The sequence below is a fragment of the Halanaerobium salsuginis genome (genome assembly GCF_900114545.1).
In the GTDB taxonomy this organism is placed as follows: Bacteria; Bacillota; Halanaerobiia; order Halanaerobiales; family Halanaerobiaceae; genus Halanaerobium; species Halanaerobium salsuginis.
In genome coordinates this window covers 57,672-115,342 of the sequence record NZ_FOTI01000004.1, presented here as the reverse complement: position 1 = coordinate 115,342, position 57,671 = coordinate 57,672, and the positions used below count along the sequence as shown (strand labels likewise).

General features: G+C 34.0%; 59 protein-coding genes and 1 riboswitch (2 of these 60 cut by a window edge). Of the genes, 6 read left to right on the top strand and 53 right to left on the bottom strand.

Features of this window, described 5'->3' with window-relative positions; translation table 11 throughout:
- The 3 genes from BMZ74_RS02935 to BMZ74_RS02925 all read right to left on the bottom strand — a co-directional run.
- Positions 1-360, bottom strand: the start of a protein-coding gene (locus tag BMZ74_RS02935) for a MetQ/NlpA family ABC transporter substrate-binding protein (protein WP_089859448.1). Its footprint begins 426 nt before the window's first position; 360 of the gene's 786 nt are visible here — the first part of the coding sequence; its start codon is at positions 358-360; its stop codon lies beyond the left edge, outside the window.
- Between the two features lie 141 nt (positions 361-501).
- Positions 502-1,176 carry a methionine ABC transporter permease gene (locus BMZ74_RS02930; protein ID WP_089859444.1) on the bottom strand — a complete coding sequence of 225 codons (675 nt, stop codon included), beginning with the start codon at positions 1,174-1,176 and terminating at the stop codon, positions 502-504.
- Positions 1,169-2,191: a methionine ABC transporter ATP-binding protein gene (locus tag BMZ74_RS02925; protein ID WP_089859441.1), complete on the bottom strand. Its 1,023-nt coding sequence runs from the start codon at positions 2,189-2,191 to the stop codon at positions 1,169-1,171. Before BMZ74_RS02925 ends, BMZ74_RS02930 begins: the two co-directional genes overlap by 8 nt.
- Before the next feature lie 87 nt (positions 2,192-2,278).
- Positions 2,279-2,390, bottom strand: a riboswitch (SAM riboswitch).
- 358 nt (positions 2,391-2,748) lie between these two features.
- Between BMZ74_RS02925 and BMZ74_RS02920 the strand changes: the two genes are divergently transcribed.
- The 3 genes from BMZ74_RS02920 (at position 2,749) to BMZ74_RS02910 (ending at position 4,373) form a co-directional block, all read left to right on the top strand.
- On the top strand, positions 2,749-3,117 hold the full coding sequence (locus tag BMZ74_RS02920) for an ArsR/SmtB family transcription factor (protein ID WP_089859437.1): 369 nt from the start codon (positions 2,749-2,751) through the stop codon (positions 3,115-3,117).
- Positions 3,114-4,070, top strand: coding sequence for a permease (locus BMZ74_RS02915; RefSeq protein ID WP_089859434.1), 957 nt, complete (start codon positions 3,114-3,116; stop codon positions 4,068-4,070). The genes BMZ74_RS02920 and BMZ74_RS02915 overlap by 4 nt, the downstream gene beginning before the upstream one ends.
- 66 nt (positions 4,071-4,136) lie before the next feature.
- Positions 4,137-4,373 (top strand): thioredoxin family protein, encoded by a 237-nt coding sequence (locus tag BMZ74_RS02910; RefSeq protein ID WP_089859431.1) that lies wholly within the window; start codon positions 4,137-4,139, stop codon positions 4,371-4,373.
- Between the two features lie 126 nt (positions 4,374-4,499).
- Here BMZ74_RS02910 and BMZ74_RS02905 read toward each other — a convergent pair whose 3' ends face one another.
- The 4 genes from BMZ74_RS02905 to BMZ74_RS02890 form a co-directional block, all read right to left on the bottom strand.
- Positions 4,500-5,681 (bottom strand): amidohydrolase, encoded by a 1,182-nt coding sequence (locus BMZ74_RS02905; RefSeq protein WP_089859428.1) that lies wholly within the window; start codon positions 5,679-5,681, stop codon positions 4,500-4,502.
- A gap of 44 nt (positions 5,682-5,725) precedes the next feature.
- Positions 5,726-6,895 (bottom strand): M20 family metallopeptidase, encoded by a 1,170-nt coding sequence (locus BMZ74_RS02900; protein WP_089859425.1) that lies wholly within the window; start codon positions 6,893-6,895, stop codon positions 5,726-5,728.
- Positions 6,888-8,129, bottom strand: a complete 1,242-nt coding sequence (locus BMZ74_RS02895) for a Zn-dependent hydrolase (protein ID WP_089859479.1) — start codon at positions 8,127-8,129, stop codon at positions 6,888-6,890. The genes BMZ74_RS02900 and BMZ74_RS02895 overlap by 8 nt, the downstream gene beginning before the upstream one ends.
- A 70-nt stretch (positions 8,130-8,199) precedes the next feature.
- The gene (locus BMZ74_RS02890) at positions 8,200-9,381 is read right to left on the bottom strand and encodes a hypothetical protein (RefSeq protein ID WP_089859421.1); all 1,182 of its coding nucleotides are present in this window, start codon (positions 9,379-9,381) and stop codon (positions 8,200-8,202) included.
- A gap of 174 nt (positions 9,382-9,555) precedes the next feature.
- Here BMZ74_RS02890 and BMZ74_RS02885 point away from each other — a divergent pair, with 174 nt between their 5' ends.
- Positions 9,556-11,415, top strand: a complete 1,860-nt coding sequence (locus tag BMZ74_RS02885) for a helix-turn-helix domain-containing protein (RefSeq protein ID WP_089859418.1) — start codon at positions 9,556-9,558, stop codon at positions 11,413-11,415.
- Between the two features lie 34 nt (positions 11,416-11,449).
- Here the strand turns inward: BMZ74_RS02885 and BMZ74_RS02880 are convergent, their stop codons facing one another.
- The 10 genes from BMZ74_RS02880 to BMZ74_RS02835 all read right to left on the bottom strand — a co-directional run bounded on the left by BMZ74_RS02880 (position 11,450) and on the right by BMZ74_RS02835 (position 23,710).
- Positions 11,450-13,486 (bottom strand): ATP-dependent helicase, encoded by a 2,037-nt coding sequence (locus BMZ74_RS02880; RefSeq protein ID WP_089859415.1) that lies wholly within the window; start codon positions 13,484-13,486, stop codon positions 11,450-11,452.
- 189 nt (positions 13,487-13,675) lie between these two features.
- Positions 13,676-14,629: an ABC transporter substrate-binding protein gene (locus tag BMZ74_RS02875; RefSeq protein WP_089859412.1), complete on the bottom strand. Its 954-nt coding sequence runs from the start codon at positions 14,627-14,629 to the stop codon at positions 13,676-13,678.
- Positions 14,630-14,665: 36 nt separating this feature from the next.
- Positions 14,666-15,382 carry an ABC transporter ATP-binding protein gene (locus BMZ74_RS02870; RefSeq protein ID WP_089859409.1) on the bottom strand — a complete coding sequence of 239 codons (717 nt, stop codon included), beginning with the start codon at positions 15,380-15,382 and terminating at the stop codon, positions 14,666-14,668.
- Complete coding sequence (locus tag BMZ74_RS02865; protein ID WP_089859405.1) at positions 15,348-16,145, bottom strand: ABC transporter permease; 798 nt, start codon at positions 16,143-16,145, stop codon at positions 15,348-15,350. Before BMZ74_RS02865 ends, BMZ74_RS02870 begins: the two co-directional genes overlap by 35 nt.
- A 347-nt stretch (positions 16,146-16,492) precedes the next feature.
- A complete protein-coding gene (locus BMZ74_RS02860) occupies positions 16,493-19,066 on the bottom strand; it encodes an aconitase family protein (RefSeq protein ID WP_089859402.1) in 2,574 nt (857 codons plus the stop codon).
- 111 nt (positions 19,067-19,177) lie between these two features.
- Complete coding sequence (locus tag BMZ74_RS02855; protein ID WP_089859399.1) at positions 19,178-20,191, bottom strand: isocitrate/isopropylmalate dehydrogenase family protein; 1,014 nt, start codon at positions 20,189-20,191, stop codon at positions 19,178-19,180.
- A 36-nt stretch (positions 20,192-20,227) separates the two neighbouring features.
- A complete protein-coding gene (locus tag BMZ74_RS02850) occupies positions 20,228-21,085 on the bottom strand; it encodes a PHP domain-containing protein (protein ID WP_245750795.1) in 858 nt (285 codons plus the stop codon).
- Between the two features lie 150 nt (positions 21,086-21,235).
- Positions 21,236-21,994 (bottom strand): YdcF family protein, encoded by a 759-nt coding sequence (locus tag BMZ74_RS02845; protein ID WP_089859394.1) that lies wholly within the window; start codon positions 21,992-21,994, stop codon positions 21,236-21,238.
- Between the two features lie 61 nt (positions 21,995-22,055).
- Complete coding sequence (locus tag BMZ74_RS02840; protein WP_089859390.1) at positions 22,056-22,733, bottom strand: DUF2064 domain-containing protein; 678 nt, start codon at positions 22,731-22,733, stop codon at positions 22,056-22,058.
- 65 nt (positions 22,734-22,798) lie between these two features.
- Positions 22,799-23,710: a nucleoside hydrolase gene (locus BMZ74_RS02835; RefSeq protein WP_089859387.1), complete on the bottom strand. Its 912-nt coding sequence runs from the start codon at positions 23,708-23,710 to the stop codon at positions 22,799-22,801.
- 199 nt (positions 23,711-23,909) lie between these two features.
- Here BMZ74_RS02835 and BMZ74_RS02830 point away from each other — a divergent pair, with 199 nt between their 5' ends.
- On the top strand, positions 23,910-24,854 hold the full coding sequence (locus tag BMZ74_RS02830) for a sulfurtransferase (RefSeq protein WP_089859383.1): 945 nt from the start codon (positions 23,910-23,912) through the stop codon (positions 24,852-24,854).
- Between the two features lie 53 nt (positions 24,855-24,907).
- Here BMZ74_RS02830 and BMZ74_RS02825 read toward each other — a convergent pair whose 3' ends face one another.
- The 24 genes from BMZ74_RS02825 to BMZ74_RS02710 form a co-directional block, all read right to left on the bottom strand.
- Positions 24,908-25,810, bottom strand: coding sequence for a zinc dependent phospholipase C family protein (locus tag BMZ74_RS02825; protein WP_089859380.1), 903 nt, complete (start codon positions 25,808-25,810; stop codon positions 24,908-24,910).
- Between the two features lies 1 nt (position 25,811).
- The gene (locus BMZ74_RS02820) at positions 25,812-27,074 is read right to left on the bottom strand and encodes an MFS transporter (protein WP_089859376.1); all 1,263 of its coding nucleotides are present in this window, start codon (positions 27,072-27,074) and stop codon (positions 25,812-25,814) included.
- Between the two features lie 26 nt (positions 27,075-27,100).
- On the bottom strand, positions 27,101-27,538 hold the full coding sequence (locus BMZ74_RS02815) for a DUF188 domain-containing protein (protein WP_089859371.1): 438 nt from the start codon (positions 27,536-27,538) through the stop codon (positions 27,101-27,103).
- Between the two features lie 4 nt (positions 27,539-27,542).
- Positions 27,543-28,082, bottom strand: coding sequence for a cob(I)yrinic acid a,c-diamide adenosyltransferase (locus tag BMZ74_RS02810; protein WP_089859368.1), 540 nt, complete (start codon positions 28,080-28,082; stop codon positions 27,543-27,545).
- Positions 28,083-28,218: 136 nt separating this feature from the next.
- Positions 28,219-28,656 carry a hypothetical protein gene (locus tag BMZ74_RS02805; RefSeq protein ID WP_089859365.1) on the bottom strand — a complete coding sequence of 146 codons (438 nt, stop codon included), beginning with the start codon at positions 28,654-28,656 and terminating at the stop codon, positions 28,219-28,221.
- Between the two features lie 160 nt (positions 28,657-28,816).
- Complete coding sequence (locus tag BMZ74_RS02800; protein ID WP_089859362.1) at positions 28,817-29,461, bottom strand: amino acid ABC transporter permease; 645 nt, start codon at positions 29,459-29,461, stop codon at positions 28,817-28,819.
- Positions 29,461-30,219 carry an amino acid ABC transporter ATP-binding protein gene (locus BMZ74_RS02795; protein ID WP_089859359.1) on the bottom strand — a complete coding sequence of 253 codons (759 nt, stop codon included), beginning with the start codon at positions 30,217-30,219 and terminating at the stop codon, positions 29,461-29,463. The genes BMZ74_RS02800 and BMZ74_RS02795 overlap by 1 nt, the downstream gene beginning before the upstream one ends.
- Positions 30,209-30,895 (bottom strand): amino acid ABC transporter permease, encoded by a 687-nt coding sequence (locus BMZ74_RS02790; protein WP_089859356.1) that lies wholly within the window; start codon positions 30,893-30,895, stop codon positions 30,209-30,211. Before BMZ74_RS02790 ends, BMZ74_RS02795 begins: the two co-directional genes overlap by 11 nt.
- Before the next feature lie 172 nt (positions 30,896-31,067).
- A complete protein-coding gene (locus BMZ74_RS02785; protein WP_089859353.1) occupies positions 31,068-31,808 on the bottom strand; it encodes a basic amino acid ABC transporter substrate-binding protein in 741 nt (246 codons plus the stop codon).
- 415 nt (positions 31,809-32,223) lie between these two features.
- Positions 32,224-32,553: a hypothetical protein gene (locus tag BMZ74_RS02780; protein WP_089859350.1), complete on the bottom strand. Its 330-nt coding sequence runs from the start codon at positions 32,551-32,553 to the stop codon at positions 32,224-32,226.
- 38 nt (positions 32,554-32,591) lie between these two features.
- Positions 32,592-33,164 (bottom strand): DUF8042 domain-containing protein, encoded by a 573-nt coding sequence (locus BMZ74_RS02775; protein WP_089859346.1) that lies wholly within the window; start codon positions 33,162-33,164, stop codon positions 32,592-32,594.
- Between the two features lie 73 nt (positions 33,165-33,237).
- Positions 33,238-34,635, bottom strand: coding sequence for a flagellar filament capping protein FliD (gene fliD / locus BMZ74_RS02770; RefSeq protein ID WP_089859341.1), 1,398 nt, complete (start codon positions 34,633-34,635; stop codon positions 33,238-33,240).
- A gap of 14 nt (positions 34,636-34,649) precedes the next feature.
- Complete coding sequence (locus tag BMZ74_RS02765) at positions 34,650-35,021, bottom strand: flagellar protein FlaG (protein WP_089859337.1); 372 nt, start codon at positions 35,019-35,021, stop codon at positions 34,650-34,652.
- 92 nt (positions 35,022-35,113) lie between these two features.
- Positions 35,114-36,796: a flagellin N-terminal helical domain-containing protein gene (locus BMZ74_RS14750; RefSeq protein WP_089859334.1), complete on the bottom strand. Its 1,683-nt coding sequence runs from the start codon at positions 36,794-36,796 to the stop codon at positions 35,114-35,116.
- 469 nt (positions 36,797-37,265) lie between these two features.
- The gene (locus tag BMZ74_RS02755) at positions 37,266-38,276 is read right to left on the bottom strand and encodes an Rpn family recombination-promoting nuclease/putative transposase (protein WP_089859331.1); all 1,011 of its coding nucleotides are present in this window, start codon (positions 38,274-38,276) and stop codon (positions 37,266-37,268) included.
- 128 nt (positions 38,277-38,404) lie between these two features.
- Positions 38,405-39,208 (bottom strand): hypothetical protein, encoded by an 804-nt coding sequence (locus BMZ74_RS02750; protein WP_089859328.1) that lies wholly within the window; start codon positions 39,206-39,208, stop codon positions 38,405-38,407.
- 59 nt (positions 39,209-39,267) lie between these two features.
- Positions 39,268-40,128, bottom strand: coding sequence for a tyrosine-type recombinase/integrase (locus BMZ74_RS02745; RefSeq protein WP_089859325.1), 861 nt, complete (start codon positions 40,126-40,128; stop codon positions 39,268-39,270).
- A gap of 266 nt (positions 40,129-40,394) precedes the next feature.
- A complete protein-coding gene (locus BMZ74_RS02740) occupies positions 40,395-40,700 on the bottom strand; it encodes a hypothetical protein (protein WP_089859322.1) in 306 nt (101 codons plus the stop codon).
- 95 nt (positions 40,701-40,795) lie between these two features.
- Positions 40,796-41,179: a hypothetical protein gene (locus BMZ74_RS02735; protein ID WP_089859319.1), complete on the bottom strand. Its 384-nt coding sequence runs from the start codon at positions 41,177-41,179 to the stop codon at positions 40,796-40,798.
- A gap of 21 nt (positions 41,180-41,200) precedes the next feature.
- Positions 41,201-42,964, bottom strand: coding sequence for a DNA polymerase (locus tag BMZ74_RS02730; RefSeq protein ID WP_089859316.1), 1,764 nt, complete (start codon positions 42,962-42,964; stop codon positions 41,201-41,203).
- Between the two features lie 106 nt (positions 42,965-43,070).
- A complete protein-coding gene (locus BMZ74_RS02725; protein ID WP_089859313.1) occupies positions 43,071-45,746 on the bottom strand; it encodes a toprim domain-containing protein in 2,676 nt (891 codons plus the stop codon).
- Between the two features lie 147 nt (positions 45,747-45,893).
- Complete coding sequence (locus tag BMZ74_RS02720) at positions 45,894-46,400, bottom strand: hypothetical protein (RefSeq protein WP_089859310.1); 507 nt, start codon at positions 46,398-46,400, stop codon at positions 45,894-45,896.
- 248 nt (positions 46,401-46,648) lie between these two features.
- The gene (locus tag BMZ74_RS02715) at positions 46,649-47,548 is read right to left on the bottom strand and encodes a hypothetical protein (protein ID WP_089859307.1); all 900 of its coding nucleotides are present in this window, start codon (positions 47,546-47,548) and stop codon (positions 46,649-46,651) included.
- A gap of 107 nt (positions 47,549-47,655) precedes the next feature.
- Entirely contained in the window at positions 47,656-48,117 is a 462-nt protein-coding gene (locus BMZ74_RS02710; protein ID WP_089859304.1) for a hypothetical protein, read from the bottom strand.
- A gap of 474 nt (positions 48,118-48,591) precedes the next feature.
- Here BMZ74_RS02710 and BMZ74_RS02705 point away from each other — a divergent pair, with 474 nt between their 5' ends.
- On the top strand, positions 48,592-49,026 hold the full coding sequence (locus BMZ74_RS02705) for a hypothetical protein (protein WP_089859301.1): 435 nt from the start codon (positions 48,592-48,594) through the stop codon (positions 49,024-49,026).
- A gap of 108 nt (positions 49,027-49,134) precedes the next feature.
- On the opposite strand, the gene BMZ74_RS14455 is transcribed toward BMZ74_RS02705, so the two are convergent.
- From BMZ74_RS14455 to BMZ74_RS02650, 12 genes are all read right to left on the bottom strand, one after another.
- The gene (locus BMZ74_RS14455; protein ID WP_177181347.1) at positions 49,135-49,293 is read right to left on the bottom strand and encodes a hypothetical protein; all 159 of its coding nucleotides are present in this window, start codon (positions 49,291-49,293) and stop codon (positions 49,135-49,137) included.
- 2 nt (positions 49,294-49,295) lie between these two features.
- A complete protein-coding gene (locus BMZ74_RS02700; protein WP_089859300.1) occupies positions 49,296-49,607 on the bottom strand; it encodes a hypothetical protein in 312 nt (103 codons plus the stop codon).
- Positions 49,608-49,659: 52 nt separating this feature from the next.
- On the bottom strand, positions 49,660-49,968 hold the full coding sequence (locus BMZ74_RS02695; protein ID WP_089859298.1) for a DUF2958 domain-containing protein: 309 nt from the start codon (positions 49,966-49,968) through the stop codon (positions 49,660-49,662).
- A 13-nt stretch (positions 49,969-49,981) separates the two neighbouring features.
- Complete coding sequence (locus tag BMZ74_RS02690; RefSeq protein WP_089859295.1) at positions 49,982-50,431, bottom strand: JAB domain-containing protein; 450 nt, start codon at positions 50,429-50,431, stop codon at positions 49,982-49,984.
- Positions 50,428-50,694 carry a hypothetical protein gene (locus BMZ74_RS02685; RefSeq protein WP_089859292.1) on the bottom strand — a complete coding sequence of 89 codons (267 nt, stop codon included), beginning with the start codon at positions 50,692-50,694 and terminating at the stop codon, positions 50,428-50,430. The genes BMZ74_RS02690 and BMZ74_RS02685 overlap by 4 nt, the downstream gene beginning before the upstream one ends.
- Before the next feature lies 1 nt (position 50,695).
- Positions 50,696-50,974 (bottom strand): hypothetical protein, encoded by a 279-nt coding sequence (locus tag BMZ74_RS02680; RefSeq protein WP_089859289.1) that lies wholly within the window; start codon positions 50,972-50,974, stop codon positions 50,696-50,698.
- 22 nt (positions 50,975-50,996) lie between these two features.
- A complete protein-coding gene (locus BMZ74_RS02675) occupies positions 50,997-51,539 on the bottom strand; it encodes a hypothetical protein (protein WP_089859286.1) in 543 nt (180 codons plus the stop codon).
- Positions 51,540-51,554: 15 nt separating this feature from the next.
- Positions 51,555-51,977, bottom strand: a complete 423-nt coding sequence (locus BMZ74_RS02670; protein WP_177181346.1) for a JAB domain-containing protein — start codon at positions 51,975-51,977, stop codon at positions 51,555-51,557.
- A 125-nt stretch (positions 51,978-52,102) separates the two neighbouring features.
- Positions 52,103-52,555: a hypothetical protein gene (locus BMZ74_RS02665; protein WP_089859280.1), complete on the bottom strand. Its 453-nt coding sequence runs from the start codon at positions 52,553-52,555 to the stop codon at positions 52,103-52,105.
- Between the two features lie 76 nt (positions 52,556-52,631).
- Positions 52,632-53,507 (bottom strand): tyrosine-type recombinase/integrase, encoded by an 876-nt coding sequence (locus tag BMZ74_RS02660; RefSeq protein WP_177181345.1) that lies wholly within the window; start codon positions 53,505-53,507, stop codon positions 52,632-52,634.
- Positions 53,508-53,903: 396 nt separating this feature from the next.
- A complete protein-coding gene (locus BMZ74_RS02655; RefSeq protein ID WP_089859273.1) occupies positions 53,904-56,585 on the bottom strand; it encodes a phospholipase D-like domain-containing anti-phage protein in 2,682 nt (893 codons plus the stop codon).
- 10 nt (positions 56,586-56,595) lie between these two features.
- Positions 56,596-57,671, bottom strand: partial view of an anti-phage-associated DUF1156 domain-containing protein gene (locus tag BMZ74_RS02650; protein WP_089859270.1) — the end only. It continues 1,846 nt past the right edge of the window; the window shows 1,076 of its 2,922 coding nt (coding positions 1,847-2,922); the start codon falls outside the window, past its right edge; the stop codon is at positions 56,596-56,598.

Below are 57,671 nucleotides of genomic sequence, written 5' to 3'. Positions count from 1 at the left end.
TGGAATATCAGCTAAAGTCTGATATTTATTTGAATAAAGTCCAATTGGTTCAATATGAACTTTAATTGCAGAAACAAGATCAAGACCACGATCAGCGTTAAACTGTTCTAAATAAGGAACATGCTGAAAGAAGTTTGCATCAATACTGCCATCACTTAAAGATAAGTTAGGTGTTACATAGTCAGTAAATTCTACTATCTGTAAGTCAATCCCTTCTGCCGCCAGATCATCTTTAATAAAATTAAGTATCTCTGAATGAGGAACTGGAGTTGCTCCAATTTTTAAAACCTGATCATCAGCCTGCACTGCACCTGCTACTAAAAATAATGCTACTAAAATAAATAATGTTCTTTTAAGCATAATTATCTCTCCTCTTCTACTTTTTATTTTATAATTATTTAAATTAAATAAACTTAAACTAATTCAGTTATATACAAAAAATGCATATATATTTATCATAAATAGTATTTTATTAGAAAAATAGTAAATAGCTAACTAAAATCAACTGCGGTGATCAAATAAACCAGCAATTTTGTTACCAAAATATTGAATTAACTGTACTACAACTACTAAAATAACTATTGTTTCGAGCATAATAGCTAACTGAAAGCGCTGATATCCATAACGAATAGCTATATCGCCCAGGCCACCGCCTCCAACAGCTCCTGCCATCGCAGAATAACTAACCAAACTAATTGCTGTTAAAGTAAGTCCCAATATTATAGCTGGTAAAGATTCCGGCAGTAGTACCTTAAAAACTAATTGAAAAGGACTGGCACCCATTGACTGAGCTGACTCAATAACACCCTGATCAATTTCAAGAATTGCATTATCTGTTATCCGGCCCATAAATGGAATTGCTGCCAGAGAAAGAGGAACTATTGCTGCTGTAGTTCCAATTGAAGTACCAACAATTAATCTTGTCAAAGGAATTACAGCTACCATTAAAATAATAAAGGGAATAGAACGACCAATATTTATAATTCCATCTAAAATAAAATTAATAAATTTATTTGGTAAAATATGATTTGGACGAGTTATTGTTGTCATAACTCCCAATGGTATACCACCGATAATTGCAAAAAGCAGTGCCATGCCTACCATATACATGGTTTCCAGAAAACCACTCCACATTAAATTATTATAGCGGCTTAATCCCATAATTGTCTCAAACATTATCTAACACCTCCACTGCCAGACCCTGACTCTTTAAATAGGCAGTACTTTCTTCTATTTTATCTAATTCGCCTTCCAGACCAAGAATCAAAGTGCCGAAAGGAACTCCCTGAATTTCATCTATATTCCCATATAAAATGTTTGCATCAACTGAATAATGTTTAACTAAATGAGAAATATAAGGGTCATGTGATTTTTCTCCTACAAAAGAAACTCTGATTAGCTCTCCCCTTTTTTCTGCTTTCATATATTTAGCAACCCGGGAAGGAATATTAAAGTCAATCACAGAACTAATAAATTTTTTAGTCAAAGATTGTTTAGGTCTGGAAAATAATTCAATAACTGAACCAGTCTCAATTATTTTACCTGCTTCCAGAACAGCTACTCGATCACAGATATCTTTAATTACTCCCATCTCATGAGTAATTAAAATTATAGTTAAATTCATTTTCTCTCTAATTCGAGCAAGCAGCTCCAAAATGGCCCGGGTACTTTCTGGATCAAGCGAAGATGTAGCTTCATCAGACAAAAGCAAATCAGGTTCATTAGCTAAGGCACGAGCAATCCCAACTCGCTGTTTTTGGCCCCCCGAAAGCTGAGAAGGATAATGATCAATCCGATCAGCCAGGCCAACTAATTCAATTAAATCAGCCGCTTTTTTAAGTCTCTTTTTCTTTCTTACACCAGCTATTTCAAGTGGAAAAGCAACATTTTCTAAAACGGTCCGGGAAGAAAGTAAGTTAAAATGTTGAAAAATCATTCCTATCTTCTGGCGGGCTGCTCGCAAATTTTGCGAGCTTAAAGCTGTTAGATCAGTTCCATTAATTGTAATTGAGCCAGAAGTTGGCTTTTCAAGCAGATTAAGCATACGAATTAAAGTGCTTTTTCCAGCTCCACTGGGACCAATCATACCAAATATTTCACCATCATTAACTTCCAGGTTCAACCCATTAATTGCTTCTACCTTACCCTGAGCTGCCTGATAATGTTTAGTTAAATTATTAATTTTAATCAATTATCGATCACCCTCTAAAAAATAATAAAACTGCCCTAAAAAAGGCAGTTAGCAATGAAAAAATCCTCCTGAGAGGATTTATATAACCTCTCATCTATCATTCCCAACTGGAAATGCTGGAATTAGCACCTTACTAGAGATTATTTAAGTAGGTTGCCGGGCATCACAGGGCCAGTCCCTCCGCCACTCTTGATGATTCTTATCTTTATTTTAATTTATATAAAAGTTTATCACTCAATATTGAAGCTGTCAAGTTTAAATTCAAAAAACTTCTATAGCTTTTTTAGTTTAAACTAAGAAAACTAGTTACAAGTTAATTATTTTCCGCTCTAATTTTCTACTTTAAAAGGAATTTTAAGAAAAAAGAAACCCAATCCTAAAGATAAAATAGCAGCAATATATTTCTGATTAACTCCATCTTTTTCAGCAAGAATGATTAAATAAATATTATTATTAATATAAATTAATATAAAATAATAATTACTTGCAATATAAAAGATTAAATTATATAATCATATTAGTTTTTATTAATATGAAATAGGTGGTGTGATTTTAAAATGGAAAGTTTATTAGTATTTTTAAAATGTATTTCAGACCAAAACAGACTAATTATACTGCGTCTGTTAGCTGAAGGAGAATTTTGTGTATGTCAATTGCAAAAATTATTAAATAGATCACAATCTAGTGTATCTCAACATCTTAGTTATTTTAAAGAACTTGATTTACTGAAAGAAAGACAATCCGGCAAGTGGATTTATTATACACTCAACAGGCAAAAATATGATAACTACTTAGCCCAACTGCTTAAATTTACTTCTATTGATTTTAAAAAAGCTGGTCTAACTAAATTGGATGCTTGTTTAAAAGATCTACCTTCTGCTGCAGAAATCAAGGGAGAATCATTATCAGGACAGTGTTGCAAATGATTAAGTTATTTGCTGATCAGCTAGTTTTTGGCTGGCTGGGATTAGATACCACAAGTCAAATTGGTGAGGCTTTAAACTTTTTTATTTATGACTCAATTAAAATTATTTTTTTACTGGCAGTGATGATTTTTTTTATAGCTTTATTGCGATCATTTTTTCCCCCGGAAAAAACTAAAGCTGTCTTAAGTAAATATAAACAATCTACTGCCCATTTAATGGCAGCTCTGCTTGGAGTAGTAACTCCATTCTGTTCTTGCTCTTCTGTCCCTATCTTTATTGGCTTTGTTGAATCAGGCATTCCACTTGGAGTAACATTTTCATTTCTAATTACTTCTCCCATTGTAAATGAAGTTGCTTTAGTAATGCTTTATACAATTTTTGGATGGAAAATTGGCAGTCTCTATTTAATTAGCGGTATAGCAGTTGGCATAATCGGTGGTCTAATTATTGATAAACTAAATCTAGAAAAATATGTAGAAGAATACGTTTATCAAATTAAAAAAACTAAAACTCAGCTTAAAAAATCAACTTGGCAGGAAAGAATTAATTTCGCTAAAAATGAAGTTAAAACTATTGTAAACCGTGTCTGGAAATATGTCCTCCTAGGAGTTGGACTGGGAGCAATTATTCATGGTTACGCTCCTGCAGCGGTTCTGGCTAAATATGCTGGTGATAATAATCCCCTGGCTGTAATTGCAGCAGTTATAATTGGAATTCCTCTTTATTCAAATGCAGTAGGAACTATTCCAATTGTAGAAGCATTACTCGCTAAAGGTGTGGCCTTAGGAACTGCTTTAAGTTTTATGATGGCAACAACAGCTTTATCACTACCAGCAATGATAATTCTGCGTAAAGTTATTAAACCAAAATTAATTGCTATCTTTATAACTGTAGTTGGTCTTTCAATTATTGGGGTTGGCTATTTATTTAATTTTATTATCAACTTTATTTAATTAAATTTTATAATTAACCCGGATAGTTTTATTAATTACTAAACTAAAAATAAAGGAATGATTAGAATGGAAATCAAAATTTATGGATCAGGCTGTAAAAAATGTGTTAAATTAGCCAAAAATGCTCAGCAGGCAGCCAGCGAACTTGGCGTTAAGGCTGAAATTATCAAAGTTGAAGCAATCGAAGAAATTGCTGCAGCCGGGATAATGAGCACCCCGGCTTTAGCAGTTAATGATCAGCTTAAAGTTAAAGGCCGAGTAGCAAGTCCAGCTGAGATTAAAGAATTTTTGAGTGAAGCTTAGTTCAAAAAAATCTCTAATTACTTAAAGGCCCGGTCTAATTATTGATATCAATAATTAGACCGGGCCTTTTTCTTTTAAAAAATTATTTAACTGCCAAGCAAAAATCTTTTAATTAATAATTAAAGCTTATTTGTCTAAATAATCAAGGGCAAAGCGCAAATACAATTCTGTTCCGATCAGCAAACTAGCTTCATTAATTTGAAAAAGCGGATGATGGTGGGGATAATTTTGTTTAGGATCTGCAAAGCCTGCTCCTACAAAAGCTAAACAGCCTGGTACTTCTTTCAAATAATAAGCCAAATCCTCGCTCCCAGTCCGGGCAGCCAGCTTAGTTAAATTGACTTGCCCAACAACATCTGCTGCACTGCTTGCTGCCAGATCAGCAATTTCAGGATCATTGCTGGTTGGAGGAGTACCTTGTTTTACTTCTGCTTTAACATCTAATCTAAAAGATTTAGCTAGCTGATTAGCATAACGCTCAATGGCCCGGGAAGCTGCTGTTCTTGTTATTTCATTAAAACAGCGTAAAGTGCCCTCCAGATGAGCCCGACTGGGAATTATATTAAATCTACTTCCACTTTTAATCTCTCCCAGAGTAAATACAACTGGATCTAGAGGATCGATTTCGCGACTAATAACTGCCTGTGATTCCAGAGCAAAAGCCGCAGCTGCAGGTATGGGATCAATTGTTTGATGCGGTTGAGATCCATGGCCACCTTTACCAATAAAATCGACCAGCACATAATCACCGGAAGCCATTCGAGGCCCTGGCTCAACATTAATCTGGCCTGTCTCTAAATCACTCCAGAGATGAATTCCAAGCAAGGCATCAACATCTTCTACAGCTCCTTCTGCGACCAGCTGAGCTGCTCCTTCTACCATTTCTTCAGCTGGTTGAAAAATCAGCTTAATAGTACCATAAAACTCTGCTCGCAAGCTGTTTAGAATTCTAGCCGCTGTTAATAACATTGCTGTATGGCCGTCATGGCCACAGGCATGCATTAAACCTTCATTTTCTGATTTAAAATCACTTTCTCTTAATTCAGTTACTGCAAGAGCATCCATATCAGCTCGCAAAGCAACTGTAGATAATTTTTTGCCATCTGGAACATTTTTACTGCCTGTAATTGTAGCCACTACACCTGTTCCGGCATATTCTTTAAAATCAAGACCAGCTGCATTTAATTCTGTTTTAATTCGCTTTGAAGTTCTCGTTTCCTGCCAGCTTGCTTCAGGATGACGATGAAAATCACGCCGCAGCTTAATTAAATAATCTTTTTGACGGGTAACACTATCTTTTAAATTCATAGTTAACTCCTTTCTGCTCAAGACAAGGTTAGCAATAGTAAATTTTAATTATTATTTAAATAATCAACTGCAAATTTTGCGTAAAGAGCAGCAGAATTTTTAAGAGCTGTTTCATCAATATTAAACTTAGGATGATGATGAGGGTAATACTCTACTGCCGCTTGGTTTTTAGCGCCTACAAAAGCAAAAGTGGAAGGTACCTCTTCAGTATAGAAAGAGAAATCTTCTCCACCAGTTGTTTTTTCCAAATCATAGATAGTATCTTCACCAAAAAGACTGCTTGCTGACTGACGACCTAATTTCGATAATGCAGCATTATTATTCACAACTAAAGTTAATTTATCATACTCAACTTTAACTTCAGCTCGATAAGCCCTGGCTGTTTCTTCAGCAACCCGCTTTATCATCTGAGGTAATTTGTCATTAATTTCAGCATTAAAGCATCTTGTAGTTCCTTCTAAATGAGCTTTACCTGGTAGAACATTAAAACGACTGCCTGAATTAAACACACCAACAGTTACTACAGCTGCTTCTAGAGGATCAATCTCTCTACTAACTAGAGTCTGTAAATTCATTACAATAGCGGCAGCTGTAGTTGCTGCATCTATACCCTGATGTGGCATTGATCCATGTCCTCCCTGGCCAGTAACATCAATTGCAAATTTGCTAACTGCAGCCATCCGCGGGCCATCTCCTAAAGCAACTTTACCCGCTGGAACTTCATTCCAGACGTGAATTCCAAAGATAGCATCCACATCTGTTAGAACATGATCAGCAACCATATTTTTAGCCCCAAGTGCTACTTCTTCTCCCGGTTGAAAAATAAGTTTAACCTTACCATTAAATTCATCTTTTAAATCAGTTAAAATTTTAGCTGCTGTTAACAGACCAGCTGTATGAGCATCATGACCACAGGCATGCATTAAACCTTCTTTTTTCGATTTATAATCAATCTCATTTTCTTCTACTAGTTCCAGTGCATCCATATCAGCCCGCAGAGCAATTGTTTTACCCGCTGCCTTACCTTCAATAACAGCTACTACTCCTGTACCAGCAGCTGAATATGGTTTTAAACCAAGCTTTTCTAACTCTTCCTTAACTCTCCGGGAAGTTCTTTCTTCCTGCAGACTTGGCTCAGGATATTGATGAAATTCCCTCCGCAATGCAACAGCTTCTGCAAAATATTTTTCTGCTAATTCTTTTACTTTATTCATCTACTTTTGCCATCCTCTCTACTGTGTGATAAATTAATTCAATTCCTTTTTGTAAATCTGCATAATCGGTCCATTCTTCCGGACAATGGCTGCGGCCATTATGGCTGGGCACAAAAATAAGACCAACTTCAGTTAAGGCAGCCATAATCATTGCATCATGACCAGCTCCACTAGTCATCCGACGATAAGATATATCATGTTCTGCAGCTAATTGGGCAAAGTTTTTTCTAATCTCAGCTGACAGTTCTACTGGTTCTACCTGCAGCATTTCTTCCAGTTCCCAGCTTACATCATTAGCTGCTGCTGTATTTTTCAAAAGCTGAATAAATTTTGTCTTAATTTCAGCTAAAGCTTCTGCACTTTTTGAGCGTAAATCAATTGTAAATTCCACTGCTGCTGGCACAATATTAGCGGCTCCTGGCTTGACAGTTAGCTGACCACAAGTAGCAACAGTCTCAGAACCAACTGTAAGCGCCAGATCTTTTAAGTGAGCAATAGTCTGACTGGCAGTCAGCAGAGCATCCTGTCGCATCGTCATCGGAGTTGTTCCAGCATGATCTGGTCTGCCGCTCAGCTTAACCTTAAATTCATTGATACCAACCACAAATTCAACTAATCCTACATCCTGACCTTCGCTTTCTAAAATTGGTCCCTGTTCAATATGCAGTTCAATGAATGCTTTTAAATCTTCAGAACGACGAACAGCCTGCTCAATTTTAGCTGGATCAAAACCAGCTTTAGTCATTGCAGCTGCCATCGAAATATTAGCCTGGTCTTTGTTATTTAAAAGTTCTTGCTGACTAACTTGACCAGTCATAGCGCGACTGCCAAAAACACCTGAGCCAAAACGTCCACCTTCTTCTTCAATCATTGCTATAAATTCAACTGGATAATCATTTTGAAAATCATTCTCAACTAAAACAGTCATAATTTCCAGGGCCATTACCACACCAGCCGGGCCATCAAAATTACCGCCATTTTTTACAGAATCATAGTGAGACCCAATCATAATAACAGGTGCTTCAGGATTATTACCTGGCAAACGCCCTAAAATACTAGCTGCCGGATCTTCGGATACTTCCAGGCCCAATTTATTTAATTCAGCTTTTAAATAACTGCGGGCTTGTTGTTCAGCTTTAGTAAAAGAAAAACGAGTTAAACCAGCTCCCTGATTAGAATTAAATTGACTTAAATTTTCTATATGATTTTTAATTCTCTTTAAATTTGTCTTCATCCTACTAGCTACTCCTTTCTTACTATTAAAATTAGCAGGCACCAAATCTGATGCCTGCTCAGTAAATTAACTAAATTAATTTAACAAAAATACCGGCTATAATTACAGAAGCAATAGTTACTGTAGTAAAACCACCAACTAACATTTTAGGCAGCATTTCATCCAGTACATACTCTCTTTCTGCTTCAGTTTTAGTCATTGACTTAGCTGACTCTATAGTCAAAATATAATCAGCTGGAAAACCATAAAGGGAAGTCATTGCAACTGAAAAAGCCATCTCTTTAGTATAACCAAATAACTTTCCTAATAACATTGAAACTACTGCCATTCCAAATATCCCTAAAACTATAATTCCAAAAAGTGGCACTACAATTTGGGCCAGCATAGCTGGAGTTGCTTTTGATAAACCAGCAAAAATATAACCCATTAAAATTGTCATCAAAAAACCAAAAGCATTAGCTTTTACAAGTGCTTTTTCCTCCAAAAAACCAATTTCTCGTCCAATAACCCCAAATAACAGACAAACTACAAATTGATTAAGATGTAAAAAAGGTGCAACTGCTACAGCTAACATAGCAACTAAACCAAGTTTCAGTAAAATTGCATAAGTTGTCTGATATTTAGCAGGCAGAGGTGAAAAAATCCTAAATCTACTATCTTCTGCTTCTACTGAAGATGCTGGATTATTAACTGCTGCTACTTCTCCATTCCTATACTTATCTACTAAACGTTTTGCTTCCTTTTTTAACATAAAGGCAGTGATTGGATAACCAAAAAAGCCCTGCATAACATACATTGCTGTAGCTAAAACTGCAACTGCAGTTAAACCACGATCCGCTGCTGCAGTAGACATTAAAATTGAGGCTACAACACCTCCAGTTAAAGGTGGGGTGGCGGCTACTACAGTATGCCAGCCAAAGAAAAGCTTCCCAATTGTTAATGTCATTAAACAGATACCAGCGATTCCCGAAAGAGCAATTAAAACAGTTCTCCACTGGCCTAAAAGTTCTTTTAAATTCATTAAAGTACCCATGTGAGTCAACAAAAGATACATTGAGAGATAAACAATTGGTTTAGCAAATGAACTTTGCGTTACAATATCAGCTGGTAAAATAGTCCAATAGCCAACTAAAAACAAAACTGCTGATACAAAAACAGATGGCACAAAAGCCTTTGTTTTTGTCGAAACAAATTCCCCTAAAGCTAAGATCAATAAAACAATACTAAAAGCCTGAATTACATTTAATGTCATTTTTCTCCTCCTATACTACTCTCTATTCTTTCCAACCATTATAACAATAATCATCCTGAGTGACTATGTTGTTAACACCATGTTTTTTAATAAAAAATTGTGGTAACAGTTGTAAAAAGTAACTTTATTAATTATAATTAAATATAGTAGGATAAATAAATCAGGAGGCAAAGCATGAAAGCTAAAATAAACAATAAAAAACTTCTAAAAGCAAATTCACTACTTGAGACAAGTAAACTGCTTAATTCTGAAACTGAAATTAAAACTATTTTAGATACTCTTTTAAATAAATCTCTAGAATTAACTCCCGGGGGAGACATGGGAGCCATTTTTCTACAAAATGAAAAAACAGGTGAATTAGAAATTTTTGCAGCCAGGGGAATGGGAGATGAGGTTAAAGGAGTAAGTCTGCAGGTCGGGGAATCAATGACTGGCATTGCTTTTGAAAAGCAGGAAACTATTTTTTTTAAAGACAGCCAGATGGTGCAGCAGATAATGGGCGAGATGCGACCTGGTAATCAAAAATTAGCAGTTGCCGGTAATGTAATTGCAGCTGAAATTAGAAGTTCAATTTGCTGTCCTTTAATCTATAAAAATAAAGTAATCGGAGTACTGGTAGTTGACAATACAAATAAAGCTAATTCGTTACAAGAAGAAGATGTAGATTTTTTAACAGATATTTCTGTCCAGGCTACCATAGCTATTATTAACGCTCGCAATTATGAAAAACAGCGTCAGGCTAACCAGAAATTAAAAAAATATAATCAAATTATTCAGCATCAAAAAGATAAATATGAACACTCTTATGCAATCCATAATAAACTAACTAATATGATTTTAACAGGCAGTTCAATCGATGATATTTTAAGTGAACTTAAAAAAATCATTGAACATAATCTTTTTATTGTTGATCTCTTCTATAATCTAAATCACCATTCACATCTATCAAGTAAAAAATTAACGGAAATTAGTCAAGTATTTAGTAAATTAATTAAACATCTGCGCAATACTAAATCAATCTTTATTGATTCTCAAAATAATAATAAATATTCTATTTTTCCAATTATTGTTAATCAAGAGATTATGGGCTGGTTATGCATCTTAAGTAAACAGAATCATCAGCTGGGAGAAATGGATATTATAGCTGCAGAAAGAGCCACTACAATTATTGCTTTAGAGTTAATTAAGAAAGTAGAAATCAATGATATGGAACAATCATTGAAAGGAGACTTCCTGGATAGTCTAATTTATAATAATGATGCAGAATATATCAATAAATGTGCTCATCGTTATGGTTTTAATTTCGAAAAAACGCATCGAATCTTAGTTATTAAACTCGATATTAATAATAAATCGGAACATCAGACTAAAAAATTATTAAAAAAATATTATCAATCTATTAACAAAAAAACTAAAGAATTTTTCCCGCAAGCAATTTCTTTAATTAAAAGAAATATGATTGTTATTATAGTTGAAGCAGATCAGCAGAAAAGAAAAAGCATAGTCAAAAAATATGTTGCTGAGCTTGAACAAATTTATAGTTCTATTTTACCTTTTAAAAAAGAAAACTTTAATTTCAAAATAGGAGTCAGTAATAGTTTTGCTAAAATAGCTGATTTTAAAAAATCATACTTTAATGCACTACAGGTTCTGGAAATGATTAAGCAGCAGGCAAAATTAAATTTTGCTTACTATGAAGAATTAGAAGTAAAACGTTTATTGCGTGCCAATAAAGAAGAAGAACTCAAAAAATTTTCTAATAAAATTTTAGCTCCACTCAAAAATTATGGTAATTCTTCTCAGAATGATTTTAATCAGACACTTAAGATATATCTGCAGAGCAATTGCAATTGGACTTTAACTAAAAACAAACTTCATATTCATGGTAATACTTTAACTTATCGCTTAAATAGAATTAAAGAAATCCTGGCCATCAATCTTGATGATTACCAGGATCGTCTAAAGCTGCAAATAGCTTATGAAATAGAAGAACTATACAATCAAAAAGAACAGTTCGATCTAACTGCTGAATAATAAGCAGCTGCTTAATAAAGATGCCTCTATTCTATTAAATTATTTGTACATTTTTTCTGAGTTGAATTCCTGAACCACCTTTTTTACTTTCTACACTTGTAAAGTCAAGCCTTTCTGCCGGCAGCTCACTTAAAAAGCGAGAAGGCAGAAGCTGTTTATATTGGCCATCATTATTCTGGACACGCCGATGAGCAAAAGAAATAAATAATATTTTTTCAGCTCTAGTCATAGCTACATAAAACAGACGCCTTTCCTCTTCAACTGCATAAGGATTACGGCCCGCAGCTTCTTCTTCCAGGCTTTTTAAATGAGGAAATACCTCTTCTTCAGCTGCAATAATAAACACTACCGGAAACTCTAATCCTTTAGCAGCATGAGCTGTCATTATCTTAACTTGATCTTCCTGATCACTATCAGCTAAATCTTTATCAGCAATCAATTTATTTAATAATAAATAATCATAAAGACCACGACCGGGATGATAGCGCTGGAAATTAGCTATATCTTCCAGAAACATATTTATGTACTTTTCTCTTTCAGCAGGATTATCAAGTTCTGCCAATACATTATCTGCAAAAGCTACTTCTTCATAAAGCTGAAGCGCTTTTTGATACATGCCCATTTTTTGTTCCCGCAGATCATAAATAGTATCAATAACTCGCCGCTGAAACTCAATAATATTAGCTGCCTTATTATTACCAATCCCTTTTACTACAGTTGGACTTTCAAAAACATCTGTAATCTCCATCTTATTTTCCCGGGCATATTTATTGATCTCACTTAATAAAATTTCTCCCACTCCATGAACTTCAATTCTGAATAGTCGTTTTAAAGCTAATTTATCATTAGGATTAACTAATAATTTAAGATAGTTAACAAAGTAGCGAATTTCCTGTCGATCAAAAAAACTAACGCCTCCCACTAGTTGATGTGGAATTCTAAATTTAGGCAGCTGATTTTGTAGCTGCATTGATTGGAAATGACTGCGACAGAGGACTGCGATATCACTGAATTTATAATTATAAAAGTCAACTAAATGATTAATTCGTTTACAAACATATTTAGCTTCAACTAGAGGACTATCAGCCCGGGCCAGAAAAATAGGAGCTCCATCGTCTGCTCTTGTCCAGGCAGCCTTAACTTTGTTCTGGGTATTATTATTAATCAGCTGATTAGAAGACTCAATAATATTATTTGAACTGCGATAATTACGTTCTAATTTGATAACTCTGGCAGCTGGATAATCATGTTCAAACTCCAGAATATTACCAATGTCTGCTCCTCTAAAACCATAAATACCCTGCCAGTCATCACCTACTACAAAAATATTGTTCTGTGGTTTGGCCAGCAGAGAAATTAATTTATATTGCGAGTGATTAACATCCTGATATTCATCGACCTGAATATAACAAAACTTTTGCTGGTATTTCTGCAGCAGCTGTTGATCAGTCTCAAATAATTCAATTGTCTTTTTAATCAGATCATTAAAATCAAAAGAATTATTATTAGCTAGAACTCGCTCATATTCGCGATAAATTCGAGCAGCAGTCTGATAAAAATGCTCTGAACCTTGCTTACCAGCTTTAGCATAATTCTTGGTTAAATTAGTTGGTTTAACCAATTCCATTTTAGCTTTAGAGATTATATTAAAAATTAAAGCAGGATCATATTCCGTTTCTTCTAGACCAAATTCAAAAATTATATCTTCAATAATTGCAACAGAATCAGTTGTGTCATAAATTAAACAACCTTCCATCCGATTAATTTTAGTTAAATTTTCCCTTAAAATCTTTAAACAAATACTATGAAAAGTTCCTAAATTCATTTCTGCTAAAATTTCATTCCCAACTAACTGAGCAATTTTAGCCTGCATGTCATCAGCAGCCCGATTAGTAAAAGTAACTGTTAAAATATTAGCCGGTTTAACACCCTGCTGAATTAAATTAGCTGTCCGATAGGTTAATGTTCTTGTTTTACCGCTACCAGCACCTGCAATAACCAATACTGGTCCTTTAAGAGTTTGAGCAGCCTCCTGCTGTTTAGGATTTAAATCATCTAATAAATACTTCATTTAAAACTCCTTTTCTAGCTTAATTAGCAAAAGTTAAAATAAAGATAGCTATCTGCGCGGCAGCATAAACTCACCTGACAGACAGCTAAATTAATCAATAACGATTTATAATTATATCTAAAATAAGACAAAAAAACAAGCTGCTTTTTATCACAGCAGCTCGTCTTTTTCGCTTATAAATTTTAAAATTTAAAATTCTGCCACTAAATCTCGGATAGAAATTGTCTGACTTAACATTCCATTTTTAAGCAAAAATTGTTGGGTTTGCTCTAAGTCCTGCAGATCAGAATCAGTAATCTGGGGATTAAAATCGTACCAGCTGTACATCTGCTTAACATCAGCCACAGAAATACCAGTTTCTGCAGCAGCCAATTGATAGGTTTGAGCAGGATTAGCTGCCATAAAGTCAAGACTTGCCTGGTGAACTTCTAAGTAACGTTTAACTAGATCAGGATGCTCCTGTAAAAATTTACCCCGAGCAGCAATAACAATAGTTGCAGCAAGTAGGTCTTGACCAGTTTCAATAATATGGGCTCCATGAGCCAGAGCCTGAGGGACTGCTGGGCCAGCAACCAGGGCAGCATCCGCACTATCAGCCAATAAAGCAGATACTCCCTGCCCAATTCCTAAATTAACAAATTCTACCTGTTCTAAATCTAAATCATTTTTTAACAGCGAAGCTAATAAAAGCTGATGTAAAATTGTACCCTTGGGGCCGACAACTTTTTTACCAGCTAAATCAGCAGTACTTTTAATCTCTGGATTTTTAGCCATAATAGTAAAAGCCTGGGGAGCGCGACTATAAATCCCTATTAATTTAATGTCAACACCATTAGCAGCTGCTAAGATGAGAGAAGTTCCTCCCAGAGCATTACAAAAATCTAGCGATCCAGCTGCAACTGCTTGAGTCATTTTTGATCCCTGAGTTATTTCAGGAAAGTTAACCTCTATACCATCTGGATTGAATTCTTTTTCAAATAACTGCTGCTTTTTTTCGATTATTGAAGGTACATTAAGCGGTAACTTAACATAAGAAATATTAATTTCTTCAATCTCTTTAGCTATTACCCCATTAACAGTTGTTAAGAGCAGCAGAATAATTAAGCTGCCTATAATTAAGTAATTAAATAATTTATTTTGCATATTTTTCTCTCCTTTTAACTTTAATTTTGTATATCCTTAGCTATTTATAGAAGTAATAATATTTTCTTTAAGAGTAAAAAGCTGACTGTTTTCTGCTGTAATTGGCACTTTAAATTCAGCTAAAATTTGCCCTTCATCAAGAACTATCACCTTTTCACCTAAAAAAATTGCTTCTTCTACATCATGAGTTACAAAAATAACTGTCTTCTGATTAGCAGCAAAAATAGTTTGCAATTCTTCCTGCAGTTTACGCCGATTAAAGGCATCTAATGCCCCCAATGGTTCATCCATTAAAATTAAATCAGTCTCATAGATCAGTGCCCTTCCTAGAGCAGCTCGCTGAGCCATCCCACCAGAAATTTGAGCTGGATAAGCAGCAGCAAATTCTGTCAATCCAAGCAGCTGCAGCTGCCTTTTAACCCTTTGGCTAAGCTCAACCTGCTCTAATTTACCCTGGAGAGGAAAAGCAATATTCTGCTCCACTGTCAACCAGGGTAACAATCTTGCTTCCTGAAAAACAAAGGCTGGACGCTGAACTGAACTGCCACTTAAATAATTAATTTCTCCTGTAGTTGCCTTTTCCAGACCAGCAATAATACGCAGCAAAGTAGTTTTTCCGCTACCACTCTTACCAACAACAGTAGTAAAACTGCCAGCCGGAATAGTTAATTTAATTTCATTTAAAGCTCTAAAAGCTGTTCCATCCAGCTGATATTCTTTAGTTAAATTGCTTATTTTTAAAACTGGCTGCATTTTGGTTATTACCCCTTTCCAGATAATGAGCTGTTAATTTGAAAAAAAGATAATCAATTAAACAACCAAACAACCCGATTGTAAAAACTCCCACTAAAATTATATCTGGACGCGAAAGCTGTTCAGCTTCAATAATCATATAACCTATTCCAGAAGAAGCAGCAATTAACTCAGCTCCGATTAGAGAACGCCAGCTATAACCAAGTCCTATCTGCATCCCGACAATTATTGCCGGGAGAGCTTGTGGTAAGACAATTTTAAAAAATCTTTCTCGCCTACTTAAGCCAAAAACATGGCCTACCTCAACTAATTTAGGATCACAATTATTAATCCCACTTAAAGTATTTAAAAAGACGGGAAAAAAAGTTGCTAATACAATGACCATTAATTTTGATTCTTCGCCAATACCCAACCAGAGAATTAAAAGTGGAATTAAAGCAATTGGAGGAATATGGCGAATAAATTCAAGCAGAGGTAAGATATAAGCAGATAATTTTGTATTTAGAGCAATAATCACAGCTAATAAAAAAGCTGTTAAGAAAGTAATCGCAAAACCCACAAAAACGCGATAAAAACTAACCACTAAATGACGCAATAAAATTCCCTTTTTTAACAAATAAAGCGCAGTTGTAAATACTTTAGCTGGTGGTGGCACTAAATAACTATTAAAAAGCTGTAACTTACTGCCTAAACACCAGATTATGAAAATTACAGCAGGCAGCAGTAATGCTTTTAATTTCCGCCCAACAGCTTGTTTAAACATAGCTTTACCTCCCCGGATTAAATTATCATAATAATAAAATACAATTAATTATCAGCTCTAAAATATTATTTCTAAATATCAAAAAGCCCTATCCTGGCCAGAATAGGGCTAATAATAGCTGTTAAAAAATTTTAATAGGCCCTTAAATCAGATCTTAAATAATCTCATTTTTCAGGATAGTTGTTCCAATCAACAAATTCAAATTATTATTTAGAATTTAACTTTGTTAATTATTTAACTAGAAGCTATTATATCATTATTTTTTTTATTTTACAACTGAGCTATTTGATATTATTCAGCTTTAAAAGATTTTTTAATCTAAATAAAACTGTTTAATTAATAATTTATCACTCTTTATATAAGGCAAAATATTCTTTTGAACTTGGAATATGACCCAATACAGCTGCACAGCCTGCTACCTGAGCACTGCCTAAAAAAGTGCGGGAATCTGAAGGTCCAATCCGGGACTGATAATTACGAGTAGTAGTTGTAAAAGCAGTTGCTCCATGGCCAATCCGCCGCTTATTACCCATACAAAGACCACATCCCGGCATAATAACAGTTGCACCAGCTTTAGTCAGCTTTTCCAGACTACCATCAACAATTAATTCCTGGTAAATATCTCGTGAAGCTGGTCCAACTACTACATTTACTGAAGCTGGAATCTGGTGACCGGCAATAATACGAGCTGCTGACTGAATACTCTGCAGATCTCCTCCTACACAACTGCCAATATAAACATCTGTTAATTTTTCACCAGCAATTTCAGTTAAGGTAGCTACATTATCAGGATGATGTGGTTTAGCTACTAGAGGTTCAGTTAATTCTGGCAGTGGAATAACAATTTCAGCTGCATATTCAGCTTCTGGATCAGCCTGGAAAAGTACTGGGTTAGCCAGGTAAGATTTGATAGCAGCAATTGTATTTTTCACTGCAGGAGAAATAGCTGCATCTGGTCTGCTTTGCAGATAATTAAGATTATCTTTAATCGCTGCTATTGTCTTTTTATCAGAAGGAATTACTCCAGCAGAAGCACTTCTTTCTGCTACAGCATTAGTTAGGATATAACGTTCATCTGGACTTAGAAATTCAAGACCTTCCATTTCGATAATTCTTCCATTATAAATATCCTTACCAACAGTTTTTTCAGCATAAACTACCAATGCTGAGACAAGATCACGCGCAGTAATACCAGCTGGCGGCTGACCAGTAAAAGTAACTTTAACTGACTCATCCATAGTTAAATCTTGTTTACCATATTTCATAACTCCAGCTACAATATCAGAAGCAGCCGGGAAAGAAATTCCCCGGGGAGTTCTGGTATGTGAATCTCCTCCTACAATAACATCAGTTGGTAAAACAAAACGATTACCAATAGTGTGAATAATGCCTTCCCCAGTTTGCAGGCAAACTCCTCCTCTGGCACTAACAAACTCAGCTAAAAATTGATGATTATCACGTTCTACACTGGAAGGACATTCTCCTGTATGACAGAGTGACTGAACTACAAATTCAGCTCCAAAATCTTCTCCTGCCATTGCCTGATATTCATCCATAGTCATTGGACCAGTTGTATCCTGTGAAAAAGCTCCCCTCATCTTAACCTGAGCTGTCTCACCCGGTAAAATTGTATCCTTACCATCAAGTCGATTATAAGCAACTATTTTTTGGGCTAAAGTTTGAGCTGGTTTTTCAGCCTCAAAACTAACATTTTCAGCTGCTGGTGTTTTAATAGCAGCACAGTCAAGTTCTGCCTGCTGACAATAATTAAGTGCCATTGTTTGGAGTTCATTCCCAGCATCAAAATAAGTCATACCACCAGCTGCAATTTTCTTTAACTTATAATCAATCGGTAATTTGAGTTTTATTTGCAGCTCATTATTAACCAGCAGCTCCTTTTTAGCTAAATTAACTATCAGACTATCTCCTTCCTGAATGGCTGTAGTATCAGCTTCTAGAGGAAGCATTCCGGAAGCAATCAGTGATTCTTTAAAAATAGGAGCAAAACTTCTGGCAATAACTACTCCTCCTGATTTTTTTTCTGGTTCACCAGCAACTGGCTTACCTAAAAGCTGCTGCATAGTATAAGTAGCTGACTTACGAGATGAACCTTCTCCGAGAGCTTTACCCGCAGTAAAAATGACTGTCTGTTTGGCTGTAGTTTTTGCTTTTAGTTCGGCTAATCTTTCTCTTAAATCTGCTTCATCATCCCGACCGTCCATAACAAATTGAGCATGTAAAGGCTGATCTGTTCTGCTATTAGCATTTTTGGAAGGACTCAAATGACCTGTAGTGATATTATCTCCTACCCGCAGTGATAAGCCCTGATAATCGTTGGATAGCTGCCAGCCAGCTGCAAACTCACGGTGAGCCCAACTTAACATAAGCTGATCAATTTTTTCTTTAAAATGTGGGTTTTCAGCTGCAAGATCTACCAGCTGCTGGAAATCTTGTTTAGTAATTAAAACAGTAGTCTTTAAAGTTTCAGCTATCTTTTGACTAAATATTTCTTTGGCAAACAAATCAATTAAACTACTGACTGCAGCTCCTCCCTGCATAGCAAACAAAAGCTCCAGAGCCTCTGTTGAGCTAAGATAAGGGTTTTCTTTCTGGCGCAGCTGAGCTGTTTTGATAATTTCAGCCAGACCTTCTGCTTTAGCATAAGAGGCCGGGAAAGTTCCTCGTTTAACTTCCTCTCTGAGCAGCCTAATCACCAATTCAGCCAGTGATGCTTCATTCTCTCCTGGCAGCAGACTCATTTTTTCTGTGTTAAGACAAGGTAATTTTAAAGCTGCAGTAAGTACTTTAACCTCAGCTGCATTAAGCGGACGAGGAGCAAGATTATAACTCGCTTTTCTATGCTCTGCTTTCCTCCTATAATCAGTTAGACAGCTTTTTAAATCAATTAATTTAATTTCCATTAGAATAAATTCTCCTCCTTAACTAACTAGAATTAACTAGTTTTAAATAAACTCTCCTACTCAATTCTAAATTATTAACAATTCTATTTACTTAACTATTTATAATCATGATTATAATTCTGCAATAATTGCTTTTGTAATTTGATCAGTACTAGCAGTACCACCAAGATCAGCAGTTAAAACTTCTCCTTTATTTAAAACCTTACTGGCTGCCTTTTCAATGCTGTCTGCTGCCGTTTTTTCGCCTAAATGCCTTAACATTAAAACAGCTGAAAACAGCAGTGCTACCGGGTTGGCTTTATTCTGGCCAGCAATGTCAGGGGCACTTCCATGGACAGCCTCAAAAACAGCTATTTCATCACCAAGATTCATCCCGGGAGCCAGACCTAGTCCTCCGATTAAACCTGCTCCTAAATCAGAAATAATATCTCCATATAAGTTAGGCATAACCAGCACATCATACTGGCCCGGATACTGAACCAGCTGCATACACATATTATCAACTATTCTCTCATCAAATTTAATTTCTGGATTACTTTGTTGATATTTAGCAGCAACCTGACGAGCTTCTTCCAAAAATAAGCCATCACTATATTTTAAAATATTAGCTTTATGTACAGCAGTCACTCTTGTACGTCCCTCACTAACTGCATAAGCAAAGGCTTTTTCAACAATTTGCCGGGAAGCCTTCCGGGTAATAATCTTAATACTTTCTGCTGCCTGGTCACCAACATAATGTTCAATACCAGCGTATAAACCTTCGGTATTTTCTCTAAAAACCACTAAGTCAATATCTTCTGCCCGGGCAAACTGATGAGCATGCACCTGCAGTGGTCTTACATTTGCATAAAGATTTAGTTCTTTACGAATTGCAACATTAACACTTCTAAAGCCACTCCCGACTGGAGTCGTTATTGGGCCTTTAAGTGCTACTTTATTTTTCCTAATTGATGCAAAAACTGATTCCGGAAGCGGAGTATCATACTTAGCCATCACTCCTGCTCCAGCTTCCACTTCTTCCCAGGCAATTTCAACACCTGCTGCTGCAATTATCCTGGCAACTGCAGCCGAAATTTCTGGTCCAATTCCATCCCCAGCAATCATTGTAACTTGATGTTTAGTCATCCTCTTTGCTCACTACTCCTTTAATGTTTTTTCATATTATAGCACAGAATTAGCGCTTTGTGCCAGCTCTCTATATTCTGCAGCAGTCATTCCTCTATCACCTGGTAAAATATCAGGGGAATTTTCACCGTGATAATCTGATCCACCTGTAATTAAAAGGTCTAATTCAGCTGCAATTTTCTTATATTTCGCAGTTACTTTACTACTGTGCTTAGTCTGATAAACTTCAATGCCAGCCAGACCAAGCTCCTGCAAACGGGCAATTTCTGCCCTATCTAGGGGCTGGCCATGGTTAATCAGCTGTGGATGCGCAATAACTGGTATTCCACCTGCTTTTAAAATAACTTTAATTGCTTCAGCCGGCAGTACATTCTTTTTTTCTACATAAGCCTCACTATTTGGTCCAATAAATTGATCGGTAAAAGCTGATTTAAGATCCGGTACATAACCTTTTTCAACCAGAGCTCTCGCCAGATGTGGCCGCCCCAGACTAACTCCAGTTGCAAATTTTTTAACATCAGCAAAACTAAGTGGATAACCCATTTCAGTTAATTTTGCTATCATTTTATGAGTTCTTTCTACTCGAGAATTAAGAATTGCTTCTGTCAACCCCAGCAGTGAATCGTTCTCCAGATCAATAAAATAACCTAAGATATGATATTCTGCTTCTCCACGATAAGTAGAAATTTCAATCCCGGGAACTACTTGTAAACCAGCTTTTCGGCCAGCAGCCTGGGTCTCCTTAACCGCTGTTACATTATCATGATCCGTTACTGCAATTATCTCTAAACCTAATTCCACACACTTATCTACTAATTCTTCTGGAGTTGAAGCACCATCAGAAGCAGTAGTATGCATATGTAGATCTATTTTTTTACGCGCTTTTGCTGCCATTATTATCATTCTCCTTTAAATAAATCCTAATTATAAGTTTAAATTAACTTACAATTATTAGTTTATCAAAAAGAACTTAAAATATCATTAAATTAACCACATTTTTCTGCTTACTAGTAAAACAAATCAAAAGATGGGGTTAGTTAAAAGTCAAATTCTCCCCTGGAGATAATACCAAATTATACCCAGCCATTCATGTAGTGCTATCAGATTAACATTAAGTGCTTTCTGATTAGGTAAATAATCAAGCCAGCCAAATTTATGATTATAAATAAAACCAGTTTGAACTGGAATAAAATTTAAATCAAGTGACCTAAAAACTGCAGCTGAACGCATCATATGATAGGCAGAAGTTAATAGATAAAATTGTCCTACTTGCTTTTTAGTTAACCATTGTTTTAAATAAAAAGCATTCTCAAAAGTAGTTCGCGCTTTTGTTTCAGCTATGTAATCCTTATTATCTAACCCTAAACTGGCCAAAAAATCTGCTGCTACTTCTGCTTCACTAATTTGAGATTGATCAAGAGCTATACCACCAGAATAAATTATTTTACTTTTTAACTGCTGCTGTAAAATAAAAGCCTTACTGAGACGCTGTCTGCTGTGCAGAGAAAGTTCTGCTCCTGAATTATTGTAATTAATTCCACTTCCTAAAACTACAAGCGGATAAGCTGAACTAACTGGTTTAGAAATAGCAGCTCCATAATTTTCTAATGGCAGTAAAAGAATCTTAACCCCCCAGGCAGTTGAAAGAAAAAAGAGAGTAAAAAATAACAAGAGGGCCAGCAGTTTAATTAATTTTGAGCCTGCTTGAGTCCAGAAAAGATAAATTAAAATAACCAGACTAATCAAAATAAATAAACCAGGTGGCAGCACAAAAGCAGCTATTAATTTTTCTAGTGCTAACATCAAGTCCATCCTTTCTCAAAGTATAAAATTAAAGCCCCGCCACATGACGGGGCAAAACTAATTAACATAAAATGTTTTGCATGAATTTTAATGTATTTGGTAATTTCTGAGCTAATTCGGCTGATTTTAATAAACGCCCTCGCAAATATAAAAATTCTTTAAAAGTATTAATCTCTGGCTGTTCAGGCAAGAAATGGCTCTTTAAGTTAAATTCAGCTGCAGTTTGTAAAACTTTTTTTAAAAAAGAAATAGAATTTCTTGCAGTCAGGGAAAGTAAAAAATCTTCTGGTTTATTTAAAGCCAGCAAATAACAATTAGCACAGCTGGTTGGTCCAATTACTAGATCACGTTCCTTTAAAGCAGCTGCTGTTTCTAACAAGACCTCGCTATCTAGAAAAGGATAATCTGCAGCAGCTAAAATTAAAGGATGCTGTATTTTCCTAAAAACCTGCTCAGCTAGCTGATAGTATAATTCTCCTCTCGTTTTATCAACAGCTGAAAGCAAAGTAAATCCATCCGCTTTAAAATCAGTAAATTTAGAATTGCTTTGCTGTGGTTCCAGATTCAAAAAAAGCTCTAACTGTTGATACTTCTGCTTAAGCAATTGCAAATTTAAAATACTATCTCTCTGTAAAGCCTGATAAAAAGCAAAACATTCCGAGTCTGTTAGATGACTTTTTAGCCCGGGCTTAATCACAGCTGACTCAGCTTTACTAATCAATATTAAAGCAGCCTGCAAATTAATCTCCTCCTGAATATTACCTATTAAATTATGATATTTTAATTCCAAAAACCAAATAAAACTTAATCATTTTTATATCCAGCTGGAATAATCTTAATATCATCCCAGGCAGTAAAAACAAGATCTTTAAATCTTTTTGTATCCAAAATTGTAGTTGGCAAATTAATTATACCAGCATCCTGCAGCATTCCAGCTGCTTTTTCTGTTTTTATCAAACCTTTTTTTAAATCAGCAGTTGTGGAGGTAATTTTACGCTTATTATAAGAAAATATTTCTGGAGAGAGCATATAAGCAGCTGGTACTACATCCCACATATAAAAACCGGATAAGCCAATTACCTCAGAATAATATTTATACCAATCGGAAATTTTATCTTTAATATAAGCTCTAATTGGTCTGGTATTAGAGCGATTAATTCTGCGCCATGATTTCTCACCAAACCGAGCTGCCAGACAAAGATTTCTGGTCATAAGAGCTACTGGAACTTCTGCCTGAAGTACTCGCTCTACTGCTGTTGGATCAGCTGATAAGTTAACTTCATCAACCTCATACTCCCCAAAACTAATTTCTTCTACCATACCACCTAAAACTATAATTTCTTTTAAATTATGAAAAAATTCCTGGTCAATCTGCCAGGCTGCATATAAATTTGAAAGGGGACCTGTTGCAATTAAAGTTAGTTCATTTTTATGAGCAGCAGCTTGTTCAGCTAGAAAATGAGCAGCTTCTGTATCATAATCGCCAGCTTGAGCAGCACCACGATAATGAGGGATTTTTTCTGTTAAAGAAAAATCAGCCAGCATCTTATTCATTATTTCTGAAGTTTGTTCAATTGTACTATTTCCAAAAACACTGGTTATCCCTTTCAAATCAACATCCTGCTTTCCTAATAAAAAAAGAAAAGCAAGCCCATCAGCAACATCTTTCTTCTCCAGTCCAATTGTATTGTCACAATCTAAAATTATCTTTCTCATTTTATCACCCTAGCAGTTAAATATATTTTTAATCTCTTAAAATTATTTTCAACAAAAAAAGAAAAATTCCTGCTTTTGAGGCTATTTAAGACGGAATTTTAAATAAAAATTAAAAAAATAAAACATAAATAGTGATTTAATCTTAATATACCTGTATAATAATTATAACTAGCCTAGTTTTGAAAGGAGAATCTTACTTATGCCCAAAATAAGACAAGCTTTATCATTAAATAATTATTTAATTTTAATTTTTTTGAGCTTCAGTCTAATTTTATTCAATAGCTTTTATCTATCAGATTCCGTACTGGCACAAGCTGAATCTCAAAATTATTTTATTACAGCTAAAAAAACAGCTGCACTACAAGAAAAAAATAAAAATTTAAAAATTATTGATCTGCGCAGCAGTTTGAGTTATTTATTTGGTCATCTGCCAAATGCTGTGCATATTCAGCCCGAAAACTTGCGCAATCCAGATGGCTGGGTAGCAGGACTAATGCCTGAAGCAGAGTTTTTTAGCAATCTGATGCAGGCAAAAGGCATAAATAATGATTCGCGAATCATTATTTATGCTGATCAAGAAAGCAGTGCCTTAGCAGCACGACTCTGGTGGTTATTTAATTTTTACGGGAAAAAACAGGTTCAGATTCTGAGTGGCGGTTATCAGAGTTGGCAGCAGGCAGGCTATGATAACAATAAACTTCCTCCCCAGATAGAAAAGGGGAATTTTACAGTCCAGTCAGTTAATAATAAATGGCTTATCAGTCTGGATACTATAGCAGAAAATCTAGACAATCAAGACTATTTGATCATTGATGCAAGGCCAGCAGCTGAATTTTCTGGTGAGATTGAGTCGGAAGCTGCCGTTAGAAAAGGACATCTTCCTGGATCTATTAATTTACAAATACCCTTCTCAATTAGTGAACTAATTGAGCGACGCTCAGAACTTAAATCATTTTTTCAACAGGCTAATCTTAGGTCTAGTGGCCAAAAAATTGTTATTTTAGCTGATCAAAGCTATAATTCTGCCTTAACTTTTCTGGCTCTAAGTTATGCTGGCTATAACAATCTTAAATTAGCTGATGCTGGCTGGACAGGCTGGAGTTTTCGTAGTGATTTACCTATTAGTACAGAAGAAAATAATTAAATTAAAGCTAAAAAGCTATTTTAAAAACAGTTTAAAATAGCTAGAATAAGCAGTTATTCTACAAACTGGCCCAGAAAATTCTGTTTACCATATTGACGTAAAAGATTGCTTAAAGATTCTGATCCTTGCAGATAAACAAGAGTAACGTTAACTAAGTGGACTGCCTTTAAAATAGCATTTTTATAAAGCTGGTTAAGTTCAGCAAACTGGCTGTCAGACCAGAGACTTTGCTGCTGTTTTTCGGCCAGCTGATAATTATATTGAGCTAAATTAAGTGGTAGCATATAATTAAATGTCTTTAATAAATAAATTTGAGCAGTAGAAGTTGTAGTAAAAAATTTATGATACTTTTTTAAGGCAAGATAACTTGCAGCAAGTAATTTCTCTAACCTGGATTGATCAGAAAATTTTACCAGCGCATCTGCTATTATAATTTTATAAAAATAAATTGCGGCCTGCTGATCTTTTCCCGTTAATTTATAATAGGGCAGCGGATTAAGTTCAGCTGCTTGCTGCTGCCAGTATTCTTTCATTAAATAAACATCAAGCATCGACTCAATTAATTTATGCTGCTTACCTTGTCCACCATTAGCCAGAATATAAGGATGACATTCTCGGTCAATTGTATAATGAACAATAAAACCTAACAGATAAATTAATTTTTTAGACTGGCTGCTGTCTAATTTATGAGCTCCTACAATATCAGCTTTTTTATAAGCAGTTAACAGTGCTGCAAAAAGTTTTTGACCAGCTAATTGATGAATATCCTCTGCTAGCTGCCAGCCTATTTTGTTGTGCTGCCAGGGCCAAAATTTATAATAAAAGAAAGGATCTGCTCCCTGACAAGCAAAATTAAAAAGCTGATAATTATTATTAATTAATTCCTGAATGAAATCTTCTTTTAATCTATTTTTTACTTCTTCACCCGCTATAATATGAGCCCAAAAATCTGGCATTTTAGTACTCCTCCCTCGCTTTTTCTACATTAACTCTGCTCAGCAAAATAATCCCCAGTACAAAGAAAATAGTTATAGAGAGAATTCCATAGCGACTATCTCCGGTTAACTGAGCTGTATAAGCAAAAACTGTTGGACCTAATAACGAAGCAAATTTACTTGAAACACCAAAAAATCCAAAAAATTCTGCTGACTTATCAGCTGGAATCATACTGCCATACAGGGAACGACTCAAAGCCTGAGCACCTCCCTGGACTAGGCCAACTACTGCTGCCAGCAGCCAGAAATCAAAAGCTGAATCAAGAAAATAGCCATACAGGGTAACGATTATATAAATTATTAAAGCTAAATATATACCTCTTTTGGCCGTTATCTTAGCTGCAATCTTTGCGAACAACAAGGCACAGGGAAAAGCTATAAACTGCGTCAGCAGCAGAGCACCAATTAAATCTGATTGTGCTATCCCAATTTCTCTTCCATAAATTGTTGCCATTCTGATAATAGTCCCAATTCCATCATTATAAAGCCAGAAAGCCAGGAGGAATTTCCATAATTCTTGATACTGATGCAGATTGGTCCAGGTAAATTGCAGTCTCTTTAAAGCAATTTGCCAGTACTTAACTACCGAAAGGTCACTTAAATCCTGTTCTGGTTCTGGTAAATATTTAAAAGCTGGTAATGAAAAAAGTAGCCACCAGATGGCAACAGTTAAAAAAGAAATTTGAGAAGCTCTAATTGAAGAAGAGATTTTGAATAAAGCTGGTTTTGAAATCAAAATTAAATTAACAGCTAATAAAAGACCTCCTCCCAAATAACCGGCTGCATAGCCAAGACTAGAAACATGATCAATCGAAACAGACTTACTAATTTCCGGTAAAAAACTATCGTAAAAAATATTACCACCAGCAAAACCGAGATTAGCCAAAATAAAAAAACAGGAAGCTATTAAATAATTTCCTGAACCAACAAAAAATAATAATGCAGTACCAGTAACTCCTAAAATAACAAAAGTCTTTAAAAACTTTTTTTTAGCACCTGAATAATCTGCTGCTGCTCCAAGGAGAGGCGAAAGAAGAGCAATAATTAGCATTGCGATCGTTTGAGTATATCCCCAATAAGAAGTAGCTAGATTACCGGGTAAATTAACTCCAGCTACATCACGATAAAAGATTGGTAATACTGTAGCTAAAATCACAGTAGCAAAAGCTGAGTTAGCCCAATCGTAAGCAGCCCAGGCATAAATAGTCTTTTTTTCTGCTTGCATCAGTATCCTCCTTAGCAAAACTTAGTTTAATCAATCTCCCGGATAATCTCCAGCAAAGACTGTTTAAACCTTAAATCATCTGCTGAAGTACGTTTATGATGACTGGTATGACGGCCAGTTTTTTTACGCTGCTGGCGCTGCAAATGACGTCTGGCCAATAGATTATCAATATTTCGATTATTAAATTCTCGTCCAGAAAAGCTAAGCACCCTTGCTTTTGCCCCCAGAGCAAGTGCTGCCAGTCCATAATCACCAGTAATTACTAAATCACCTGCTTTTAAATTATTATATAAAATCATGTCAACTGACTGAAAACCCTGATCAACTATAATTAACTTACCATAGCTTAGCTGATGCCGGTGATTAAGATCAGTATAAACAAGTAGTTCAAGACTAAATTCTGCGGCAACTTGGCTGGTAATTTCAAGTACAGGGCAACCATCTCCATCAACTAAAATTCGCATCTAATTACCCCTTTTTAAATTCTACATAATCCAGCTCAGCTTCCAGAAAACGCGCTAGAGTATAAATCAAATCTGAAAGACGGTTAATATATTTTAAAACTAACTCACTAATTTCCTCTTCTCGGGCCAGAGCGGTAATCCTTCTTTCTGCCCGCCGGCAAATTGTACGCGCCATGTGCAAAGCTCCACTTGCTTTAGAACTACCCGGAATTACAAACATTGACTTTTCTTTTTTATTCATCTGCTCCAGATAATGATCAATTTTTAACTCTAGTTCTTCAATTTCAGCAGCAGTAATTTGTTCAGGAAAATCCTGCCAGTCAGGTGTTGCCAGCAGACCAGCTACATTAAATAATTGACGCTGAACCTGCCTGATACTATTAACAATTTCTGGTTCAGTAATAAAGTTTTTAGCAAAGCCAAGTGCTGAGTTAAGTTCATCAACTGTACCATAGCTCTCAACTCTTAATGAGTCTTTAGCAACTCTTGTTTGATCATAAAGACTAGTCTGACCCTTATCTCCACTTTTAGTATAGATTTTCATTTTTATACTCCTTTCTCTTCTTACCGCTAAATTATAATTATTCTCGGCTCAAAATTAGTTAAAATATGATTATCTAAACTCCTCAAAAATGTAATAAAAGGCAGTTTCCAGACGGAAACTGCCCTGGCAAATCTATTTAACTTACAACTCTTTCTATTGCTTCACTAGTATCAATTACTATCCGATGACTGTGATGAATATATTTATCTTCCAGGTTTTTAATCTTTTTATTATTGCCCCGCAATTCAGCAAGGTCATGTTCCATCCGATCCATTTTAGCATTTTGAATATCTTTATTCGCTTCTAGAGCTCTCAAAATTCTGGTATTTTCTTCCACTTGAGCGCTGATTTTAGCAGTTTCTTCCTTAACTATCTTACGTGTCTCTTGTTGAACTATTTTACGCGTTTCTTGTTGAACTATTTTACGTGTCTCTTGTTGAACTATTTTACGTGTCTCTTGTTGAACTATCTTACGCGTTTCTTCCTTAACTATTTTACGCGTTTCTTGTTGAACTATTTTTTTAGTCTCGGTAACAATCATTTCTCGAATCGCAGCAAGAAATTCCTGATCCAAACTATTCACCACCTTGCTCTTAATCGTTTCCATAAATTAGCTTTAATAGTAGAAATAACTTACAATTATTTCCTATAGTTTAATTATAGCACTCAAGATTTTAAAATACAAGACTAAAAATAAGCCCTGAAAAAGAGACACCGGCTTTAAATTAAAAAATTTAAGGAATAGTTACTTTCTTTTCCAGCTGTCTAAATAAATAAACAAAAATAACAATTACCAGTAAATAAATAACTGCAATAACTAAATAAACATTAAAGAACTGATAGTTGCGGCTGGCTAATAATTTTCCTTCTGTCATTAACTCCCGGGCTCCAATTACATAAGCCAGCGAAGAATATTTTATCATATATATAAATTCATTAGTCCAGGCAGGAATAACCCTGCGTAAGGCCTGGGGTAAAATAATATGGATAATCCCCTGCCATCTAGTCATCCCAATGGAAAGTGCCGCTTTTAATTGATTGGCACTGATTGATTGAATAGATCCCCGTAAATATTCAGCCTGGTAAGCACCACTATTAATAATAAAACTTATAATAGCAGCCAAAATAGGATCTAATCTGATCCCATAACCTGGTAGACCATAATAGATTATAAAAAGCTGCACTAAAAGCGGAGTACCTCTAATAATAGCAATAAAAATAGTTACCAGACGCGAAGTGAATTTATTGCCATAAATTTTGCCTAAAGCAAGCAGGGTTCCCAGGACTGTGCCGGAAAAGCAGGAAATTATTGTTACAAAAATTGTTACTCCCAGGCCATGTAAAAATAATGGATAATATTGCGAAAAAATCTGTCCCATTAGGCGCCCCCCTCACCATAAAGATCAGTTAGCTGAAATAAAAATTCCCTGGTCCGCTGGTGAACCGGCTCAGTAAATAATTGCTCTGGATCACCCTGTTCAATAATATGGCCGCCTTCCATAAAAATTAATTCATCAGCCACACTGCGAGCAAATCCCATCTCATGAGTAACTACCAGCATAGTCATACCATCCTCGGCTAAATTACGCATAACTTTCAGAACTTCTCCAGTCAGCTCTGGGTCTAAAGAAGATGTTGGCTCATCAAATAAAATTAATTTAGGCTGCATAGCAAGTGCCCGGGCGATGCCAACCCGCTGTTTTTGTCCTCCAGAAAGCTGAGAAGGATATGAGTCTGAAAATTCTTTTAAACCAACTCTATCTAATTCATTTAAAGCAAGTTCAGCTGCCGCTTGTTTTGTCATTTTTTTTACTTTGGTCAGGCCAACCATAATATTTCCTAAAGCAGTTAAATGGTTAAACAGGCCAAAATCCTGAAAAACAAAACCTATCTGCTGGCGAACTTCATTGATTTTTTTAGTTGCAGTAATTTCAGTATCTTCTAAATAAATTTTGCCTTGATCTGGTGGAACTAAGCGAATAATATTATTTAAAATAGTACTTTTGCCTGTTCCGCTGGGGCCAACTATAACCTTAGTCTCTCCTTTATTAAGTGAAAAAGAAACTCCTTTCAGGACTTGATTGCTGCCAAAACTATGATGTAGATCTTCAATTTTTAATAAGTGTTTAGTAGGCATCTGAATGTCCTCCTTCAATTCCAATTCCAGGTATCTGATACTTCCGCTCAAAAAGTGAAAGTCCTCCATTAACCAATGTAGTCAGCACAAAGTAAATAAAAGCGACTGTCAGGTAAATAACCATTGGTTTATTTGAAGTTGCAATATAGTATTCACCCTGGCGCAATAATTCGACTACTCCAATTGTAAAAGCAAGTGAAGTATCTTTTAAAACAATTGCTGATTCGTTTGCCACTGGTGGAATAGCAATTCTGATTGCCTGAGGAGCAATTATGTAAAAAAATGCTTTAAAACGACTCATTCCCAGTGAAAGAGCTGCTTTAAGCTGAGACCCACCTACTGACTGAATAGCACCCCGATAAATTTGCGATTGATAAGCTGCACTACGCAGCCCAATCCCAATTACAGCGGCTCGAAAAACAGGGATTCTAAGTCCTAATCGCGGCAAACCATAATTTAACAGTAATAGCATCACCAAAAGTGGTATACTGCGGGCCAGCCTCTCATAAATTGCAATCACAAATTTAAGTGCTTTATTCCCATAAACCTGTCCAAAAGCAAGTGGTAAACCAATAACAATTCCAATCAATAAGCTCCAGAAAGTTAATTCTATAGTCACCACAGTACCTTCTAATAGATAAGGCAGAGCCTGTTGAATTAAATCTAAATTATCCATAGTCTGTCCTTTCTAATATCTGTTTAGATATATTTTATATAATTAAGTTAACTAAAAAGAATAAATTTTTTTATTCAAATGAACAAAAACTCCCCCTGATGCAGCCAGTACAAAATACTCTTTAGTCTAAGAGCAATTGATCTAGCTGGCCCGGGGAAGTTATTACTAATCTTTAGTCAAAATATTTTTCAATTAATTTATCAATTGTACCGTTTGCTTTTAACTCAGCCAGACCTTCATTAATTTGAGTGAGCAGTTCCTGATTTCCTTTTTGAACTGCAATCCCATATTCCTCACCAGTAATTATTTCTGCTACAACTTTAACTGGATTATTTTTGCTATAGGTTTCAGCAACTGGTTTATCAAGTACAGCTGCAGCTATGTTCTGGTTAGCCAGATCTCTAATTACAAAAACATAAGAATCATAATTTCTTAATTCACCTGTCATAACTTCTGGTTCAACTAAGTTATCTCTCACCCAGGTATCACCAGTAGTACCAGTCTGTACACCAATATCATGATTACCATATAAAACAGTTAAATTATTATCAGAATCCTGATGAACTAATACAGACTGATTAGCTGAATAATAGGGATCAGAAAAGTCAACTACTTTTTCTCGATCAGCAGTAATTGTCATTCCTGCAGCAACAATATCAAGACTGCCAGAAGCTAAACCAGGAATTAAAGAATCAAAACTAATATCTCTAACTTCAACTTCAAATCCTTTTAAAGCTGCAATCTCCTTCATTAAATCAATATCAAAACCAGTAATTTCACCGTTTTCTACATACTCAAAGGGAGGAAAACTGGCATTGGTTCCCACTACATAGCTCTGGGCCAGAACACCTGCTGTCACTCCAAAAACTGTCATTACCAAAAGAATTAAAATTAAACCTTGTTTAAATTTCATTAAATACTTCCTCCTTTAAATTTTTGTTTAATCTGCTGCTCACTCCTACCTAATCTCGATTAGAAACAATTAATCAGGCAGAAAATATCTTAACACATATTATACCATAATCCTTTAGCAAGCAAAAGTTTTATTTGAAATTTACTCAGCAAAAAAGAAAAAACCGTCCCGGGAAAGGACGGTTAAAACAAGGAGAAAAGTATCTAGTACTTTAATTTATGTTAAAAGCTGTTAATTAACAGCTTTTAAAGGGGATAAAAAGTTTATCTCTTAGCTTGATTCTATAATATCAGCAGATTATTAAATTACTTTTAAAAATTGATTAAAAGTAGATTAAAAAACAAAAACCATTACCAATTAAAACGGCAACGGCTTCATTAACTATTTAACTGCTTAAATCAACTAATTAAATATACTATGCTTTTAGATCAAGTCTGTCCTGACCAATAGTCTGATCTTTTTCTTTGGTCTCTGCATAAATAAGGCGGTCAGAACCAGCTGCATTGAGCTGTAAACTCAATTTCCCAATCCCAAAGCTCTCATTAACTTTTTGTTTTAAAGCTGCCTGTAATTCAGTTAAATTATATTCACCTGGATCTATTTTAACTGTTTTTTTATGCTCCTGGTAGTTAATTAAAAAGCTATTATTTTTACTGGTAATTTTAATTGGTTTATTAGATTTATTTTTTGCCAATTCTAGCTGTAAATAATTAGGTATTGGATTAATTTTCTCTAGATCAGACATCTTATCACCCCTATATAAATTAACTTATTAAAAATTTATTAAGCCAAATCTTGATTAAACTCAGCTAATTCTTCAAGTTTAGCAACAATTTCTGCCTCTAGCAAGTCAGCTAAATAATCATAATTGTCATTTTGAAGAGCAATCATAGCTCTATTTAAAGCCTGTTTAAAATTTTCTAACTTTTCTTTCCCAACTATAGATAGTTGATCATCCTCAAGTAAAGTTATTATTGCCTGAGTAATCTCTAAATACCACTCTAGCCCTGCCAGTGTCTGATTAAGCAGTTGAGCTGCTGCCTGATTTTGCTGCTGGCGAAAGAGATTAGCCGAATTAATTATTGCTTTTTTTAACTTAGGTAAATAGCTGGCAGCTTCACTGAGTGTTTCTCTGATTAAAACTGTAACTGCTTTAGTTATAAATTTAATTTCATCTAATCGTTCAAAATCAAGTTTATTTTCCTGAAAATAGTCATAGGAAACTTCTACACCATCTAGATAAACTTGATCAACTATTTCTCTCTCTAATTTTTCAGCTAATAAAGCAATTAAATCTGCTTTACTTTCTATTTTAGTTTTTCCTGCTATTAAATCTTCATTTAAATAAATTTTCATTTATCTATCCCTTCTGAATAAAAAGGAGAATGATAGTTTTTAGCTATCTTTCTCCTTTATTGGAGTTAATAAATTAACTAGCTGAACTCATGCCACTTGTATTATTAAGGCTGGCAAGCTGGCTCATCATCCAACTTTGTTGACTCTGCATATTTGAGATAGCCTCTTCCATATCTGCAAATTGAGCTGTATAACGCTCTCTAACCATTTCAACACGATCCTGAACCTCTGTGATATCATCATTGAGATCTTCAATCTGTTCATCATACATATCAATTCGACTTGGAATAACACCTGTATTTGTCTGCAATAATTTATCAATATAGCTATCCATCCGGGTAGCCATCCCATCATAACCTTCTTCATCAGCATCAGCAGTAAAGAGACTAGTAACTTCTTCTGGACTTTCAGCCAGCGCCTCTTTAAATTTATCACTATCCAGTGTCATTTCTCCCTGACGGTCAATCTCAATTCCAATTGACATCAAGTTATTATATTTACCGCCTTCTTTAATTGAGTTTGTAGCAAACTCACGCAGACGAGTTTGCAGCATGTTGGCTGTACTGTCACCTTGTAAAATACCAGCTTTTTTAGTATCTTTATCATAATCAGTTTTGGTGTCAAGAAAATCTGCAATACTATTATATTGATCCACAAAAGCCTGGACAGCTGTAACAGCTTTACCATCATCTCTAGCAACTGAAATATTTGCTGTACTATTAAGTTCAGCTGCTGGATTAACTGTAAATGTCATCCCTGAAACTGCCTCACTAAATTCATTACTGGAACTTGTAATGTTGTCAATACCGTTAATTGTTATTTCAGCGTCAGAAGCAGCCTGAAGCTCATTAACTACAGCTCCCCCACTGTCAATAATCCCCAGAGTTTCTAATACTCCATTACTGTCAGAAAAAGTCATTTCATTATCTAGACCAGTTTCCTCACTTTCCAGAACTAGATGATTATCAACAATTGAAGCCTGCACACCAGACTCACTATCATTAATTGTATTGACAACATCTTTTAAAGTATCAGTATTTTTTAATACAATATCTTCACCATTAATTTTAACAGTAGTTTCAGCTGGTAAAGAACTATCAAATGAACCAAGCTCTTGATCAGAATCAACCATATCAAAACCTGCTACTCTCTGAGCTAAAGCTACACTGTTAACTTCTACCTTATATTTAGCTGCTATAGCATCGCTATTTGCAGTTGCAGTTACTGCAGAATCATTACTGCTAGTTGCTGTACGTGAATTAAAAGTTGAAGGCAACTTCAAATCAGTTAACTTATTCTCAAGATTTTTCAATCTACTATTAACATCACGCCAGGCTCCCTTAACAGATTCTAACTCAGAAATTTGATCCTGATAACGTAAAATAGGCTGCTGCTCGAGTGCAACTAATTTGTCAATAATTGCATCATAATCATTGCCAGTTGCTAATCCACTTAAAGCCAAATCACTCATATTAAGCCTCCTTTCTAAACTTTTTCGTCTATCAGGATTCCTACCATCTCATGAATTCTAGCCTGTAAATCAAGCATCTCTTCCGGTGGTAGTTCTTTAATTACTTCATCTGTATTCAAATCAACTACCTTAACCATCATCTTTTCTGTATCTTCATGAATTTGAAAGGAAAGTCCTTCTTTAACTTTATCTACTATTTCGTTTATATCTTTAACTGATTCTCTGACTTCATCTTCAAGTTCTTGCTCGGAATATTCTTCTTTTTCTCGAAGAGATTCAGGCTTACGATTGCTATTATCATTTCTATTAACTCTAGTGCTTTGATTATTGCTATTATTATTATGAATCTGACGGTTGGAAAGAGATTCCACACTATCTACTCTCATAATAGCTTCCACCCTTTCTTTTTAAAAAAAGCCAGCCGGAAAACCGGCCGGCTTGATTGTTAGTCTATATCTATATTATTCTCTTCAAGAAATTAACCGAGTAACTGTAGTACTCCCTGTGGTAACTGGTTAGCTTGAGCCAACATTGCTGTACCAGCCTGACTTAAGATCTGTGACTTAGTAAAGCTCATCATTTCTTTAGCCATATCTACATCAGAGATTCTGGATTCAGCAGCTGTTAAATTTTCTTCTGCAGTGCTCAGATTGTTAATAGTATGATCTAATCTGTTTTGTACAGCACCAAGCTTAGATCTTTCTTTAGAAACATTAGAAATAGCATCATCTAAAGCATCTAAAGCTAATTCAGCACCACTTTGTGTGGAAACATCTATATTATTAACTCCTAAAGCTCCACTTCTCATATCATTAATACCAATACTCATACTTTGTCCTCTATTAGCACCAATCTGAAAGCTTAAAGCCCCATTATCAGAAGCTTCAGTCTGAGCTTCTGTTAATCCTAATGATTCTAAAGCAGTATCACCATCTTCTTTAATGAAGGAAACTGCCCCTGATTCACTTTTGATTTCAAATCTTCCATCTTTAGCATCAACTGTCACATTTTCTATATAACCTTCATCACCTTTGGATAATCCAGCATTATCATTATAATCGGAAATCCCGTTATTCATTTTAGTTTCAATATCAGATGCAATAGTATCTCCGCTATCACCAGCACTTATTGCAACAATGTCAGCAGCAGCATTTGAACCGTCTGTTGTCTGCAATTTCACTCCATTAATTTCAAATTTCAGACCTGTCGCAGCAACAGTTCCTACTGCTTCATTATCACCTGATTCACTTATATCTGTATTATCTGCTTCACCAACATAAGTATCTAATACTGATCCATCTGCAGAGAAAGATATCTCTGACTCTTCACCTTCAACTCCACTTTCAATAACCATAGCACCACCACTAGTACCTGTTGTATCATAAAGATTTACATGTTCTACATTGGCGCCAGCAGCATTAGTTGAATTATAGTCATCAATAGATGAATTTATGGCATCTTCAATAGCTTTAACTGCATCAGCTCTCTCAGAATCAGTCATATTAGTAGTACCATAATCTGAGTCAAGTAGATCCTGAGCAGAGTCATCCAGCTTTGCACTCCAATCTATATCAACATCATGTCCATCAATAGTTATTGTTTCTGATTCACCAGCATCAAAATCTAAAGCAGTACCAGTAACAGACCCAAAATCTTGCGTTGCAGTGAAACTTGCCTTAGTCTGATCTAACACTTTTGCACCAGTGGTAGTATTTTCACCTGATACACCCGCAGTACCAGCTAAATTACCATTCAATAATTTTTGAGTATTAAATTCTGTTGTATTACCGATTCTATCAAGTTCACTTTTTAATTGAGAAATTTCATCCTGAATATTTTCTCTATCAGCAGCAGTATTTGTACCGTTTGCTGACTGGTTTGCTAACTCTCTCATTCTCTGTAAGATTGAGTGAGATTCTTTAAGAGCACCCTCAGCAGTTTGAATCATTGAAATACCATCCTGAGCATTTCTCTGAGCCATTGCTAAACCTCTGGTCTGAGCATTCATCTTTTCACTAATAGCCAGTCCTGCAGCATCATCAGCAGCACCATTAATTCTTTTTCCTGAAGACAACCTTGATAAAGACTTACTTAGATTACTCTGTGTGTTTTTTAGCTGGTTGTATGAATTCAACGCAGCAACATTCGTGTTAATTCTCATTATTTATTCCTCCTTGAAATTTTGTGTTGTTTCTGGCATCCTTGCCAGTTAAATCTGATCTGTTTTGGTTATATGAGCACCTCCGCAGCAACACTTCGGCCGATAGTGTTGCCAGCAACGGTGTTTTAGTAACCATTACTAAATATATTCCATTTTTTGAAGAAATAACCATCTCTATAATCCCATGTCACACATGGGTTCATGGTGAAAGAGGAATAAATACCATTTGTTGTTCTAAAGATAAAATAAAGATAAATGTTGCTACCATTTGGAAACCTAAGTATAAAATAATGATAGTAAACCTCTAGTTTTGGAACAGATTTTGTTGCTGAAAATAAAAAAGCAACCGCTCTCTCCTGTAAGAAGAGTAACGATTGCAAAAAAATAACTGCTATCTATAATAGAATAGATAACAGTTTCTGAAAACATATTTTTCTGTTGGTCTAAAAACTAAGCTAAATCTTAAAATTTAAATACCAATACTCTTAACTAATTCATCTAAAGAATCATAATTTTTAATAGCTAATTTAATTTCTTTTAATTTTTCATAATCATCTATTTCTTTAATATCTTTTGCGAGAGATTTACTGGTCATTCCAAACTTCAAATCTAAAGCAAACTCAATCATTTCATGCATATTTTCAACTTTTCCTTCTTCTTTACCAACTACTTTTCCTTTTTCTATTCCTTCTTCAATACCTTCTTCTTTTCCATCATGATAGATTTTTTCTGCTATAGTCATAATTACAGCACTCCCTTCAGCTGAAATGGTTTTTGCCTTTTGATCCAACTCATTTAAAGAAATTTCTTCTCCAATATTTAAAATATACTTTACAACAGTTTCAATATACTCCAGCCCGGTTGTTTTTTTGCTTAGTTCAATTAACAAAGGCAGAACTTCCCGCAGTCCTTTATCAAAATCATCATCAAAAATATGAGAGATCAACTTTAAAAATAGCCTCAGCTTAATCTGTCCCTTTATTTCTGCATCAGAATAATTAGAAAAATCATAAAGCAAATAATTATAACCAGGTATATAATCTGAAATAGCCTCTGAAGTAGCTTCAAGTAATTCTGATAAACTGCTTCCGTACTTCCATTTTCTATCTCCATGATAAATAAGAATAGGTATAATTGGTGGTAGTTTCTCGTTTTTATTCTGTTTATTATAAAGCTTCCAGATATCTACTATATAACCAAGCATCTGGACTGGTGTCATTTTATCAAAATAGCTCTTGTGTTCAAATAATAAGTAAACAAATCCCTCTTTACCATCTATACTTACATTATATAAAATATCAGAAAAACTTTCTTCCAACTCTTTATCTATAAAACTATCTTTGGCTACCTTAATATCGGTTAAATCAATTTCTTTTAAAATACTATTAGGTAGATAATTTTCTAAAAAATCTACTGCCACTTCTTTATCACCAAGAGTTCTCTTAAAAAGAGAATCATGTGGATTTTTAATAATATCCAATGTAGTCCCTCCATCTCTTTTAACTTCCTGTATAATTATTATATCATACTAATCATCATAGAAAAACATTTCCTTAATAACTAATTCGTTAAAACTTAATTTTTTCCTACTATTAAATCTATTATATATCACTTGAGAAGAGAATTAACTGCATCTTTGTAACCATACTTTCGTAAATACTCAATAACTGCAGCTTCGAAAATATCTCTCTGAGATACATTCCTAACCTTGCTGAATTCTGTAACTAATTCAGCTAATCTATCAGCCATATAGACACTTTTGGTTTTGGTTGTTCCTGGCACTGCGAAATGTGGAATTTCTCCATCACTTTCTTCTCCATCCTCTGTAGCTGCTAATAGTTCCCTTAAGGAATCCATGTTTTCTTCTAAAAATTCCATCACTGGGGTAAACTTAGCCAGTCTTTCTGCAACATTGACCTGACGTTCAACCTGTTTTCTAATCTCTGTGGCAAGTTCTTTCCCATTAGTTTCTGGAGCAGCTTTCTTCTTTTCTTCCTCATCATCTTCCATTTCAGATTGATGAATATAATTCCGCTCATCTATGGACCAGATATAATTCTGTTGCTTCATAAAATCCGCTAAATCTTTATGGTCATTAAACCCTACTTTTTTAGCTACAGATTTTGGATCACTACCCTCATCAGCAAACAAACTAATAATTAAATCAGCTTTTGAAGATATGCCAGTTAACTTCTTATTTTCAAATCCAGGGTCATCTACTTTTGGCACATAAGTACCACGATCTGCATCCCAGAGGAAGTTTTTTCTTCTGATATACATGTCCATCGATTTGTAGCTGGAATAATTCAAATCATCAGCTATCTCCTCTCTGGACTTTCCGTTCTTTAAAGCTGTCAAAATATAGTTGACCTTTTCATCATAGATAGGCTGTTCTTTTTTTGTATCAGCCATAAATGTATTACCTCCTTTCATTAGGGTTCCCCTGCCTATAATAGCAGGGGATTTTGGTATCAAAGCACATTAACCGCTTCACTTAAATCGTCAATATTACTATGAGCGTAAAGACTTGTCACAGAGATATTTGAGTGGCCTAATAGTTTTTGGATTTTATAAATATTTACATCATGTTTAACCAGATTTGAAGCAAATGAGTGCCTTAAAATATGAGCTGTCACCTTCTTATTCCAATTTAATTCTTCAACTGCTTCTTTAAGTTTCCGATTAATATAAGCTCCTGATAACTCTCCAGATCTTTTTGTAGCAAAAATGTAATTAGAAGTGATATTGGGCCGTATATTTTTAAGATAATTAGTTAGTATCTCAAGCAGCTCATCACAGATTGGAATATCTCTGTCCCGATTCCCTTTTCCCTGGCGAACATGTAAAACCTGATTTTTAAGATCCAGATCCTCAAAAGTTAAATTAGTACATTCTGAAACACGCAACCCGGAATAATACATAGTCTGAACTGCAGTTTTTACAATCTGATGATCTATTATATCTACTAATTCTGCTACTTCTTCTGCTGTTAGGTAAACCCTCTCCTTTTTTCTAGTCTTAATTGGCTTTAAATCTTTGGCTAAATGTTCCTCTGTAATATGCTCTTCCTGAGTAAAATTATAAAATGAGCGAAAGACAAAAAGTACTCTGTTACGTGATGATGCTTTGTAGCCATTTTCTCTAATATAATTGAGGTAATCTTTAAGTTCCTCCCTGGTAATATCTTCAACATAGGCTGGACCATTATATTTTGTCTCCAAATATTTACTGAAATATTCCATCTCATTTAAGTAACCTGTGATTGTCCACTTGCTCTTCTCATTAAACTTCAGATGTTTCTCGAATTTTTTTAAGCATTCATTCATAAGCATAAGGTAACCCCCTCTAAATTAATAATATATATTTAAAAAAAGTACAAATCCACAAAAATATTTGTTAGATTCTGTAATGTGCGGATTTATTAGCTTTACAAAACAAAAAAGTTACTTGAATTTGGAGTTAGGACTATGCCAGTTCTAAAAAGATTCAACAGATAAACATAGCAGAAAAATGGGGAAAAATGCCCCTGAATTAATAAATAATATAAAGTTCGGTCCTCACATTCTTTCCCACTATCAATTGATCTCCTGCAAATAAGTCAGTAAAATAAATACAATGGTTGTAAATAACTTTCTATCATTTTCTCTGCACACCATAAAATAAAGTCTTCTTTTTTGACCATTTCTTCTCCATTGCTAAAAGTTGAAGCTAAAGATCCAGCTTCAACAGCTTCACCAATCCCATCTCTCAGCTCATAAGGTGCGTAATGAAATAAATCTATAACACTAAGAACTTTAGGATAGTCACTCATTTCCTCTCTGAGTTCATGGATCTTTTTTGACTTTCTAAAAGAATCACTTTCCGCATAGTCATAAAACAATTCACCAGCACCATACTTTTCCATAATAAATCTCCTCCATTTTATTCCCGTCAATCACTAAAAATATGATTGACGGGTTAATTTCATTAGATTTTATAAGCTTAAACCATCAATACTGCTTAACAGTTTCCTTCCAGCATTTCCTCATCAACCTTTTTAACTTCTCTGACATTTTCCCAAACATTACCTTTACTATCTTCATTGTGCTCAATTTTAATCAGACATTCCTGATTCAATAATTCATCAGTATTCAAACCAGCATCATAATCTGGTTTTTCATCAGTTAATGATACTATGAGGCTATACAAATTACTTTTTGAATGAAACGAATAATTATAACGCTGTGTAATATAATTACCGTTAGATAGCTCAAAAGTAATATCCAAAACATCGGTCATCTTTTCAAAATAGATTACATCCTGCAGATAATCTATAGAATATATACTTGCCTCATGCCAGCCTTCACTATTATTAGCTCTCTTTTTCGGTGGTGAAATAATCAATTAAACCATCTCCTTCTATTTTTAAGATTTTTTCCAGTAATCAGCAATAATCCCATCAACTTTAATAGGTACATCTTTAACAATCCTCTCCATTCCAGCTACCATCCATTTCTTCAGTTCTCTTAAAGCTTTTTTAGCTTCAGCCTCCGGAACTTCTAATAAGATCTCATCATGTATCAGAGCAACTAATCTCCAATTATCAGGAAGCTGCTTATTCATTACAATCATCGTTTCTTTTAGTCCTTCAGCTGCTGATCCCTGTACAGGATAATTAAATAACTCCTGGGTATTTAACCTTTTAGTAGACCAGCGTTTACCCCCAAGAGTCTTAATATAATTTTTCTGCAGTAACTTCTCCTGCCATCTTCTAAGCCCCTTATATGAGGATAAGAATTTAGTTCTAAGTCTCCTGGCTTCACCCAGTTTAATATCCATCCCTACCATCTGCTTTAATCTTCTTTTTAGACCATCTGCTCCCATCCCGTAAATAAGGCCAAAATTACATGTTTTAGCAATTTGTCGCTCTTCATTAGATATATTTTCTTTACCATATATTAGCTGGGCAGTTGTAAGATGCAGATCCTTACCATCTTTAAAGGCATTAATCATCTGCCTGTCCTGAGCTAATGAGGCAACTACTCTTAGCTCAACCTGAGAATAATCACAGCCCACAAATTTATTTTCTGCCTCTGGTTTAATAAATTTTCTAAATTGATAACTCAACTGCTGCAGATTGGGCTTTGAACAGGACATCCTGCCTGTGACTGACCCAAAAAGCTTCCAGTTAGCTCTTACTCTCCCATCTGCATCAGCAAAACCAATAAGTTTTGCATTTGAAGAAGTTAATTTCTGCAGCTTCTTGTAATTTCTGATCTTTTCTATTACTGGAAAGTCTTCTTCATATTTCGCCAGTGTTTCATCTTTAGTATTTGCTACTTTTGCTCCTCTATTATTAAGTGCATACTTGAGCTGCTGATGTGAATTTAAGTTTATAGTTGAATTTAACTCTTCAAGAATACTATTTTCCACCTTATCTTTTTTAAGCTCATACTTTTTTAATTCTGCAGCCCACTGTTTAGCATCAACATAAAGTCCATCTTTTATCAGCCGTATCAGCTGTGGTAAAGCATTTTCGTTTCTTTTAAAGACTTCATAAAGATTTTTATCAGTGATCTTATTAAGCAGATGCTCTGCTAATTTAAGAGTCACCTTAGCATCATTTTCAGCATACTGATAGTGTTTTTCTGTCAGCTCACCCTGCCAATTTGAAGCCTTTTGCAGCTTTTTTGAGATTTTAAGATTCAACTCTCTTTGAAGCACAGCTTTTAAAGAATGTCGCTGGTACTTCTTTCCCATAATCTGTGACATAATCATTGTATCTGTATAGTTATTCACTGGAAATCCTTTAGTCTCTAAAAAAGGAACATCAAAAGCAGCATTATGAAACACCTTCTGCAGAGAAGAATCAGCAAGCTTATCTTTAAGGACATCTACATTAGTTGAGGCTCCACTTTCACTAGAGTCTGCCCATGAAATTAATTTAATTGAATTCTCTTGTGGGTTAAGCCCAGTAGTTTCAATATCTACAGCCATTAAATTCATCTTAACCTCATTTTTTAGTTCTGCAATCACCTCCTCCTTATTTTCTTTCAGCAAAGTTAAATACTTTTTAGTTTCATCAGGATCTGGTACACCCTCTAAATACTTCCAGTGTATTTTTGTACCATCTGTTTTAATCCTGAAGCCGGCCATTCTCGGCTCTCTAATTAATCTTGAAGCATTCATTTAATCATCACCTCAAATTTATTTTGATTGTCGTCGCAGCTGACTTCTCGTAGCTACAATCATCTTTACGGCGGGTAAGTCAGCAACGACGGCTATATTCATAAACTTAAATCTCCCCACCTGTTTTAACTAATTTCAAGTCCTGATTTTCTGTTTTTTCTTCTTCTTTTTTTAAGACAATATATCTGGAAGCATTTTTACCACTCTCTTTGCCCTTCTTAAAAATTATATTCTGCTCATATAAATTGGACTTTATCTCATTTAATCTTCTTGACAGAACAGAGGGTGAACCAGGCCAGTCATTCTTCCTGGTATTTATATGCAGGTCAATAGCTACATCCTCTAATTCCTGCAATAGTTCAGAAGCCTGACCTTTAAATTGCTCATTTTTCTCTAAATATTCTAAAACTGTTAGTGCCAGACTTTGGTTCTCAAGCATTTCTCGGTTGATATCTGCCATGTTTTTCTTATATGCATTTATAAAAGCTTCTTTACCAAAACCTAAAACCTCAGCTACAGCTGCGCCAAAAAACATGAAGTCAGCCATGCGGGGGAGTTCGTCTATTTCAATATCCTTAACAATTGCTCTAGCCTCAGCCAGTACTTTAATCATAGCCCCAAAAATTCTCGGTTTTAAAGACTCCATTTTTTCTTTAACTGCAGCTGCGGTCAATCTATGATTGCTTTTAATTCTTTCCATTTTCAAAAGCAACATTCGATCCTGAAAATCTGAGAAATCCATACCCAGTCTGTTAATGGCATTGATAATGATTACTCTCTTAAATGAGAAAAATTGGGACCCTTGATCAGTATATAATTTTCTTCTTTCGTCATATTCTCCAGTTACAGCTGTGCAGGCTAATCTAATAAACCAATTTTTAACTTGATTTACATTATCATAAAGACAGCAGTAATGATGGGCCATCTGTTGGACTGTATCTTTCTCCTTCCTCGGTTCTTTAAGTGATTTTAAGATAGAAGGATCGATTAAGCTACGGAGAAATCTAGTAAAATCTGTCTTACCAGCCCCCTTCTCCCCCTGAATATAGAGTATGGGTTTAGGCGATTCCGGAACTAAAGCAAAGGGAAGATAGCAGCTGAGTAGGATCTGTTGATTTTTATCAAACTGACTAAAGAGTTCAAACATTTCAGCTATTTCTCCTGCTGGATCAGGGGTCACCTGAGGCAGCTGATGATCTTCAGTTAAAAATATCGGGCTTGCTTTATTAATTATCTCCCACTTACCATCTTCCACTTTTATTATTTCACCTTCATTATTAGCTATATCATAAAAGAAATTACCATCCCTTAAAGCCACTCTATTTTTTAAGCTAACTTCAAGACCTGTTCTTTCAGCCTCAGAACTTAAATTATCGATAAATCTTTTTACAAAATCCTGAGAAGGCAGCTTTGACGTTAATTTTCGTAATTTAATAAAAGTTAAGTTTTTAAATTTCTCACTTCTTATATTAAAAAGCTGTTGTTTCTCATCATCTTCAAATTGAGCATAATTCCCATTGAGTTGGTCATGAAATAATCTAAAATTATTTCTGTAGGCATTATATATTTCTAGTAAATTACCTGGCTTGCCGTCGTCATTTTTATCAGATTTAAGGCTATCTAATGTTGATCGAATTGCACCAACACTCAAACCAGTTTCAGATTTAATATCACTTAAAACAGAGATGTAATACTCAAGTTCAGCTGGACCATGTTTATTTAGCATAGGAGCTATCTTATTTTTAAAATACCCCACTGACTTAAGAGACTTGCCCTGCTGTTTTAACTTATTTATTCTGATGTCAACTAGTTTTTGAGCATTTTCAAGCTTACTCTTTACTGTATCTTTAAATTCATCTTCCGGCATTTGTAAGAATAAATCATTTGGGTCAGCTCCAGGCTTATCTTCTAACTCAACTATTTTAGTTTTAGCAGGAAACTCTTCAGCTATCTTATCTGCAGCTTTTTTACCAGCCTGATCACTGTCCAGCATTAGATGAAAATTATCTAGTTTCGATAATTTATTCTTCTGGCTTTTTGTTAAGGAAGATCCTAAAATTGGGCTGCTGTCAAATCCTGACTGGGCTAAGATGAGGTAATCAAAAACACCCTCCACTAAAATAACCCCATTCTTAACTTCCCCAGCTAATGGTTTCTTCCAGCCTTTTGGAAAGCAATATTTAATCTCACTCTTATCTTTATAATCCCAGGCCATAAAATATACTGGAGTGTCTCCTTCATAGAGTGGGATAATGACCTTATCTGCAAAGTTAGAATAAAGCTTTACATTTTTAGTTCTTCGGGCTAGCCCGAGCTCTATCATTTCATCTTCACTTAAGTCAATCTTGTTTGGCTCGTGATATCCTATTTTAAAATCATCTATCATATCATCAGTTAATCCACGATTTTTAAGAGCTTTCCTCTGCCCAGGTTGCAGCATCTTATTACATTGACCCAGATATTTATTTAGTAATTTTACTCTAAACTGCCGTTTTTCTTCTTCAGCAGTTAATGGCTTAACTTCCACATCATATTTTTTAATTAATATCGACTTAGCTTGATCTTCAGAAATACCTTTTATTTTCGATAATAACTTCACCGGGCCCATACCGCCACATTTAGACCAGCATTTAACTATATTTTGACCATAGTTAATGCTGGCACTAGGATTTTCATCTTTATGATCATGAGATGGGCAGTTAAACTTTCTATCTTTTTGTATATTTAAATCTGTAAAATCTAATAGTATTTTTTCAACTTTAATCTCATTAACTTTCCCCAATTCTATCACCCTCCAGTTTGAAATTTATGCTGTCTTACCGTCGTTGCTGTCTTTAATTATAACTCCCTGGAGCCACTTGTTTTACTACTTATATTATGGGTCCAGGAAGTGGTTATTCATTTCTTATCTTAATAATTCAAACATTAATTAGTCTAAAAATAACTCTTTGAATTTTAAGCTTCGTTTAGTCTCTACAGCTGGATCATCAGACAGTATCCCCAAATCTATTGAGGCATCACAAAAATCAATTTCACTATTTAGATATTTTTGGAACTTGATCAAGATATCTAATAGCTCCTTTTTACTGCTGCATTTCAGTAAAAAAGGTGGATTCCAGTCAGCTATTATAACTGTTTCAAATTCACTAAATTCATTAATCAGAAATGTCCTATCAGGTTCTATAGGCAGAGAATCCAACCGGCTTTTGATTGAGTCATAAGCAGCATTTAAGCCAATTTTGCTGAAATATTTGAGGGGCTGTCCTTTAAAATCCTTTATCTGAGCTGCTAAACGGTACACCGCCCCTCTATCAATCTGAGATTGAATCTGCTTTAGGTCGTCTATTTCTAACCCAAGCTCCTTATACTCCTCCAGCAAAGCCTCCAAGTGTATATTCTCGGTTCCTACTTCAGATAATCTTCTTTCTTCTGGCATAAATATTACCTCCTAAATTTTTTGTGATTCAACTTACTTAACTTAATTCTATCAGTCTTAAAAATATTTACCATGATTAGAATATTTAATGCTTTCGTACTCTGTTATCCCCGTCATAAAAGGGAAATCCCAGAAGATAGTTTTGTTTAATTGGGACTTAGAATGACTTAAGATGTTAGAGAATGCCCACATTTCAAGGCTAATCAAGTATGGTTAGTATGATTGGTGATTTTTCTCTTTTCTTACTTCTAGTCTAGTTTATTTATGACTGATTTATATAAAGAGACCTGTTCTTTAAATTTATGATCCACCTTATTTGCTAGCTTTAATTCCATTTTTAATTTACGCTGAGTAATATCCATGTTTTTATTTAATTCATTAAAATATGAATCTAAAGTTTCGAACCTGTCTTCCATATTTAAAGATTCAATTTCATTTAGAAAATCATTATTTCTATCTTCACAATTATTTATAAATCTATTTTTCATTATTTTAGCTCTATGCTTAAACAATTGGTCTGTCATAAAATAAATCCCCATAGTTTTATCAATTAATTTTTCTTCATTATCATAACTCATCTTAAGATTATTTAGCTTATTTTCAGCTATACTTTTCATTTTTTCATAATTAAGTTCATCAAGCTTCCGCTTCTTTTTATCAAGCTTTTCCTTAATTTTTCCAAGTTGCTTCTTTGATTTTTTTGAACGTCCTGATTCAATATAATGACGATAGGCAGCTAAATGTTTTTCCTCAAGCATTTGTATATCTTCAATATTTTCATGATATTTTTTGAAGAAATTGCCTTTATCAGTATCAGTTATTCTTAAAGTTTCTTTAATAGGCCCTTTCATTTTTTCAGGGAAATGATAATTTCCATTTTTCTCTTGATATATTCCAGATTCCAAATCAATAAAATCACCATCTATAAAGCTATCAAAATGATTCATCTTTTTTCGGATAAATTTTTCTTTCTCAAATTTAGAAAGCCTTTCATCTTCAAAACCTATTTTTTCAATTTCTTCTATTATATTCTCTTCTTTTACACCATCATCTCGTAATTTATTCTTCAATTTAAATAATGCGGTTTCCAGTTCTTCCTGTCTCAACTCATCAATTATTTCTCTTAAGCTATAACTTTTCTCAGTCATTTTTAAGCCCCCTATGTTTATTTCGTTTACATTATTTTAGCAATTTTATAACAACTCTATCCAGAATGAATATATAATACTGGATAGAGGTTTAGTTGGTTTTAACTTTATTCAAGCAATTTTTTTAATATTACTGCACGTGGGTATTTAATATCTCTGTCATTTAAAAACATATCTTTATTCAATTCTAAATTAAAATCTTCAATTTTATTAAAGTACTCACTAAAATTATTTATTATCTTGAGATATTCTTCTGCATTTTCAATAATTATTTTATACGGTATATACCAATCAGCAGTGATTACCATTTCTTCTGGGTATCTGTTAAAAGTAATCAAGTCCGGCATTACTTTTAATCTTTGTAGTTGACGTTCTATATCATTAATAATACTCCATCTAAAATCGGGCTGAATTTTGATTAAAGGATCATTTATATAATTATTTATATTAAAACTTATTCTAGATAACTGATTTCCCACAATAAATTCTTCAATTAATTCTAGATCACCCTTAGTAACATTCAACTTTTCTTTTAAGTCATCTAATTTAGAATCGTTTTCATACTTCATTTTTTATTCCCCCTTAAAGTTATTAAATGATAAATATATACTTATTTTAATTAATTTGCTACCTACAAATTTTGTGTGTAATTTTTTATTTTTTTTATATCACCTACATTTTTTATATTTTTGCCGTCGTGTTGTCGTTAATTTTTTCCATGGTTTAACTTAATTTGTTACAATAAATAAAACTAAATTCAATTATTAACTTTTTTCAATTATAAAGATAAATTACTGTTAAGTCAAGCTTTTTAGACATTTATTGCGGAGATTAAGCTTTATTTTCTTTATATTATAATTTTATTATGATATACTTATTTCATATATAGTTCAATATTCCAATGAGATTCTGGGAGTTTCAAAAACGACAGCTTTTTAGCATTCATTTGCTTGACAATCCAGTGGAACAGCTTTATCATTGTCATGTAAAGAATCTTCTTGTTAGTATCAAAAATTTATTTCATAAAAAAGGGGGCAAAAAAATTGTCAAATTATTTGTCTAAAAAAGAAAGAAGAGAGCTTATTCAAAAATTAGTGTCGGAAGGTGACTTTGCTACAGAGCAAGAATTAACAGATACGATTAATGAAAAATATGGGGATGGAGAAAGTATTACGAGTAAAACAACCATCCATAGAGATTTTAAAGATTTAAAAATTAAAAAAATTGGTGGATACTACAGGCCAACTAAACAGACTAAACAATTACGATTTAAAAAACGACTTGAAGATAGTAAAAAAAATATTAGAAAAAGAATAATTGAAAGCGAATTCGATCTTGAAATTCTGAAAGTAGAAGAAGGATATGCAGAAATGATAGCTCATGAAATGGAGCAAGCAAAGCCAGAAGTCCTAGCTACTTTTGTAAGTGGAAATAAAATATTAGTAGCTACTAAAAAAAATATCATTAATTCGTATTAAAGAAAGCGAGAAATATACCATCATAATTTGATTATGAAATTGTATAAAAAAAGTTAAAATTAAAAAAAATCCTGTTCAAAGGAATTACCCTGAACAGGATTTTAGTCATTATAGGTATTTCTCTGGAATTATTTTAAGCAGATTATCAACACTTACATTATTAGTAGATGCCACCACATTTACAGCATCAGCAGCAGATAAATGCTTCTCTATTATAAGTTTAATAACCAAATAAAGTAACCAAGCCCAATTTATAGTTTTGCTCAATTTTAGCCTCCTCTCCAGTGTTTAACTTTCCCATCTTTTAAGAAGTGGATATTTTCTTTTACTGCATATATCTCAACTTTTTCTTCCCCTATCTTTTTTTCAGCCCTGTTCAACAAATCTTTCAACCCATCTACTGCTGAATATAGATAGTGGCCCATAATCACTGAATCGAATTCAGTATTGTAAAAATAGGTGACAAACTCCTTTTTTCTGGTTAGATAAATTAGCAGGTATTGGTCATCTAATGAGTTTTCTGCTCCCATCAAAACTTTGTGTTCTAGTCCTAAATTGCCAACTTTTTTCACTTCTATCATATTATTATTTACTCCTTATTTTCTTCACTTTATTTATTATTTACGATATCTTTTATCTTCTTTTATATCGATTAATTGATTTTTTTAATTCAGATAATCTTATTTTATTGAAATGCAAATCTCGTTCTATACACAAACCCATAACCTCTACTTCTTCCATTTCTCTGAGAGAAAAATCTCCCCATTCCACTTCAAATCCATCCACTAAACCTGTGAACACTTCTCTTTCAGGATCAAATGCACATACATACCAGCTCCAGCTAGATAACGGGTGGAAATATTTAATATAAACTAGCGGGTCCTCATCTATTTCAGATAAAGTAGGTAATTGCTTTTTTAACTCTTCGGTTAATAACTTCAATTGATATCCCTCCTTAATCTATATACCCTTCACTTTTTAAGCTTACAAAGTTATTATCTCCTAATATCAAATGGTCAAATACATCAATATTTAGTATCTTTCCAGATTTCACCAGCTTTTTTGTAATGCTAATGTCATCAGCACTAGGTTCAGGTTCCCCTGAAGGGTGGTTATGAGCAAAAATTAGAGCCTTACTGTTTGTCAGAATTGCTCTCTTAAATACTTCCCTCGGAGTTACAAGTGCTCCTGAAAGCGAACCAACTGAAACTTCAAATACACCTGTGATTTTAGACTTTACATCTAAAGTTATCATCGCAAAAACCTCTTCTGACCTCTTATCTAGGTTCAAAACTTCTATAAAAACATCTCTAGCTGCAGCTGCACTTCTGATAGTTCTACTCAAATCATATCTCCCGCCTTTTTCTTTTACTACCTGTAAGTTATACTTCTGAATATTGATCATTTGACTGTCCTCCCATTCTTAGTAATGTATCCCTCTTCTAAAACTACATCTTCCTTTTGTTCCACCTCTGTCATTGGACCATACTGCAATAAAAAGAGGAGTATCTCCAATCTTGTAAGATCAGGATATTCCTCTCTAATTTCAACTATTATTTTTTCTTCAACTTCGGGTCTAACGATAACTTTATTATTATCGATTTGACTACCTTTAGGAACTTCTTCGAAATTGATACCACAATTGCCATATATTATATCCATTATCATTTTAATTCAGCCCCTTTACTAATAATTCTTTAATAGTATCCAACATTGATATTTTTATTTCTGATATTATCCAGTCTACCTCTTTGATCTCATTATAATATTCAAAGATAGACTCGAACACAATTAATGCCCAGGCAGGATAATTCTCAGCTATCATTTCGTAGGCAATAATTTTGCCATCATTGCTCAAAAATGAACGATGTATTTTGCTCCCCTGGTCAATTTCAATATCAACTAATGCCGTCTTTCCGTCGTTATATTCATCTATATCTATGAACATCTTTTTCCCTCCTAACTTCTGATTAAGCGATTAATTTTTTCACCTTATTTCTAATTGAATTTTCGCAAATATATTTTACCGGCATAATCACAGCTTTTATTTTTTCATTATTTAATACAAATAATGGGGACTCAGTATTTTTGATTCTATATTCATTGCCTAAGCTCAATAAATACTCATATTCCCTGTCGAAGATGGCCAATTTCTTGCTCTCCAGTTTCATTAACTTAACTTCTTCTTTTTTACCTCTGTTTAAATAAAATGGAGTATTTTCTACCTCTAAATTAGCTTCATCTAATTTATCAGTTATAATTCTTGTATTAAGACTATCCTCACTAAATTGATCATCATCTTTATCTATTGAAATTACACCCTCAAACTCCAGCGGAATATCTGCAGTTGTAATATAACTATTGTACTTATCGAAGAAATTCATGTATTCTTCTCCCCCTAGGTTTGCCATTACATAAGTATTGGTAATGTTATAGCTCTCATCTTCCAGCTTTTCTATTATCATTTTTTTGCTTTTTCTGAATATACTAGCCAGTTCTTCAGCTTTAGTCATTATAAATAACCTCCTTCAAAATTTAATGTATTTACTATCCTTAAAGCTTAAATAATTATCATATTCTGCTATACTTAAATAGTCTATAAATTGTATACCCATTAATTCAGCTGCTTCTTTTAAATTTTTAGCAAAGCGAATTTCTGCAAGTGATGGTTCCGGTAAATCAAACTTGTTTTGAGCAAAGATCAACCTGCTGCCTGGATCTATATTGATTTTGCTGAATATTTCTCCCGGGGCAGCATTCTTAGCATCAAAACTTTGATCTATAATTTTTAATGTAGTTAGTTTTTTATCTGGATCTATAGCTACAGCTGCTAGCATTTTACTATCTCTTCTATCAAAGTGAATTACAGAGCAGAAAAGATGGACTGCCCTTTCTGTACTGTTTATTTTTCTGTAAGTTCTCAAAATCTTATTCTTGTAGTTTTTGACCATAATGTTTACCTCCTTTTTTATTCCACAAAAGCCAGCTTTACTGGCAAGCCAGCTTATTAGCATCAATTATTATTGATTTAGCAATTTTATTATTATGCCAATTATAATTTCCAAAATTCCACCTCCTAAAATGGTACTTCTTCATCATTATTTATATCTATTTCTCCATCATACTTATCAATATCTACCTTATCATCAAGCCACTTTTCAAGCTTTTTATTAATTCCTTTTTTGATGTAAAAGCTCATCATAAAATCATTAGTATATAAAATATTTATCTTATATACTACAATTGAGTCTAAATTTATTTCTTCTACGAATTCTGGCCAACTAACATAAATTCCCCCTTCCGGATTCAATCCTACATTTCCCATTAATTCTCCAGAAAGATTGTCCTCAGCTTCAAGAACCACAATATAACCGTGATTTTTAAGGCTAAATTCCTCAACGATACAGCCATCTCCCAACGCTTTATGAAGCTGATTGAAGTATCTTTTTATTAAATCTAAATATTCTTTTTCCAGTGCTTCATCTTTTTTCAATGTCCTTAGATCAGAAATATTTTTTATAATTCTCATTTTTCTCTACCTCCTAATTTTTTTGAAATCAAAAAGAGGTACCCCCCAATTAAGGAAGTACCTCGGATTAAAATTATTACAACAGTGAGACTGCTGCAGCTTTTTCTTCTTTAGTTGTATTCAAGTAATATTTATTAGTAGTTTCGATACTATTATGGCCAGCTAACTGAGAGATAGTTGTTATATCAACACCCTTCGAAAGTAATATTGAAAAAGAAGTATGCCTAAATTTATGAGGATTAGCTTTGAAATTAAAGTTTTTACAAATTTTACGTAGTACATAGTTTACTGTATCTCGGTGCATTTTAGGGCTTCTTTCTGTTAATAGTAAATAGGGACTATCTTCAGCATGTTTATTTTCTTTTCTCTCTGTATTAATATATTTTTTTAACGCTTTTTTTAGTTTTTGATTCATTGGAATCTCTCTATACTTATTTCCTTTGCCAACTATTTTTAACTCACCAGTTAATAGTTCAAAATCAGAAATTTTGATATTTACTAATTCACTAACTCTAACTCCAGTATACAAAAGAAGGTACACGATTAACTTATTCCTGGTGGAAACTTCTTCTTCATCAACTGCAGACAATATTTTCTCCAATTCTTCATTGCTGTATACGTCTACATTATTTTCGCTACCACCAGCAATTTTAATCCTATCTTTTCCTGGCTTAATCACTCTTTTAATATTGATTTCTTTCTCAATCAAAAAATCATTGAGCGACCTTAAAGAATTGATTTTCTTATTCACAGTAACAACAGCTAGCCCGGAGTTCATTATTTCCACTTTGTAATTTAAAATATGTTCTCTACTTATTTCACTTAAATTAATATTTCTTTCTGTGATCCAGCTTAGAAATTGGCCTATATCCAATGAGTAGTTTTCAATAGTCTTTTTGCTTTTACCATCCAGCCTTAGCCACTGCTTAAAATCTTTTAACACTTTTTCCACACACATCATCTCCTTTTTTTTGAAAGTAAAATAGAAAAGCTCCCCGAAGGGAGCTATAAGCAATAATGATAATCTATTATCGTTATTATAATATATTCTTAAATAAATTTTTATTACCATTTTATTCCAATTATTTATATTCACTGCATAATATAAATAATGCAGTGAATTAGAGATTGTAAAAAGTGCTAAAATTTTTGCTGTCACAACAAGTTTACGTATACGGTATACATCTACATTTTAATGCAGTTAGTTTACTCATTTTAATGCAGTGAATATTGATTTTAAACAGAAACATTTTGAGTCATATTTTTTACTTTAAGAGTTATGACATTTTTCTAAATACTAGTTAATCTTCAGTCTCTTTATCTGATTTTAATAGGTAAATGACCCATATCACCATGAACTTCTCAATTTTTTTAATTTAGATTCTTCACTTAAAATTTTAGTACAGTTCTCCCAATCAGAGGCTTCAACCTTCTCGTTATATTTAACCTCAAAAGGATGTTTCTCAGGCACTTTATCAATCATCTTTTTAGCTTCTTCTTTCTGATCTAAAGCAACATTAATCCAGGCGTCTTCCAGTACATCTGGCAACTGGCCGAAGATAGCAGTAATATTTTTAAGTCTTTTAGAAAGCAGTTCATGCACTCTATCTTCAACAGAATTCTTATATTTCATATTATATAAATAAATTCTATCAAATCTCTGCCCACCTCTTTGAATACGTCCTTTTCTTTGCTCCAATCTTGTTGGATTCCAAGGCATATCAATATTAACTAACCTTCTTAAAGCTTGAAGATTTAGGCCCTCTGAAGCTGCATCGGTTCCTAATAAGATTTTCAGCTGATAACTCATTACCATGTCTTTAATATCATCTTTTGTTTTTTTATAAAATTTATTATTAATATAATATCCTGCTTTACCGCTGCCTGCATAGATACCTATTTTTTGATCAGTAAATATTTCAGATAATTCAGATGCTATCCACTCAACAGTATCATAATATTGAGAGAAAATAATAACTCCTTCATCAACCCAATTCTCTCTTTTTAAGAGTTTAACTAACTTTTCAAACTTTGGATCTTCAGCTTCATTAGATAAAAGAGCATTAACATATTTATCAAGCATTTTCTGCTCTTCTGCTGTTAAATCTTTAATTCCGCTGCTTCCTTCCTCATCTTCCTCTTCACTAATTTCATTCAAATTTTCGCCCCAATTGTTTTTGAGCTTCAATCCAGTTTTTTTACCTGCTTCAATAGAACTTCCTATTCTTTTTAAAAGCAGTGTTTTAAGAAAACCTCCACCTTTTACACGGTTAGAAATTAACTGGCAAAATTCTTCTGCATAATCATAAGCATCTTTCATATACCCTGTTAATTTTAAAGGTGGCTCATCTATTATCTCCACTTCAATTGTATCTAAATATGGTTCTCCGGTTTTAGGATTAATTTTCTTTTCTAAATACTCTCTCTCCCGCCTTATTACATGACGTATGTATGGATTGTGAATTTCAAAAAAATCATTCATTAAAAATTCAGCAGCAGCTTTGTTTTGATATTTTAGTTCATTATACTGTTTTGGATATACAACATCTTCTTCATTCATATCTGCTGATGATCTTAATATTGAATAATTAGGTCCTTCATCAGAAGGAGGAAAAGGATTTTTAATCCAGCGCCATTTTTCAGTCGCAGACAAGTTTCTACCCCTATTTTTAATTAATTCTAATCCCTGGTTGATAGATCCTTTTTTTCTCCACAAAGAACTTTTCGTCCCTAAAACTCTATCTGAACCTTGAGATAATACATTTAAAAGATCCCAGAGTTCTACTGGATGTAACTGGATTGGAGTAGCTGTTGCTAACAGCAAGCTCTTTGTTCTTGTAGCTATTCTCAGTAAATATTCATATAAATTTGTTTTTTGAAAAGAATAAAAGTTGTTGTTTTGATCAATTGATTTTCTTCTAGCATGGTGAGCTTCATCAACTATTACACACTCATAATTTTTTGAAAGCAGATAATCAACTGATTCAGATTTTGCTGTAACTAAGCCCTGTGATATAATACCAATTTTCCTTGGGCATTTAACTATATCTTCTCTACCTCTATTGGGATATTTTATGCCGTTTTCATCAACCCAGTTTGTACCGTCCCAGACTGCTGAAGGTAGATTGAGCATGTCATTTAATTCATCCTGCCACTGCTTCATTAAGGTTTTAGGCACTATTATTAAGACAGGTTTATCTCCATATAGAGCCATTAACTGAGCACTGACAGCTAATTGAAGTGTTTTACCTAAACCAACAGGATCAGCTAACACATATCGAGCTCCCCCAAATTTTTTGTGGTCATTATAAACTTTTTCAATAAAATATTTCTGATGCTCCCACAGCCCTAAATTTTCTCTATAAATTGGAGATTCAATATTTGCAGCTGCCGGTACATTATCTTCTTCCTCAAAATCATCAACTTTCTCAATAACTTCTCTATTTGCTATTCTTTTAATATCTTTAATAATAAAATCGGGTAGGGAAATAGCTGTTGAACTGTTCCATAATGCGTCAAATTCTTCCTGCACCCATTCAACAGCTTCTTTAGAATCATCTTCCCAGACTAGCTCATAGTTTATATTCCAGCCGCTTTTAGATTCATTTACACTGCCTAAAAATGATGTTTGTCCACCATCTTTAAAAGTTATTACTCCAGCTTTACCGTGAACTAATCCAAATTTTTTATTAGGAAGCACCCGGACCTCTAATTTATCGGAGACTAAATATTCGTATAATTTTTTAAAGCGAAATTTTTTATTATCAATTTTTTCTGGTTCACTTTGACACCATTCTTTTCTGATTGCTTTTTGTGTTCTTTTAGCAGTCTTTACATCTTCAGGCAGCAGATCAGAATTACAGACAATTCTAATCTTTCCTTCAATATTATCTAAAGCTTCACCTGCAATTTCAAATATAGAACTGCTGAAATATCCTGCAATTCTATCATATGATTTTGCTTTTTTTAATTTTTTATTCAGAAGAGAGTCCGAAATAGACTCTCTTCTTGAAGAATATCTTTTTATCATATATATTCACCTATACACCTTCATTTTTTAATGCTTCTCTTAATAATTTGGAATATTTAGCTTCTTCATGCCAGTGCTCCATATGATCTACCATTTCTATTTTAGAAATAAAGGTTAATATTTCGCGCATTAAAGGTTTTTTATACCAGTAATCTTGGCTTTGATTAAATACTCCTTTAAGATAAGTTCTGCCTGAGTTAGTAGAATCATTTTTAGCGGATTCTAAAATAGCAACCAGCAGGTGTCTTAACAATGAGCCGCTGAAATCTTTTTCATTAAATTCATTCTCAAGATAACTCATCTTATATTCTGAAGGAGTTTTAAGTCTGACATTATTAGCTTCAAAATTATGGAACATTGTTTTATACTCTTTAACTCCGAATCCCTTTGCCAACTCCTGATATGCTCCAATAGTATGTTCATTATTCATCTCAAGTTCTAAACCTCTAATAAAGAATCGTTCAGCATTAGATAGCTCAAACCAGTGATTTTTTTCAAATTCTTCTGGAATAAGGTAGCTATTAGCTACATCACGAGCTTTTTTAATTAATTTTTCAACTGGACTTTCTTCGTTTCTATCACCGGAAAGCCAATAATCAATGTCTATACCATCAATTTCTCCATAACCTGTTAATACCTTAAGAGCTGCTGCATAAGATGCTAATAGATAATCAGCATCAGTAAAATCAGGAATATCTTTATAATCAATTCCTTTCATTGAATCAATCATATTTCTAACTTCAATCTGGATTTCATCATATACTTCATCCTGAAAAGCAAAATCATTAGAAGTTTGTTTTTGAAGAACTAATAATACAGTTCCTTTAACATAATTACCTTGTTTAATTCCACTAGAACCTGTTTCAGTAGAAATGTTCCAAGCTGAAGCTACTTTTAAACCAGCAGACCATAAAATCATAGTTAGTTCTGACCAAACTTTTACATCTTGATGGGTAAACATTACAACTTGATAGCCGTTATCAGGCATATTATCAGCTAAATTTTCATATATTTCAATCATACTCTCATTAAAAGATTTTCCTGTCCCTTTTACAGCTAACACTCTTTTTGAATCAGTGTACCATT

Coding starts and splice junctions, on each gene's coding strand:
- BMZ74_RS02930 (WP_089859444.1), bottom strand. CDS start 1,176: ATGTTTGAGACAATTATGGGATTAAGCCGCTATAATAATTTAATGTGG.
- BMZ74_RS02920 (WP_089859437.1), top strand. CDS start 2,749: ATGGAAAGTTTATTAGTATTTTTAAAATGTATTTCAGACCAAAACAGA.
- BMZ74_RS02915 (WP_089859434.1), top strand. CDS start 3,114: ATGATTAAGTTATTTGCTGATCAGCTAGTTTTTGGCTGGCTGGGATTA.
- BMZ74_RS02910 (WP_089859431.1), top strand. CDS start 4,137: ATGGAAATCAAAATTTATGGATCAGGCTGTAAAAAATGTGTTAAATTA.
- BMZ74_RS02905 (WP_089859428.1), bottom strand. CDS start 5,681: ATGAATTTAAAAGATAGTGTTACCCGTCAAAAAGATTATTTAATTAAG.
- BMZ74_RS02900 (WP_089859425.1), bottom strand. CDS start 6,895: ATGAATAAAGTAAAAGAATTAGCAGAAAAATATTTTGCAGAAGCTGTT.
- BMZ74_RS02895 (WP_089859479.1), bottom strand. CDS start 8,129: ATGAAGACAAATTTAAAGAGAATTAAAAATCATATAGAAAATTTAAGT.
- BMZ74_RS02890 (WP_089859421.1), bottom strand. CDS start 9,381: ATGACATTAAATGTAATTCAGGCTTTTAGTATTGTTTTATTGATCTTA.
- BMZ74_RS02885 (WP_089859418.1), top strand. CDS start 9,556: ATGAAAGCTAAAATAAACAATAAAAAACTTCTAAAAGCAAATTCACTA.
- BMZ74_RS02880 (WP_089859415.1), bottom strand. CDS start 13,486: ATGAAGTATTTATTAGATGATTTAAATCCTAAACAGCAGGAGGCTGCT.
- BMZ74_RS02875 (WP_089859412.1), bottom strand. CDS start 14,629: ATGCAAAATAAATTATTTAATTACTTAATTATAGGCAGCTTAATTATT.
- BMZ74_RS02870 (WP_089859409.1), bottom strand. CDS start 15,382: ATGCAGCCAGTTTTAAAAATAAGCAATTTAACTAAAGAATATCAGCTG.
- BMZ74_RS02865 (WP_089859405.1), bottom strand. CDS start 16,145: ATGTTTAAACAAGCTGTTGGGCGGAAATTAAAAGCATTACTGCTGCCT.
- BMZ74_RS02860 (WP_089859402.1), bottom strand. CDS start 19,066: ATGGAAATTAAATTAATTGATTTAAAAAGCTGTCTAACTGATTATAGG.
- BMZ74_RS02855 (WP_089859399.1), bottom strand. CDS start 20,191: ATGACTAAACATCAAGTTACAATGATTGCTGGGGATGGAATTGGACCA.
- BMZ74_RS02850 (WP_245750795.1), bottom strand. CDS start 21,085: ATGGCAGCAAAAGCGCGTAAAAAAATAGATCTACATATGCATACTACT.
- BMZ74_RS02845 (WP_089859394.1), bottom strand. CDS start 21,994: ATGTTAGCACTAGAAAAATTAATAGCTGCTTTTGTGCTGCCACCTGGT.
- BMZ74_RS02835 (WP_089859387.1), bottom strand. CDS start 23,710: ATGAGAAAGATAATTTTAGATTGTGACAATACAATTGGACTGGAGAAG.
- BMZ74_RS02830 (WP_089859383.1), top strand. CDS start 23,910: ATGCCCAAAATAAGACAAGCTTTATCATTAAATAATTATTTAATTTTA.
- BMZ74_RS02825 (WP_089859380.1), bottom strand. CDS start 25,810: ATGCCAGATTTTTGGGCTCATATTATAGCGGGTGAAGAAGTAAAAAAT.
- BMZ74_RS02820 (WP_089859376.1), bottom strand. CDS start 27,074: ATGCAAGCAGAAAAAAAGACTATTTATGCCTGGGCTGCTTACGATTGG.
- BMZ74_RS02815 (WP_089859371.1), bottom strand. CDS start 27,538: ATGCGAATTTTAGTTGATGGAGATGGTTGCCCTGTACTTGAAATTACC.
- BMZ74_RS02810 (WP_089859368.1), bottom strand. CDS start 28,082: ATGAAAATCTATACTAAAAGTGGAGATAAGGGTCAGACTAGTCTTTAT.
- BMZ74_RS02800 (WP_089859362.1), bottom strand. CDS start 29,461: ATGGGACAGATTTTTTCGCAATATTATCCATTATTTTTACATGGCCTG.
- BMZ74_RS02795 (WP_089859359.1), bottom strand. CDS start 30,219: ATGCCTACTAAACACTTATTAAAAATTGAAGATCTACATCATAGTTTT.
- BMZ74_RS02790 (WP_089859356.1), bottom strand. CDS start 30,895: ATGGATAATTTAGATTTAATTCAACAGGCTCTGCCTTATCTATTAGAA.
- BMZ74_RS02785 (WP_089859353.1), bottom strand. CDS start 31,808: ATGAAATTTAAACAAGGTTTAATTTTAATTCTTTTGGTAATGACAGTT.
- BMZ74_RS02780 (WP_089859350.1), bottom strand. CDS start 32,553: ATGTCTGATCTAGAGAAAATTAATCCAATACCTAATTATTTACAGCTA.
- BMZ74_RS02775 (WP_089859346.1), bottom strand. CDS start 33,164: ATGAAAATTTATTTAAATGAAGATTTAATAGCAGGAAAAACTAAAATA.
- fliD (WP_089859341.1), bottom strand. CDS start 34,635: ATGAGTGATTTGGCTTTAAGTGGATTAGCAACTGGCAATGATTATGAT.
- BMZ74_RS02765 (WP_089859337.1), bottom strand. CDS start 35,021: ATGAGAGTAGATAGTGTGGAATCTCTTTCCAACCGTCAGATTCATAAT.
- BMZ74_RS14750 (WP_089859334.1), bottom strand. CDS start 36,796: ATGAGAATTAACACGAATGTTGCTGCGTTGAATTCATACAACCAGCTA.
- BMZ74_RS02750 (WP_089859328.1), bottom strand. CDS start 39,208: ATGGCTGATACAAAAAAAGAACAGCCTATCTATGATGAAAAGGTCAAC.
- BMZ74_RS02745 (WP_089859325.1), bottom strand. CDS start 40,128: ATGCTTATGAATGAATGCTTAAAAAAATTCGAGAAACATCTGAAGTTT.
- BMZ74_RS02740 (WP_089859322.1), bottom strand. CDS start 40,700: ATGGAAAAGTATGGTGCTGGTGAATTGTTTTATGACTATGCGGAAAGT.
- BMZ74_RS02730 (WP_089859316.1), bottom strand. CDS start 42,964: ATGAATGCTTCAAGATTAATTAGAGAGCCGAGAATGGCCGGCTTCAGG.
- BMZ74_RS02720 (WP_089859310.1), bottom strand. CDS start 46,400: ATGCCAGAAGAAAGAAGATTATCTGAAGTAGGAACCGAGAATATACAC.
- BMZ74_RS02715 (WP_089859307.1), bottom strand. CDS start 47,548: ATGACTGAGAAAAGTTATAGCTTAAGAGAAATAATTGATGAGTTGAGA.
- BMZ74_RS02710 (WP_089859304.1), bottom strand. CDS start 48,117: ATGAAGTATGAAAACGATTCTAAATTAGATGACTTAAAAGAAAAGTTG.
- BMZ74_RS02700 (WP_089859300.1), bottom strand. CDS start 49,607: ATGATAGAAGTGAAAAAAGTTGGCAATTTAGGACTAGAACACAAAGTT.
- BMZ74_RS02690 (WP_089859295.1), bottom strand. CDS start 50,431: ATGATCAATATTCAGAAGTATAACTTACAGGTAGTAAAAGAAAAAGGC.
- BMZ74_RS02685 (WP_089859292.1), bottom strand. CDS start 50,694: ATGATAATGGATATAATATATGGCAATTGTGGTATCAATTTCGAAGAA.
- BMZ74_RS02680 (WP_089859289.1), bottom strand. CDS start 50,974: ATGTTCATAGATATAGATGAATATAACGACGGAAAGACGGCATTAGTT.
- BMZ74_RS02675 (WP_089859286.1), bottom strand. CDS start 51,539: ATGACTAAAGCTGAAGAACTGGCTAGTATATTCAGAAAAAGCAAAAAA.
- BMZ74_RS02670 (WP_177181346.1), bottom strand. CDS start 51,977: ATGGTCAAAAACTACAAGAATAAGATTTTGAGAACTTACAGAAAAATA.
- BMZ74_RS02665 (WP_089859280.1), bottom strand. CDS start 52,555: ATGAGAATTATAAAAAATATTTCTGATCTAAGGACATTGAAAAAAGAT.
- BMZ74_RS02655 (WP_089859273.1), bottom strand. CDS start 56,585: ATGATAAAAAGATATTCTTCAAGAAGAGAGTCTATTTCGGACTCTCTT.